The 45453-nt window shown below is 64.6% G+C and carries 45 protein-coding genes; 21 read left to right on the top strand and 24 right to left on the bottom strand.

The window, feature by feature from the left end:
- Positions 1 to 205: 205 nt before the first annotated feature.
- The 10 genes from G559_RS0122145 to edd all read right to left on the bottom strand — a co-directional run bounded on the left by G559_RS0122145 (position 206) and on the right by edd (position 12085).
- On the bottom strand, positions 206 to 1108 hold the full coding sequence (locus G559_RS0122145; protein WP_081668139.1) for a D-hexose-6-phosphate mutarotase: 903 nt from the start codon (positions 1106 to 1108) through the stop codon (positions 206 to 208).
- A 12-nt stretch (positions 1109 to 1120) separates the two neighbouring features.
- The gene (locus tag G559_RS0122140; protein WP_028630347.1) at positions 1121 to 2344 is read right to left on the bottom strand and encodes a maltoporin; all 1224 of its coding nucleotides are present in this window, start codon (positions 2342 to 2344) and stop codon (positions 1121 to 1123) included.
- Between the two features lie 112 nt (positions 2345 to 2456).
- Positions 2457 to 3608 carry an ABC transporter ATP-binding protein gene (locus G559_RS0122135; RefSeq protein ID WP_028630346.1) on the bottom strand — a complete coding sequence of 384 codons (1152 nt, stop codon included), beginning with the start codon at positions 3606 to 3608 and terminating at the stop codon, positions 2457 to 2459.
- A gap of 11 nt (positions 3609 to 3619) precedes the next feature.
- Positions 3620 to 4465: a carbohydrate ABC transporter permease gene (locus G559_RS0122130; RefSeq protein ID WP_028630345.1), complete on the bottom strand. Its 846-nt coding sequence runs from the start codon at positions 4463 to 4465 to the stop codon at positions 3620 to 3622.
- Entirely contained in the window at positions 4458 to 5366 is a 909-nt protein-coding gene (locus tag G559_RS0122125) for a carbohydrate ABC transporter permease (RefSeq protein WP_028630344.1), read from the bottom strand. Before G559_RS0122125 ends, G559_RS0122130 begins: the two co-directional genes overlap by 8 nt.
- A 226-nt stretch (positions 5367 to 5592) precedes the next feature.
- Positions 5593 to 6846 carry an ABC transporter substrate-binding protein gene (locus G559_RS0122120; protein ID WP_028630343.1) on the bottom strand — a complete coding sequence of 418 codons (1254 nt, stop codon included), beginning with the start codon at positions 6844 to 6846 and terminating at the stop codon, positions 5593 to 5595.
- 174 nt (positions 6847 to 7020) lie between these two features.
- Positions 7021 to 8436: an ATP-binding protein gene (locus G559_RS0122115; protein WP_051246834.1), complete on the bottom strand. Its 1416-nt coding sequence runs from the start codon at positions 8434 to 8436 to the stop codon at positions 7021 to 7023.
- 4 nt (positions 8437 to 8440) lie between these two features.
- The gene (locus tag G559_RS0122110; protein WP_028630341.1) at positions 8441 to 9172 is read right to left on the bottom strand and encodes a response regulator; all 732 of its coding nucleotides are present in this window, start codon (positions 9170 to 9172) and stop codon (positions 8441 to 8443) included.
- Between the two features lie 121 nt (positions 9173 to 9293).
- Entirely contained in the window at positions 9294 to 10262 is a 969-nt protein-coding gene (locus G559_RS0122105) for a glucokinase (protein WP_028630340.1), read from the bottom strand.
- Positions 10259 to 12085, bottom strand: coding sequence for a phosphogluconate dehydratase (gene edd / locus G559_RS0122100; protein WP_028630339.1), 1827 nt, complete (start codon positions 12083 to 12085; stop codon positions 10259 to 10261). Before edd ends, G559_RS0122105 begins: the two co-directional genes overlap by 4 nt.
- Before the next feature lie 360 nt (positions 12086 to 12445).
- Here edd and G559_RS30710 point away from each other — a divergent pair, with 360 nt between their 5' ends.
- From G559_RS30710 to G559_RS0122085, 3 genes are all read left to right on the top strand, one after another.
- Positions 12446 to 12586 carry a hypothetical protein gene (locus tag G559_RS30710; protein ID WP_169338777.1) on the top strand — a complete coding sequence of 47 codons (141 nt, stop codon included), beginning with the start codon at positions 12446 to 12448 and terminating at the stop codon, positions 12584 to 12586.
- A 64-nt stretch (positions 12587 to 12650) separates the two neighbouring features.
- Positions 12651 to 13076: an organic hydroperoxide resistance protein gene (locus tag G559_RS0122090; RefSeq protein WP_028630338.1), complete on the top strand. Its 426-nt coding sequence runs from the start codon at positions 12651 to 12653 to the stop codon at positions 13074 to 13076.
- A gap of 144 nt (positions 13077 to 13220) precedes the next feature.
- Complete coding sequence (locus G559_RS0122085; protein ID WP_028630337.1) at positions 13221 to 13538, top strand: heavy metal-binding domain-containing protein; 318 nt, start codon at positions 13221 to 13223, stop codon at positions 13536 to 13538.
- 96 nt (positions 13539 to 13634) lie between these two features.
- Here the strand turns inward: G559_RS0122085 and ppk2 are convergent, their stop codons facing one another.
- Together ppk2 and G559_RS0122075 are read right to left on the bottom strand one after the other, a co-directional pair.
- Entirely contained in the window at positions 13635 to 14459 is an 825-nt protein-coding gene (gene ppk2 / locus G559_RS0122080) for a polyphosphate kinase 2 (RefSeq protein ID WP_028630336.1), read from the bottom strand.
- Between the two features lie 150 nt (positions 14460 to 14609).
- Positions 14610 to 16007 carry a purine-cytosine permease family protein gene (locus tag G559_RS0122075; protein ID WP_028630335.1) on the bottom strand — a complete coding sequence of 466 codons (1398 nt, stop codon included), beginning with the start codon at positions 16005 to 16007 and terminating at the stop codon, positions 14610 to 14612.
- Between the two features lie 347 nt (positions 16008 to 16354).
- Between G559_RS0122075 and G559_RS0122070 the strand changes: the two genes are divergently transcribed.
- From G559_RS0122070 to G559_RS0122050, 5 genes are all read left to right on the top strand, one after another.
- Positions 16355 to 16840 carry a flavin reductase family protein gene (locus tag G559_RS0122070; RefSeq protein ID WP_028630334.1) on the top strand — a complete coding sequence of 162 codons (486 nt, stop codon included), beginning with the start codon at positions 16355 to 16357 and terminating at the stop codon, positions 16838 to 16840.
- Positions 16841 to 17274: 434 nt separating this feature from the next.
- Positions 17275 to 18318: an LLM class flavin-dependent oxidoreductase gene (locus G559_RS0122065; RefSeq protein WP_028630333.1), complete on the top strand. Its 1044-nt coding sequence runs from the start codon at positions 17275 to 17277 to the stop codon at positions 18316 to 18318.
- Positions 18319 to 18386: 68 nt separating this feature from the next.
- Positions 18387 to 18545 carry a hypothetical protein gene (locus tag G559_RS30705; protein ID WP_169338776.1) on the top strand — a complete coding sequence of 53 codons (159 nt, stop codon included), beginning with the start codon at positions 18387 to 18389 and terminating at the stop codon, positions 18543 to 18545.
- Positions 18546 to 18670: 125 nt separating this feature from the next.
- On the top strand, positions 18671 to 19357 hold the full coding sequence (locus G559_RS0122055) for a cysteine hydrolase family protein (protein ID WP_028630332.1): 687 nt from the start codon (positions 18671 to 18673) through the stop codon (positions 19355 to 19357).
- Positions 19358 to 19362: 5 nt separating this feature from the next.
- Positions 19363 to 20718: a purine-cytosine permease family protein gene (locus G559_RS0122050; RefSeq protein ID WP_028630331.1), complete on the top strand. Its 1356-nt coding sequence runs from the start codon at positions 19363 to 19365 to the stop codon at positions 20716 to 20718.
- Positions 20719 to 20860: 142 nt separating this feature from the next.
- On the opposite strand, the gene G559_RS0122045 is transcribed toward G559_RS0122050, so the two are convergent.
- On the bottom strand, positions 20861 to 21526 hold the full coding sequence (locus tag G559_RS0122045; protein WP_028630330.1) for a LuxR C-terminal-related transcriptional regulator: 666 nt from the start codon (positions 21524 to 21526) through the stop codon (positions 20861 to 20863).
- Positions 21527 to 21700: 174 nt separating this feature from the next.
- Between G559_RS0122045 and G559_RS0122040 the strand changes: the two genes are divergently transcribed.
- The 11 genes from G559_RS0122040 (at position 21701) to G559_RS0121990 (ending at position 33942) form a co-directional block, all read left to right on the top strand.
- Complete coding sequence (locus G559_RS0122040; RefSeq protein ID WP_028630329.1) at positions 21701 to 22228, top strand: dimethylamine monooxygenase subunit DmmA family protein; 528 nt, start codon at positions 21701 to 21703, stop codon at positions 22226 to 22228.
- Positions 22225 to 23154 carry a PDR/VanB family oxidoreductase gene (locus tag G559_RS0122035; RefSeq protein WP_028630328.1) on the top strand — a complete coding sequence of 310 codons (930 nt, stop codon included), beginning with the start codon at positions 22225 to 22227 and terminating at the stop codon, positions 23152 to 23154. Before G559_RS0122040 ends, G559_RS0122035 begins: the two co-directional genes overlap by 4 nt.
- Positions 23155 to 23170: 16 nt before the next feature.
- The gene (locus G559_RS0122030; protein WP_028630327.1) at positions 23171 to 24187 is read left to right on the top strand and encodes a heme-dependent oxidative N-demethylase family protein; all 1017 of its coding nucleotides are present in this window, start codon (positions 23171 to 23173) and stop codon (positions 24185 to 24187) included.
- A 41-nt stretch (positions 24188 to 24228) separates the two neighbouring features.
- Complete coding sequence (locus G559_RS0122025) at positions 24229 to 25359, top strand: aminomethyltransferase family protein (protein ID WP_028630326.1); 1131 nt, start codon at positions 24229 to 24231, stop codon at positions 25357 to 25359.
- A gap of 35 nt (positions 25360 to 25394) precedes the next feature.
- Entirely contained in the window at positions 25395 to 26249 is an 855-nt protein-coding gene (gene purU / locus G559_RS0122020; protein ID WP_028630325.1) for a formyltetrahydrofolate deformylase, read from the top strand.
- Complete coding sequence (gene folD, locus G559_RS0122015; RefSeq protein WP_028630324.1) at positions 26246 to 27157, top strand: bifunctional methylenetetrahydrofolate dehydrogenase/methenyltetrahydrofolate cyclohydrolase FolD; 912 nt, start codon at positions 26246 to 26248, stop codon at positions 27155 to 27157. Before purU ends, folD begins: the two co-directional genes overlap by 4 nt.
- Positions 27154 to 28524: an NAD(P)-binding domain-containing protein gene (locus G559_RS0122010; protein WP_028630323.1), complete on the top strand. Its 1371-nt coding sequence runs from the start codon at positions 27154 to 27156 to the stop codon at positions 28522 to 28524. The genes folD and G559_RS0122010 overlap by 4 nt, the downstream gene beginning before the upstream one ends.
- 133 nt (positions 28525 to 28657) lie before the next feature.
- The gene (locus G559_RS0122005) at positions 28658 to 31003 is read left to right on the top strand and encodes a DUF1989 domain-containing protein (RefSeq protein WP_028630322.1); all 2346 of its coding nucleotides are present in this window, start codon (positions 28658 to 28660) and stop codon (positions 31001 to 31003) included.
- 64 nt (positions 31004 to 31067) lie between these two features.
- Complete coding sequence (locus tag G559_RS31185) at positions 31068 to 32054, top strand: methyl-accepting chemotaxis protein (protein WP_028630321.1); 987 nt, start codon at positions 31068 to 31070, stop codon at positions 32052 to 32054.
- A 315-nt stretch (positions 32055 to 32369) separates the two neighbouring features.
- Positions 32370 to 33737 (top strand): ammonium transporter, encoded by a 1368-nt coding sequence (locus G559_RS0121995; RefSeq protein ID WP_028630320.1) that lies wholly within the window; start codon positions 32370 to 32372, stop codon positions 33735 to 33737.
- Positions 33738 to 33762: 25 nt separating this feature from the next.
- The gene (locus G559_RS0121990) at positions 33763 to 33942 is read left to right on the top strand and encodes a hypothetical protein (RefSeq protein WP_028630319.1); all 180 of its coding nucleotides are present in this window, start codon (positions 33763 to 33765) and stop codon (positions 33940 to 33942) included.
- Between the two features lie 198 nt (positions 33943 to 34140).
- Here the strand turns inward: G559_RS0121990 and G559_RS0121985 are convergent, their stop codons facing one another.
- The 7 genes from G559_RS0121985 to glnT form a co-directional block, all read right to left on the bottom strand.
- Complete coding sequence (locus G559_RS0121985) at positions 34141 to 34482, bottom strand: DMT family transporter (protein WP_028630318.1); 342 nt, start codon at positions 34480 to 34482, stop codon at positions 34141 to 34143.
- Between the two features lie 77 nt (positions 34483 to 34559).
- Positions 34560 to 34898 (bottom strand): P-II family nitrogen regulator, encoded by a 339-nt coding sequence (locus G559_RS0121980; protein ID WP_028630317.1) that lies wholly within the window; start codon positions 34896 to 34898, stop codon positions 34560 to 34562.
- Between the two features lie 11 nt (positions 34899 to 34909).
- Positions 34910 to 36229, bottom strand: a complete 1320-nt coding sequence (locus tag G559_RS0121975; RefSeq protein ID WP_028630316.1) for an ammonium transporter — start codon at positions 36227 to 36229, stop codon at positions 34910 to 34912.
- 498 nt (positions 36230 to 36727) lie between these two features.
- Positions 36728 to 38050, bottom strand: coding sequence for an FMN-binding glutamate synthase family protein (locus G559_RS0121970; protein ID WP_028630315.1), 1323 nt, complete (start codon positions 38048 to 38050; stop codon positions 36728 to 36730).
- A 20-nt stretch (positions 38051 to 38070) separates the two neighbouring features.
- Complete coding sequence (locus tag G559_RS0121965) at positions 38071 to 38745, bottom strand: GltB/FmdC/FwdC-like GXGXG domain-containing protein (protein ID WP_028630314.1); 675 nt, start codon at positions 38743 to 38745, stop codon at positions 38071 to 38073.
- Between the two features lie 11 nt (positions 38746 to 38756).
- Positions 38757 to 39656 carry a class II glutamine amidotransferase gene (locus G559_RS0121960; RefSeq protein ID WP_028630313.1) on the bottom strand — a complete coding sequence of 300 codons (900 nt, stop codon included), beginning with the start codon at positions 39654 to 39656 and terminating at the stop codon, positions 38757 to 38759.
- 39 nt (positions 39657 to 39695) lie between these two features.
- On the bottom strand, positions 39696 to 41030 hold the full coding sequence (gene glnT / locus G559_RS0121955) for a type III glutamate--ammonia ligase (protein ID WP_028630312.1): 1335 nt from the start codon (positions 41028 to 41030) through the stop codon (positions 39696 to 39698).
- 356 nt (positions 41031 to 41386) lie between these two features.
- Here glnT and G559_RS0121945 point away from each other — a divergent pair, with 356 nt between their 5' ends.
- Entirely contained in the window at positions 41387 to 41980 is a 594-nt protein-coding gene (locus tag G559_RS0121945) for a helix-turn-helix domain-containing protein (protein ID WP_028630311.1), read from the top strand.
- Between the two features lie 130 nt (positions 41981 to 42110).
- On the opposite strand, the gene G559_RS29655 is transcribed toward G559_RS0121945, so the two are convergent.
- Positions 42111 to 42545 (bottom strand): helix-turn-helix domain-containing protein, encoded by a 435-nt coding sequence (locus tag G559_RS29655; RefSeq protein WP_245586529.1) that lies wholly within the window; start codon positions 42543 to 42545, stop codon positions 42111 to 42113.
- Positions 42542 to 43051 (bottom strand): hypothetical protein, encoded by a 510-nt coding sequence (locus G559_RS0121935; RefSeq protein WP_028630309.1) that lies wholly within the window; start codon positions 43049 to 43051, stop codon positions 42542 to 42544. Before G559_RS0121935 ends, G559_RS29655 begins: the two co-directional genes overlap by 4 nt.
- Positions 43052 to 43335: 284 nt before the next feature.
- Here G559_RS0121935 and G559_RS0121930 point away from each other — a divergent pair, with 284 nt between their 5' ends.
- Positions 43336 to 44079, top strand: coding sequence for a class I SAM-dependent DNA methyltransferase (locus tag G559_RS0121930; RefSeq protein ID WP_028630308.1), 744 nt, complete (start codon positions 43336 to 43338; stop codon positions 44077 to 44079).
- Positions 44080 to 44142: 63 nt separating this feature from the next.
- Here G559_RS0121930 and G559_RS0121925 read toward each other — a convergent pair whose 3' ends face one another.
- Both G559_RS0121925 and G559_RS0121920 read right to left on the bottom strand, forming a co-directional pair.
- On the bottom strand, positions 44143 to 44832 hold the full coding sequence (locus tag G559_RS0121925; RefSeq protein WP_028630307.1) for a GNAT family N-acetyltransferase: 690 nt from the start codon (positions 44830 to 44832) through the stop codon (positions 44143 to 44145).
- A 329-nt stretch (positions 44833 to 45161) separates the two neighbouring features.
- The coding region (locus tag G559_RS0121920; protein WP_028630306.1) for an integrase core domain-containing protein at positions 45162 to 45453 on the bottom strand (292 nt) is incomplete at its 5' end.

Genomic DNA, 45453 nt, shown 5'->3' with positions numbered 1-45453 from the left:
CTCGCCTGGGAAGGCGAAACCAGAAACATCCGCAGAACTCGGCAATCAACTTGGCGAAGGACGTTCTAGCAACACTTAACGCAGACATAGCCAATTCATTCGCCAAGGGTCGCGCAGCGGCCCCGAGGGAAGCCGGGGGCAGACCTTTGGCCTGCTTGGCGAATGAATTCGTCCCTACACCGCCAGAAGCGAGGCCCGCCCCCGATCACCCCACCCACGCCTTCAAACTCAACCTCGCTTCCTCCCCCGCCACCAGCTCCACGCTGTCCTCGCCACAGGCCGCGCCCTGCACGGAGAGAAAGCCAAGCCCTTCCGACCAGCGGACTTCCGCCAAGGGCCGGCTGCCCGGATGCCAGACCACGGTGCCAGGATTGCGCCCACCCTCGATGCACAACCGCCGCTGCCAGCCGGCGTCCTGAATCCGCACCCGACCACCGCGCCGGAACACCGTGTGGCAGCCGTCGATCACCCGTAGCTCACCTTCCTGCCGGCACGCCTCGCGGCTCAGCAGGTCGCGGCCTTCGGCGCCGTCCAGCCCCAGTAACCCGACCCGCGCCACATCGCTGACTCGCCAATAGGCGTGCAACGCGTGGCTGAGTACGCAGGGTTCGCTGTCACGGTGACGGGTGACCAATTGCACGCTCATGCGCTCACCCAACTCGGCCACCAGCTCCACCTGCCAGTCGTGCAGGTCGAGACGCCAGTTCAGGCGCACGCCGTCGGTGTCGGCCTCCTTGTGGATAAGTCGCCAATCCGACAGCCTCGCCCAACCGTGGTGCGGCCAACCACCTTCCATGGGGTGACGACCGAACCACGGCCAGCAGACCGGCACACCACCACGAATGGCACCGATGCGCGGCCAACGCGCCGCACACCAGAGCAACGGACGTTCGCCGGATGGCTGGAAATGCAGCAACTGGCCGCCCTGGCGGCTGAACACCGCCGAACAGCGCGGATGTTCCACCAGCAGCAGCTCGCGCCCCTGATGCTCGGTCCAGCGAAAGGGTTGCCCATTCGCCGGACGTAACAGGCCGGCAAGGGGATGGTCAGCACCCTCCCCCGCCTTCACCAGGCACGGCCCGCGACGGCGGATTTCACCGGCGGTCATCGTCGTTCCCGGTCATTTCCACCAGTACTCCAGTTGCACACCGAAGTTGGAGCCGTGCAGGGCATCGCCGAAGGCGCCGGTATCCGACAGCGCCGAGCCTGCTGCCAGTTCGCTGGCCGCGCGCTGGGCGGCTTCGTTCCAACTGGCGTAGGTGTAGTAGAGGCGGATTTCCGGACGCTCCCAGAAACCGGGACCGGCCGGCGACCAGGTGGGCGCGATGGTGAACTTGGTCAGCTTGCGGGTGCCGCCCGGGGCTTCAACCTGGTCGCGGCCCAGTTCGGTGACCAGCTTGAACTGCTCGGTAATCGCATAGCTCGGACGCACGCCGACGGACAACCAGTTCTGGTCGTCGCCATCGGGGCGCTTGTCCTTCTGGTAGATCACCTCGAACTGGCCACCGAAGCGCGGGGTCACCTGCCAGTCGAAGAACTCCACCACGCGCCAGCTCTGGTTGGCGTTGTCCAGGGTCGGGTCGCCGGTGTAGCCCAGCGCAGTGCCCGGACCACGCCCGTATTGCAGGGCAAAGGTGTTCACCCCGCCGAGGAACTCCTTCTGCTTGTGCTGCGCCGCCACCGACCAGCCGCTGTGGGCGTCCGTGCTGTCGGGCTTATCGATGTAGCTGACACCCAGCTCCACTTCGCCGCCGGGGTTGGTCTGGAAGCCCGCGACGTTGAAGTCATGACGGTTGATGTATGGGTCCTGGTCGTAGTTGTCCTTGCGCGAGAACACATAGCTGTATCTGAGGTCGCCGATGGCCACTTCATCGAAGCCGAAGCCGGTAGCGCTCTGGTTCCAGTAGTAGAAGTCGGAGATGTGGATATCGTTCCGCTTGTAGAAGCGGCGCCCCGCCCAGAAGGAGCCGCCGCCCAGCGCCGGCATGTTGCTCCACTCGGCGTACATCTGGTTCATCCGCGCGAAGCCGTGATCACCGGTGAACTCGGGCGTATGGCCGTATTCGTTGTAGAGCTGCGCCATGCCTTCGACGCTGACCACCGAGCCGTCATCGAGTTTGAGCAGGTCCTGGCGCAGGTCCAGTTCGATGTACTGCTCGCATTCGTTCCCCAGACGGTACTTCGATTGCGCCCCCGGCAACTGGAAGCAGGATTGTGTGCCGCCCTCGCTGGAACCGCCGGCGCCGCTGCGCATGTAGCCGGTGAACTCCACCGCCTGCGTCACACCGGAAACCGCGAAAAGCGCGCAGGGCAGTACCCACAAACCTTTGATCGTCGTGCTCATGTCCACTCCAGATTTTTATTGTTGTACGTCGATGGATCGTCTTTTCAGGTAGCCCAGGCGCAATCCGGGAAGGCCGTGCCAGCCAATCCCCGGATTTCATCCGGGCTACAGCTCAACGCCCCTTGAGCTGCGCCACCTTGGCTTGCCGCTCAGGGCTGCGGGCCTTTCCCGGTGCACACAGCCGCTCGCCGCTTTGCGCGTCGAACAGCAGCACCTTGTCGGGCGCGAACTGCAGGTCGAGGGTGTCGCCCACGCGCACCGGCGCATCGGGGGCCAGGCGGCAGCAGACCTTGGTCTGGTTGATCTCGACGAAGGCCAGGAGATCCGGGCCGGTGGGCTCCAGGACCTGCACCTCGGCACGAATGACCGGCAGGTCGCTGGCGCCGACCAGGACCTGCTCAGGGCGGATGCCGAGGGTCAGTTCGCGCCCTTCCAGATCGCCATCGGCGCCGCCCAGGGGTAGCTCGCAGTGGCCGTCGGCGCTGTCCAGCAGGCCCACCAGGCGGCCGTCGCGACGCTGCAGGCGCAGGGGGATGAAGTTCATCGGCGGCGAGCCCATGAAGCCGGCGACGAAGAGGTTGGCCGGGTCGTTGTAAATCTGCTGCGGGGTGCCGAACTGCTGGATGATGCCGTCCTTCATCACCGCCACCTTGTCACCCAGGGTCATGGCTTCGATCTGGTCGTGGGTGACGTAAACGGTGGTGGTCTTCAGCCGCTGGTGCATCAGCTTGATCTCGGTGCGCATCTCCACCCGCAGCTTGGCGTCGAGGTTCGACAGCGGCTCGTCGAACAGGTAGATCTTCGGCCGCCGCGCCAGCGCCCGGCCCATGGCCACGCGCTGTTGCTGGCCACCGGAGAGCTGGCCCGGCTTGCGCTGCAGCAGGTGCTCGATCTGCAGCAGCTTGGCCACGCGCGCTACCTCGGCGTCGATATCGGCCGCCGGCATCTTGCGGATCTTCAGGCCAAAGGCGATGTTCTCGCGCACATTCATGGTCGGGTACAGGGCATAGGACTGGAACACCATGGCGATGTCCCGATCCTTGGGGCTCATGCCGCTGATGTCCTGGCCATCGACCATGATCGCGCCACCGCTGATGCTCTCCAGCCCGGCGATGCAGTTCATCAGGGTGGATTTGCCGCAGCCCGAGGGGCCGACGAGGATCAGGAACTCGCCGGAGTCGATGGACAGCTCGATGTTCTTCAGGGTGTCCGCCAGGCCGCTGCCGTAGGACTTGTTGACGTTGCGCAGTTCGAGGGTTGCCATGGGTGCGACTCCTAGCCTTTTACAGCGCCGGCAGTGAGCCCGCGCAGGAAGTATTTGCCGGCCAGCACGTAGACCAGCAGGGTGGGCAGGCCGGCGATCATCGCGGCGGCCATGTCGACGTTGTATTCCTTGGCTCCGGTGCTGGTGTTCACCAGGTTGTTCAGGGCCACGGTGATGGGCTGGGTGTCGCCGCTGGCGAACACCACGCCGAAGAGGAAGTCGTTCCAGATCTGGGTGAACTGCCAGATCAGGCAGACCATGATGGTCGGCACCGACATGGGCAGCAGGATGCGCCCGAAGATGGTGAAGAACCCCGCCCCGTCCAGCCGCGCCGCGCTCACCAGGGCGTTCGGGATGCTCACGTAGAAGTTGCGGAAGAACAGCGTGGTGAAGGCCAGGCCGTAGACCACATGCACCAGCACCAGGCCACCGGTGGTGTTGGCCAGGCCGAACTGGCCGAGGGTGAAAGACGCCGGCAGCAGCACCACCTGGAACGGCAGGAAGCAACCGAACAGCAGCAGCCCGAAGAACAGCTGCGATCCGCGGAAGCGCCACATGGACAGCACGTAGCCATTCAGCGCGCCGAGCAGGGTCGAGATGATCACCGCCGGAACGGTGATCTTCACCGAGTTCCAGAAGTAACCGCCAACGCTGGCCCAGGCCTTGGCCCAGCCCACCAGGGTGAACACGTCGGGCAGCGACAGCAAGTTGCCGGTGCGGATGTCGTCCGGCGTCTTGAAGCTGGTCAGCAGCATCACCACCAGCGGCACCAGGTACACGGCGCAGGCAACGAACAGCGTGGCGTGGATGGCCAGGCGGCTGAAACTGAAGGCGGGTTTTCCGGCCAGGCTAGTCATGGCGCTTGTTCCTCAGTTCGGAGTACAGGTAGGGCACCAGGATCGCCAGCACCGCGCCGAGCATGAGCATCGCGCTGGCGGCGCCGAGGCCCATCTGGCCGCGGGTGAAGGTGTGGGCGTACATGAACATCGCCGGCAGGTCGGAGGCGTAGCCGGGGCCGCCGGCGGTCATCGCCGCCACCAGGTCGAAGCTCTTGATGGCGATGTGGGCGAGGATCATCAGCGCGCTGAAGAACACCGGACGCAGGCTCGGCAGGACGATGCGCAGGTAGATGGTCGGCAGGCTCGCCCCATCCACCTGGGCCGCGCGGATGATCGACTGGTCCACCCCACGCAGGCCGGCGAGGAACAGCGCCATGACGAAGCCCGAGGACTGCCACACGGCGGCGATCACCAGGCAGTAGACGACCCGGTCCGGGTCCACCAGCCAGTCCAGGCGGAAGCCTTCCCAGCCCCAGTCGCGCAGCAGCTTGTCCAGGCCGAGGCCGGGGTTGAGCAACCACTTCCAGGCGGTGCCGGTAACGATCATCGACAGCGCCATGGGGTAGAGGTAGACGGTGCGGATGAAGCCTTCGCGGCGGATGCGCTGGTCCAACAGCACCGCCAGGAACACGCCGATCACCAGGCTGATGCCGATGAACATCCCGCCGTAGACCAGCAGGTTCTGGCTGGCCACCCACCAGCGGTCGTTGTCCAGCAGGCGCTCGTACTGCTGCAGCCCGACGAACTTGTAGCTGGGCATGAAGCGCGAGTTGGTGAAGGACAGCAGGAAGGTCCAGAGGATGTAGCCATAGAAGCCGACCAGCACGATCAGCACACTGGGCGCCAGTACCAGCCTGGGCAGCCAGCGTTGCAGCGCGTCCAGCGGTGAGGCCTTGGCGAAGACTGCGGTTGAAGACATGGATAACTCCTCGCAAGGAAAGAGCTGTGGCACGGACCTCGTAGGAGCCAGCTTGCTGGCGAACAGAGGCAGCCGACCGGCATCGAGGTTGCCGACCAACTCCGCATCGCCAGCAAGCTGGCTCCTACAGGTAATTCAGGCGCGACAGATCCCGAGGCACATGCCTGGGCATGTGCCGGAAATCAGACCTGGAATCCGGCGGGGCGAGGCCCGCCCGGGTGCGCGCTTACTGCACCGCTTCGATCGCGGCGGCCAGTTGCTGCGCGGCCTTCTTCGGGTCGGCGGCGGGGTCGTTGAAGAAGTTGGTCACCACGTCGAATACCGCGCCCTGCACGTAGCTGGAGGCGGCCATGCCGTGGGCCAGGCTGGGCTGCAGGCCGTCGCCGGCCGCCGCTTCCTTGAAGTCCTTCATGGACTGCTGGGCGCAGGCGTCGAAGCTCGACATGTCCTGATCGAGGCGAACAGGGATGGAGCCCTTGTTCTGGTTGAAGAACTGCTGGAACTGCGGCTCGAGCACCGTGCGCGCCAGGTCGTTCTGTGCCTGGATGTTCGCTTCATCCTTGAGCTTGAACATGGCCAGGGAGTCGATGTTGTAGGCGAAGCTGCCCTGGGTGCCAGGGAATGGCAGGCACTGGTAATCCTTGCCCGCCACCTTGCCGGCGGCGCTCCACTCGCTCTTGGCCCAGTCGCCCATGACCTGCATGCCGGCCTTGCCGTTGATGACCAGGCCAGTGGCGCTGTTCCAGTCGCGGCCGGCGGCGTCGGGGTCGACGTAGCCGCGCAGCTTCTTCAGGACGGCGAAGACTTCCACCATCTTGTCGCTGGTGAGGGTCGCCTTGTCCTGCAGGACGAAGGCCTTGTGGTAGCCCTGCGGGCCGAGAATGCTGAACACCAGATCCTCGAACACCGTGCCGTCCTGCCAGGGCTGGCCACCGTGGGCGAGCGGGATGAAGCCGGCAGCCTTGAGCTTGTCGGCGACCGCGAAGAATTCGTCGAGCGTCGTGGGCGGCGTCGCGCCGGCCTTCTGGAAGACCTCTGGGTTTATCCACAGCCAGTTGACCCGGTGCACGTTGACCGGCACGGCCACGTAATGGCCGTCGTATTTCATGATGTCCGCCACCTGCTTGGGCAGCAGGGAATCCCACTTGCCCTCGCTGGAGACCTCGTCCAGCTCAGCCAGCAGACCCAGCTCGCCCCACTCCTGGATATCCGGCCCCTTGATCTGCGCGGCAGACGGCGGATTGCCGGAGACGGCGCGGGTTTTCAGCACGGTCATGGCGGCCTCGCCACCACCACCGGCAACGGCGAAATCCTTCCAGGTGTGGCCTTTCTCTTCGACGAGTTTCTGCAGGGTATCGGCAGCACGCTTCTCGCCACCGGACGTCCACCAATGCAGGACTTCCACTTCGCCGGCGAGGGCGGACAGGGGGAACAGGGAGGCGAGGGAAACGACAGCGGCCAGGCGGGAGATGGCATTCATGGACAGGGATACCTTCTTGTTTTTATGACTGTGCAAGTCGGTGCTTGCGCTTGCCTGCAGTCTAACCACGGCCTTCAAGCCCGCGGGTAACAAAGGGATAGTGGATGGTCACGGGGTGGTTACAAACGATGATGCGCGGAAAGGCACCCTCTCCCGAAGGGAGAGGGGGGACAATCAGGCCTGCCTGGGCAACCACAGCGTCACCCGCAAGCCGCCTTCACGCAGATTGCGCAGGCTCAGCTCTCCGCCATGGCTGTGCGCCAGATTCCGCGCGATGCCCAGCCCCAGCCCGTAGCCCTGCGTGTGGCCGGCCAGGCGGAAGTGCGGCTCGAACACCTGTTCCAGCTTCTGCTCCGGCACGCCGGGGCCTTCGTCGTCGACATGCAGCACGAAGGCGTCGTCGCTGTCTTCGATCTGCAGGTGCGCGCGCTCGCCGTATTTCAAAGCGTTGTCCACCAGGTTGCCGATGCAGCGACGCAGGGCCAGGGGCTTGCCGGGGTAGGAGGCACTTGCCTCCCCTTCCAGCGTCACCTGGCCGGAGCCGAGGTAGGGTTCGATCAGCCCATGCAACAGGTGGTTGAGATCCACCGGCTCGATGTTCTCGTGGATGTCGGTGTCCTTCACGCACTGCAGCGCGCCCTTCACCAGCAATTCCAGTTCATCCAGGTCACGACTGAACTTGGCCTGCAGCGTCTCGTCCTCCAGCAGCTCAACCCGCAGGCGCAGTCGGGTGATGGGGGTGCGCAGGTCGTGGGAGATGGCACTGAACAACTGGCTGCGTTCGCTGAGGTAGCGGCTGATGCGTTCGCGCATGCTGTTGAAGGCGCGGCTCACGTCGGCCACTTCGCTGCCACCGGCTTCCTGCAGGGGCTCCACTTCCGCCCCCAGGGACATTTCCCGTGCAGCCCTGGCCAGACGCTTCAGCGGGCGGCTCTGCCAGTGCACCAGCAGGCCGATGAACAGCAGCAGGAACGAGCTTGTGAGGATGATGAACCAGAGCTGCTGGGTGGGCAGGCCCTGGTCTTCCAGCGTGGCGTAGGGCTCGGGCATCAAGGATGCGAGGTACAGCCATTCGCTGGGCCCGATCTGGATCTGGGTGACCAGAATGGGCGGATTCACCGGCTCCAGGGTCAGCGCGTAGTGAGCCCAGGAGCGCGGCAGTTCGTCGAGCTTCAGGCCGCTGTTGAAGATGCGCAGATCGTCCGGATTGACGAAGTGCAGGGACAGGTCCACCTGCTTGCCCAGCCGTTCACGCAGCACCGCTTCCACCTCGTCGAGCACCGCGCGCTTGCGCGGGGTTTCCGGCAGCACGCGCATCTCCAGCGGCTTGTCGTTGAGGGACACGAAGAAACGCGTGCCGCCCATGGAGCGCAACTGATCCAGCACCATGGGGCGGTAGCCGATGGGCAGCGAGCGGATGTAGCTGACGCTGGCGACCATGGATTGCGCCAGGCTGCGGGCGCTGGTGAGCAGGCCTTCCATCTGGCTGGCGCGCAGCTGCGAGACCCAGATGACGCTGGACAACGCCTGCGCCAGCAGCACCACCAGCAGGGTGAGAAACAGCATGCGCCCGAGCAGCGAGCGCGGCATCAGCCTAAGCATGGTGGTGCGGCGTCACCTGCGCCGCCAACAGGTAGCCCGCGCCGCGCACGGTGCGGATCAGCCGTGGCGCCTTGCCGGTGTCGCGCAGGCGTTGGCGCAGGCGGCTGACTGCCATGTCGACGATGCGCTCCAGGGGCATCACCTCGCGGCCACGGGTGGCGTTGGCGATGGTGTCGCGATCGAGGATCTGCTGCGGGTGGTCGAGAAAGAGCTTCAGCAGGGCGAAGTCGGCGCCGGAAAGGATCACCTCCTCGCCGTCCAGGTGAAACAGGCGATGGCTGATCATGTCCAGGCGCCATTCATCGAAGGCCAGCACCTCGACCACCGCACGCTCCTGACCGAAACCGACGCGACGCAACAGGGCCTTGATCCGCGCCAGCAGCTCGCGGGGGCTGAAGGGCTTGCCGAGGTAGTCGTCGGCGCCCAGCTCCAGGCCGATCACGCGGTCGGCTTCGTCGGAGCTGGCGGTGAGCATGATGATCGGCACCTGCGCGAGGCGCTGATGGGCGCGCACCCAACGACACAGGCTGAAGCCGTCTTCGTCGGGCAGCATCACGTCGAGTATCACCAGGTCAGCCGCCTCTTCACCCATAGCACGACGGAAGCCGTCGCCATCGGCCACGCTGCGCACCTGGAAGCCGGCGCGGCTCAGGTAGGTTTCTAGCAGTTCGCGAATCTCCTGGTCGTCATCCACCAGGAGAATGGATTTTCCGGATTGGCTCACAGTGGCCGTCCTTTGTTGTTCTGATCAAACACTGGTGATACGAGGTGCCGGTAGGATCGGTCGGGCGGCGTTCCGCGAGCCTGTGAAACCCATCGCTGGGGTTGATGGGTTTCGCTGCGCTCTACGCCATCCTACGGAGTGGCGACTGTTGCAGGGCGACGCCGGCGCCTTCCAGGCCGGGGTATTCAGCTGTCACCAGCCACACGGGGATGCCTTCGAAGTAACCGCTCATGCAGCCCTTGCTGGCGAAGGCGCGGGCGAAGCCGCTCTTCTGGAAAAAGGCTGCAAAGCGCGGCACCACGCCGCCGACTATATACACACCACCACGGCCGCCAAGGGTCAGCACGTTGTTACCGGCCACTCGCCCAAGCCAGCCACAGAACAGGTCCAGCACGTCCTCGGCCAGCGGGTCACCCGCCAACGCCGCCGCACTCACTTCAGCCGGCGAAGCCAGGCGCGGCGCATGACCGTCCACGGCACAGACGGCGCGATAGAGCTGCAGCAGGCCGTTGCCGCTGAGCACGTTCTCGGCGCTGACATGGCCGAGCTGGCCGTGCAGTTGCTGCCAGAGGGTTGCCTCGCGCAGGTTGCCCACCGGCAGGTCGACATGTCCGCCCTCCCCCGGCAACGCCTTCCAGCGCCCTTCGCCTAGCGGCAACAGGGTGCCGACGCCAAGGCCGGTGCCCGGACCGATCACCACCGCCGGACTGTCCGGGTCGGCGACGCCGGGACAGACCTGCAGCTTTTCGTGCTCGCGCAGGCGGGTCATGCCCAGGGCCATTGCGGAGAAGTCGTTGATCAGCAGCAATTCCTCCACCTGCAAGGTGCGGCAGAAGGCCGAGCGGCTCAGGCGCCAGTGATTGTTGGTGAAGCGGAAGTGCTCGCCACTCACGGGCCCGGCCACCGCCAGGCAGACGGCACCCAGGCTACCCAGCGCCAGGCCGAGGCCGGCAAGGTAATGACTGATGGCCTGTTCCGGCCCGGCGAAGTCGGCGGTGGCCAGCACCCGCACCGACTCCAGTTCCTCGTCGCGCCAGAGCGCGAAACGCGCATTGGTACCGCCAATGTCTCCAACCAGCGCCAGCTTCACTTCAGGCTCTCCAGGTTGCGGGTGAAGGCGCTGGCGCCCTGCTCGGCGCTGCTGAAGGACTCGCGCATGAAGGCAAAGAGTTCGCGCCCCGTTCCGACATTGGCTTCGAGGTCCCAGGGTGCCAGCTCGCGGGCGGCGAATTCGGCGGCATCTACCAGAACTTCCAGAGTGCCGGTGGTGCCGTCCACGCGCATCAGGTCGCCGTCGCGCACCCGCGCCAGCGGCCCGCCGTCGAAGGCTTCCGGGCAGACGTGGATGGCGGCAGGAATCTTGCCCGAGGCGCCGGACATGCGCCCGTCAGTGACCAGGGCCACCTTGAAGCCACGGTCCTGCAGCACACCGAGGAAGGGGGTCATCTTGTGCAGCTCGGGCATGCCGTTGCTGCGCGGGCCCTGGAAGCGCATCACCGCCACCAGGTCGCGGTCCAGTTCACCGGCCTTGAAGGCATCGGCCAGCGCCTGCTGGTCGTGGAAGACCCGCGCCGGGGCCTCGACCACCTGGTGCTCCGGTGCTACGGCGGACACCTTCATCACGCCACGGCCGAGATTGCCCACCATCACGCGCAGACCACCTTCCGGCGAGAAGGGCGTAGAAACCGGGCGCAGGATGGATGCGTCCAGACTCTTGCCCGAACCTTCGCGCCACACCAGCGTGCCGTCTTCCAGGAACGGCTCCCGGGTGTAATGGCGCAGGCCACGCCCCATGACGGTGTTGACGTCTTCATGGAGCAGGCCGGCATCGAGCAGCTCGCGCACCAGGAAGGCCACGCCGCCAGCGGCGTGGAAGTGATTGATGTCGGCCTTGCCGTTGGGATAGACGTGGGCCAGCGTCGGCACCACCTCGGAGAGGTCCGCCATGTCCTGCCAGGTGAGCTGGATGCCCGCCGCCTGGGCGATGGCAGGCATATGCAGGGTGTGGTTGGTGGAACCACCGGTGGCGTGCAAGGCAACGATCGAGTTGATCAGCACACGCTCATCGACGATTTCGCCAATGGGCACGAACTGCCCGCCCTGCTTCGTCAGGCGCGTGACCTGGCGCGCCGCCTCCACGGTCAGCGCCTCGCGCAGCGGGGTATTCGGGTTGACGAAAGACGCACCCGGCAGGTGCAGGCCCATCACTTCCATGAGCATCTGATTGGTGTTGGCGGTGCCGTAGAAGGTGCAGGTGCCGGGGCTGTGATAGGCCTTCATCTCCGACTCCAGCAGCTCGTCGCGGCTGGCCTTGCCCTCGGCGTAGCGCTGGCGCACTTCGGCCTTTTCCTTGTTCGACAAGCCCGACGGCATGGGTCCGGCCGGCACGAAGATCGACGGCAGGTGGCCGAAGCGCAGCGCGCCCATCATCAGGCCGGGGACGATCTTGTCGCAGATGCCGAGGAACAGTGCCGCATCGAACATGTTGTGCGACAGCGCCACCGCGGTGGACATGGCGATCACTTCGCGGCTGGCGATGCCCAGTTCCATGCCCGGCTCACCCTGGGTGACGCCGTCGCACATGGCCGGCACACCGCCGGCCACCTGACCCACCGAACCGATGTCGCGCAGGGCCTGGCGGATTTTTTCCGGGTAGTCCTCATAAGGCTGGTGGGCCGAGAGCATGTCGTTGTAGGCGGTGACGATGGCCACGTTGGCCGAATCCATCAGGCGCAGGCGCTGCTTGTCGCCACCACCGCAACCGGCCACGCCATGGGCGAAGTTGGCGCACTGCAGCTTGCCGCGCTGCGGCCCATCGCTGGCCGCCTTGTGAATCATCGCCAGGTAGCGCTCGCGGGTTGCGCGGCTGCGCTCCACCAGGCGTTCGGTTACCTCAAGTACGCGGGGATGCATGGATTCGACTCCAGGTAGCGGGTGGATTTGTTTTTATACAAACCACAATACTGCCAATTCGATTAGAAATTCACTAGGCAATGCAAAATATTTTGTTATTACAACAACAAAATCAAAGAGACCCGCTCTCATTCATATAGACCACCGACTCGGGCGGGGCCCGCAGCATAACCCCCGCCCCGCTCCGCCACCTATTCCACTCATGGCGCATTCCAGAGGCTTATGTCTTTTCTGATTTGGCGGTAGAACAAAATGCTCTAAAAATTAACTTGCGCGCAAAATAACTCAGCAGTAAATTCTGCTTCACCAACTTACTTAGCGCGCCAAACATTAACGAACCAACTACATCGGAGAATCGCCATGAAAGCCCTGATCACCTTCACCGCCATCCTCGCGTTTTCCTCCGCCAGCTTCGCCGATACCGGGAGCAGCGAGCAGAAAAGCAGCGGCAACGGTAGCGGCGCCCAATACCCGGAATGGCTGATCAACCACGACGGCTGATCCAGATAACCCAGACCACCCACGCACACCACGCAATCCAAACCTGACTGAAAAGGAAACCATCATGAGCATCGAAAACGTTCTCTACCGCGCCTACGCAGAAGCCACCGGCGGCCGTGAAGGCCGCGCCATCTCCTCCGACGGCGTGCTCGACGTCAGCCTGACTACCCCGCGCGAGCTGGGCGGTGCCGGCGGCGAAGGCACCAACCCCGAGCAACTGTTCGCAGCCGGCTACTCGGCCTGCTTCCTCGGCGCGCTGAAGTTCGTCGCCGCCCGCGACAAGCACAAGCTGCCGGCCGATACCTCCATCGAAGGCATCGTGGGCATCGGCGCCATTCCCACTGGTTTCGGCATCGAAGTGGAACTGCGCATCGACATCCCCGGCCTGGACCGTGAGGAAGCCCGCGCCATCGTGGACAAGGCCCACATCGTGTGCCCCTACTCCAACGCCACTCGCGGCAATATCGACGTGACCCTGACCCTGGTCTGAGTGGCCTGTGTCTTGTAGGGGTGAATTCATTCGCCAAGCAGGCCGCAGGTCTGCCTTTCACAGAAGCCAAGGGCAGCTACGCTGCCCTTGGCGATTGAAATCGCCCCTACACTGAACGCACTCAAACCAGACAGGGAGCTCCGCATGATCCTCTCCACCACCCCCACCCTCGAAGGCCGAACCATCCGCGAATACAAGGGCATCGTGGTCGGCGAAGCCATTCTCGGCGCCAACGTGTTCCGCGACCTGTTCGCCGGCATCCGCGACATCATCGGCGGGCGTTCCGGCGCCTATGAAAAGGAGCTGGCCAAGGCCCGTGAAATCGCCTTTGAGGAGTTGTCCGAGCACGCCGAAAAGCTCGGCGCCAACGCGGTGGTCGGTATCGATATCGACTACGAGGTGGTCGGGCAGAACGGCAGCATGCTGATGGTGAGCATCAGCGGCACCGCCGTGGTGATCTGATTCAACGGACCCTGGCCTGCACCCACCTGTGTGACGTGCAGGCCATAGGCCCCACCAGAAATGCGCGGTAGCCGGGACCGGCGCCGAAGGCCAATATCAGAAGCGCTCCTCGATCATCCTGAAGGGATAGGGCGCCGCCTTGTACTTGCCGAGCTTGCCACGCTTGGGCAGCTCCACTTTCTGCTCCCGGGTCAGATCCTTGTAGGGAATCTGCTTGAGCAGGTGGCTGATGATGTTCAGCCGCACGCGCCGCTTGTCTTCGGAATGCGCCATGTACCACGGCGCCCAGGATGAATCGGTGGCCGCGAACATCTCGTCGCGGGCACGGGTGTAGTCGTCCCACCTGGCGTAGGACTTGAGGTCCATGGGCGACAGCTTCCAGATCTTGCGCCCATCATCGATGCGATCCTTGAGACGCCGGGTCTGCTCCTCGGCGCTCACTTCCAGCCAGTATTTGATCAGGATGATTCCGGACTCGACCACCATCTTCTCGAACAGCGGCGTCACCGCGAGGAACTTGCGCGCCTGCTCCTCGGTACAGAAGCCCATTACCCGCTCGACGCCAGCGCGGTTGTACCAGCTGCGGTCGAAGATCACGACTTCGCCGGCCGCCGGCATATGGGCCAGATAGCGCTGGCCGTACATCTGGGTCTTCTCTCGATCGGTGGGTGCAGGCAGCGCCACCACACGGAACACGCGGGGGCTGACCCGCTCGGTGATGGCCTTGATGGTCCCGCCCTTGCCGGCGCCATCACGCCCCTCGAAGACGATGCAGACCTTGAGTCCCTGGTCCACCACCCACTGCTGGAGCTTCACCAGCTCCACGTGCAGGCGCTTGAGTTCGCTTTCATATTCCTTGCGACCGAAGCTTTCGCTCTGCGCCGTCGCACCGGCGGCAACCTTTTTCTTGCCCTTTGCCATGACCTGCTCCACTCCTGGGGGAATCCGATCATTACAAGCTAGCTGAGCATTGGCGTCTTGCAGGGCGAAACGGCAGGCGACACCCCGGAAAGCAGAACGCCCCGGCCTGCCAGGCAGGTCGGGGCGTTCCACGAGAACGGACTCAGGCGGTCATTCGGCCAGGCTCAACGCCCCCGTCAGCACCTTCTTGCCGCGGGTGGCCAGGCAGTAATACAGCGGCGCGGTCACCAGCAGGCCGGCCAGCCAGGACAGGTCGACGCCTTCGATGTAGTTGGCGTAGGGCCCGACGTAGAGCGCGGTATTGGCAAACGGCAGTTGCACCAGGATGCCGATGAAGTAAGCGGTGATGGCATGCGGGTTGAAACGTCCGTAGATCCCGCCATCGGCCTTGAAAATCGAGGCGATGTCGTAGCGGCCGCGCTTGATCAGGTAGAAGTCCACCAGGTTGATGGTGGCCCAGGGCACCAGGACCAGCAGCAGCGCCAGGATCAGCCCGATGAAGTGGGAGATGAAATTCGCCGAGGCACTCAGGGCCATCAGGCAGCAACCGGCCAGTACCACGGCCGACAGGACCACCCGCACGCGGATGCTCGGCGTCCAGCTACCGGCGAAGGTCTGGATCGAGGTGACGATGGACAGCACCGCGCCATACAGGTTGAGCGCGTTGTGGCTGATGATGTTGAGCAGGAACAGCACCATCAGCAGCGGTCCGAGCACGCCGGTGGCCTGTTTCACCGCGGCCATGGCTTCGGTGCCTTCAGGAGTCGCCAGCACGGCCACCGCGCCGAAGCTGAAGGACAGGATGGTGCCCAGGCAGGCGCCGAAGTAAGTGGCCCAGAACGGCTTGGCGATACCAATGCTGGCCGGCAGGTAGCGCGAGTAGTCAGAAACGTAGGGCGAGAAACTCAGCTGCCAGATGATCCCCAGGCAGATGGTCGCCAGAAAGCCCGACAGGTTGAAGCCACCACGGCTGAAAAAATCCGCCGGCAGCTCACTGCAGAAAATGGTGATGAAGCCGGCCAGCAGCGCGGCGCCCATTACCCAGGTGCCGATGCGGTTGAGCGTGTGGATGAAGCGATAGCCGATCACACCGATAGCGGTGGCACTGATGGCGCCAATGATGATGGCCGCCGGCAGCGGCACTGCCGGCGCGATACCGTGGATCGACTCGCCGGCCAGGACGATATTGGAAATGAAGAAACCGACATAGATGACCGCCGCGAACAGCACGATCAGCAGCGCGCCATAACGGCCGAACTGGCCCCGGCTCTGGACCATCTGCGGGATGCCCATCTGCGGTCCCTGGGCGGAGGCCAGCGCTATGAAGACGCCGCCAACCATATTCCCCAACACGATGGCCAGCAGGCCCCAGAGCAGGTCGAGGTGGAACACCTGGACCACCATGGCCCCGGTGACGATCGGCAGTGGTGCAATGTTGGTGCTGAACCAGAGCGTGAACAGGTCACGGGCCTTGCCATGACGCTCGGCGGGCGGCACATAGTCGACGCTATGGTTCTCGATCAGCGTCTGCTGGGAATTCTCGGACATCGTCTTGCCTTGCTTATTGTCTTTGTAGAAAGCCACGAAGGGCGCAATCGGGTCCCGTGACGACGACGTCAGCCGCCCAAATGCGAACACCATATTATGGTATTCCAAGACTCAGACAAGGAGTTTTTAGAAGCAGAACTGTACTGAAAACTGCCAGACTTCTTGCTGAAACGATCAACCTTTCTCCTCTGGATGCCCGTATTCATTGGCCTCCAGCGGATTTCCCCACGTTCGTCGGCCTGCGCGCGGCTGTGGGAAAAATCTGCTTGCATTGCAGGTATTACGGTATACCATCAGACACAGATGCGCTGCCGGTCGCAGCCACTTGCTCCCGATAGGTACCCGAAATGATCGACACCAATGCCTACAAACAAGTCATGGGCTCCTTCCCTTCCGGCGTCACTGTCATCACCACCCTGGATGACGACGGCCAGATCGTCGGGCTGACCGCCAGCGCCTTCAGCTCCCTGTCCATGGACCCGGCCCTGGTGCTGTTCTGCCCCAACTACAGCTCCGACTCCTATCCGGTGCTGATCAAGAGCAAACGCTTCGCCATTCACCTGCTGTCCGCCGAGCAGCGCGACGAGGCCTACGCCTTCGCGAAGAAGGGCAAGGACAAGGCCCAGGGCATCGACTGGAGCCTGAGCGAGCTGGGCAACCCGATCCTGGCCAATGCCACCGCCATCATCGAATGCGAGTTGTGGCGCGAATACGAAGGCGGCGACCACGCCATCCTGGTGGGCGCCGTGAAGAACCTGATCGTCCCCGAGCAGGACGTGATCCCGATGATCTACTGCCGCGGCAAGATGGGCGCGCTGCAGGCCTTCGCCTGACATCAAGTTGATGTGTGCCTTGATTCCCGCCCCCTTGATTGGGGGCTTTTTTTGCCCTCGCATCGGGCGCTTTTCGAACTCATTGGCTATGTCTGCGTTGGCTGTTGCGAGAGATTGGCCATCGGGCCAGCTCCTACAGGCAATGCAGCTGCTTGCGACACGTGATGCGGACATAGCCAATTCATTCGCCAAGCAGGCCGCAGGTTGGTGCTGAGCTCCGCGAAGCCCAACGGCGACGCCTCCGCCTGGGCGTAAGGCAATCACGGGACCATCCTTACTGGGTAGTTGTTCTGGCGGAAAGACCTTGCAGATATTCCGTATTATGGTATACCAATATTCAGCAAGCCGCCCAGCAGGTCAGAAGCCCCTGGCGGCGTCACCCCACCGCAGCGGCCGCTCCGTGGCCACGCAGAAAAAGGTTCGAGGTAAGCGACATGAAATTCTCTTTGTTCGTGCACATGGAGCGCTACGACGAGCAGATCAGCCACCGCCAGCTCTTCGAAGATCTGACCGAGCTGACGCTGATGGCCGAGGCCGGCGGATTCAGCACGGTCTGGATCGGCGAACACCATGCGATGGAATACACCATCTCGCCGAGCCCCATGCCGCTGCTCTCCTACCTGGCCGCCCGCACCACGACCATTCGCCTGGGTGCCGGCACCATCATCGCGCCCTTCTGGCACCCCATCCGCGTCGCCGGTGAGTGCGCGCTGCTGGACGTGATCAGCAATGGCCGCATGGAAGTGGGCCTGGCCCGCGGCGCCTACCAGTACGAATTCGACCGCATGGCCGGCGGCATGCCCGCCACCAGCGGCGGCCAGGCCCTGCGCGAAATGGTCCCGGTGGTGAAAGCCCTCTGGCAGGGTGACGTTGCCCACGACGGCGAGATCTGGAAGTTCCCCACCTCCACCTCCTCGCCCCGACCGATCCAGAAGCCCACGCCGCCGATGTGGATCGCCGCGCGCGACCCGGACTCCCACAACTTCGCCGTGGCCAATGGCTGCAACGTGATGGTCACCCCGCTGATGAAGGGTGACGAAGAAGTCGTGGACCTGAAGAACAAGTTCGAAGCCGCCCTGGCCAACAACCCGGACGTGCCGCGCCCGCAACTGATGGTGCTGCGTCATACCCACGTGCACAGCGTGGACGACCCGGAAGGCTGGAAGGTCGGCGCCGCCGCCATCTCGCGCTTCTACCGCACCTTCGATGCCTGGTTCGGCAACAAGCAAACCCCGGTCAACGGCCTCCTCCCGCCGAGCCCGGAAGAGAAGTTCAAGGACCGCCCGGAGTTCGAGCTGGAGAACATCCGCAAGAACACCATGATCGGCACCCCGGAAGAAGTCATCGCGCGCATCCGCCACTACCAGGAACTGGGCGTGGACGAGTTCAGCTTCTGGGCCGACAACAGTCTCTCCCACGCCGAGAAGAAGCAGTCCCTGGAGCTCTTCATCAAGCACGTGGTGCCGGCGTTCCGCTAACCTCTGCTGCAGGCGGCCGGGTCGGGCGACCCGGCCGCTTTTCACCAACCCACAGGTGGTCGAACGCCATGCACAAGACTGGCCTCACCTTCTGCACCCGCAAGCCACTGCCCGGGGCCGCCATGGCCTACCTGCGCGGCAAGTGGACGCCCGCCCATCTCTTCCTCAAGCGCTTGCGCTCCTCCGTCACCGCCAAGCAGAACGGCTTCTGGCAGATAGTCCGCTGACCAACTCTCAACGCTGAACTTCGCCCGCGTCCGACGTTTCGCCGCCCGACCAAGGTGCCTCCGTGCGCCTGGCCGACGTGGCTCGCCGCCGCGTACTCATGGCTGAACAACAACAAGAGTTGCTCATGAACACAGACAGCGCCTGCCTGGTCATCGACATGCAGCAGGAGGATGGTTTCCCCCTGCATGACCTGCACCGGGTCATCGACAACAACGCCGAACTGCTCGCAGCACTGCGCGGCATCGGCATCCCCGTCACCTACACCCGTCACATCAACGCGGCGGACGGCAGCGACCTGCCGCCCGGCGAACCGTTGGACAGCGCCGGACGCCCGCTCAGCTACTGCGCCGGCACCCGCCAGGTCCAGATCATCGAACGCCTGGCCCCTCGCGCCGGCGACCGGGTGATCGACAAACCGCGCTACAGCGCGTTCCACCGAACCGACCTGGACCGGCAACTGCGCGAACTGGGCGCGAAGCGGCTGATCGTCAGCGGTGTGCTCACCGATGCCTGCGTGCTGGCCACGGTGATGGACGCCTTCGCCCTGGGCTACCGCGTCGACCTCATCGCCGACGCCTGCGCCAGTACCACGGAGGCGGCCCACAACGCCGCCCTGCTGATCATGGCCAACTGGGTCTATGCCCTCGAACTCTTCTCCACCGCCCAGTACCTGAAGCGGCTGCGCGGCGAGCCGCACCAGTCGTGCCGCCCGACCGAGCCCGACCAGTTCGCCCACCGCCCCGAGCAGTTCGTCGCCACCATCGCCCGCTTGCAGACCGCGCTCGGCCTGCCGCGCCGGAATCAGGAGTGATCGCCATGCACGTCGAGAAAAGAAGCATCGATTTCATCCCCGAAAACGAACGTCACGGCCAGCCGGCGTCGCTGTTCTACATCTGGTTCGGCGCCAACATGAACATCACCACCATCGCCTCCGGCGTGCTGCCGGTGATGCTCGGCCTCAACCTGTTCTGGAGCGCCCTGGCGATCATCCTCGGCTCGCTGATCGGGGCCATCTTCATGGCCTCGCACTCGGCCCAGGGACCGAAGCTGGGCATCCCGCAGATGATCCAGAGCCGCGCCCAGTTCGGGGTGATCGGTGCCGTGCTGCCGCTGCTGTTCGTGATGCTCATCTACCTGGGTTTCTTCGTCAGCAATACCCTGCTGGCGGCCCAGGCCATCGCGTCGGTCAGCCCGCTGGACGGCGATGCCAACCTCTACCTGATCGGCGCGCTGTGCTTCCTGGTGGCGCTCTATGGCTACCGGCTGATCCACCGCCTGCAGAAGGTGCTGTCGTGGCTTTCGCTGCTGGTCTTCCTGATCGCCACCGCCATGGCCCTCAGCCTGCCGATCCCGGAAGGCCAGTGGTCGCTGGCGGGCTTCTCGCTGTCAAAGTTCCTGGTGGCGGTGAGCATCGCGGTCACCTGGCAACTGTCCTACGCACCCTATGTCGCCGACTACTCGCGCTACCTGCCGAGTTCGACGCCCATGTCCCGGGTGTTCTGGTACAGCTACGCCGGCACGGTGGCGGGCGGGGCCTGGATGATGATCCTCGGCGCCGTGCTGAGCGTCGCCATCAGCGGCTTCTCCGACAACGTCGGTAGCCACCTGGCCCTGCTGTTCGGCGTCGCCGCGCTACCGGTGTTCGCCTTCATCCTCTACGGCCAGGTGGCGATCAACGTGTTCAACCTCTATGGCGCGTTCATGTCCACGGTGACGGTGATCGAGCCGTTCTCGCGTCTGCGCGTCACGCCTGCCGTGCGTGGGCTGTTCATGCTGGCCATCAGCGTGATCGCCACGGCCCTGTGCACCATCAGCCAGGACAACTTCATCAGCTACTTCCTGAACTTCATCTTCTTCATGAGCTACTTCCTCATCCCGTGGACCGCCATCAACCTGGTGGACTACTACTGCCTGAGGAAAGGGGATTACTGCGTACCGGACATCTTCGACCTGAACGGCCGCTACGGCCGGGTCAACGCGGTGGCCTGCGGCAGCTTCCTGCTGACCATCCTGCTGGAGATTCCCTTCATGAACACCACCCTCTACGTCGGTCCCATCGCCCAGGCGCTGGATGGCGTCGACCTGGCCTGGGTGGTCGGATTGCTGGTGCCGGCACTGACCTATTACTGGGCAATGCGCCGTAGCCTGGCGCGCGACCTTCAGCTTTTGTAGCAACGCAGGATGGGTCGGGCGGCGTTCCGCGAGCTTGCGATACCCATCGCCCCTCCCGCCGATGGGTATCGCTTCGCTCAACCACATCCTACAAACGCGCCCCTCGTGCAGTCGGTAGCCCGGATGCAATCCGGGCTACCGACTAGTCGCGGCGCTCGAAGATCGCGCCCTCGATCCCCAGCACTTCGCCCGAACTGGAGTAGACGCCTACTCCGGTTTCCCAGACGTTCTTGATACGCCCATCGGCGCAGCGGATGCGGTAGCTCAGTTGGTAGGGCTCGCGCTTGAGCAGCGCACACTGCACGCAGTACCAGATGTAGTCGGCGTACTCGTCGAGGATCAGCGAACCGTAGCTGTGCTCGGGGTCGCGGGTCAGGTATTCGGCCGTGTAGCCGGTGAGGGTCAGGCAACCGGCGCTGACGTATTCCATGTACCAGGTGCGGTCGTTGTCGCCCCGGTAGATCAGCCCCGGCAGTTCATCGAGCAGCCCCGGAGCGGGCGGATTCGGTGCAGACGCAGCCGGGCGTGCACCCTCGCCGTGCAGCGGGACGTCGTCCACCCTGGGCCAGGAGGCGCTGCTGCGGTGGACCCGGGTGGCCAGTTCCAGACGCGAGTGCAGACGGAATTTGCGCAGCAGGTTGCGCACATAAATCTTCACCGTCCCGTCGCTGATGCCCAGCTCCCGGGCGATCTGCTTGTTGCTCAGCCCCGAGGCGATCAGCGACAGGGTCTGCCCTTCGCGCTCGGTCAGCTCATCGGCCAATGGCACCGGTGGCGCGGCGGGCGGTAACAGACTGGCGTTGTGCATCCCTCTCCTCCTCCGGTGGTCGCCTCTGGGCTGGCAGGTCCCCAGAAGCAGCAACTTCCATGCCTCCGAAAGGGCACTACCCCTTTTGGCATATCTCCTCCTGCGGATTGAGCGCCGATTCCCAAAGAGAAAATATTTTCTCCACGAGGAAACAGGCGAATCCGCGAGGACACCATGAGCACCACTGCAACCGACCACCCGTTCAGCGTGCCGCGCTACCCCAGCGGCCAGCCGAGCCTGACAGCCACCGAGCACCTGCTGGTGACCCAGGGCACGGGGCAGGATGACTGCGTCGCCCTCGCCGCGCAGCTGGGCCAGGCCCGGCTGACCCACCTGGCCCTGCCGGACTTCCCCAACCTCGCCGCCCTGCAACTGGCCCTGAGCGCCCAGTTGAAGGATGCCCGCGTCGGCCTGCGCCTGGACCTGCGGGGCGACGAAGCCTTCGTCTGGCCCCTGCACGCCCTGGCGCGGGCCGCTGGCCTGCAGGCCGACGAAATTCTCATAAGCAGCAACCCGGACGGCACCCGCCGGGTGTTCTGCGTGCACTGCGCCACCTGCCAGCCGGCAACGAGCGCCGGGCACCTGACCTGTGCCCAGTGCGGCGTAGTGCTGGAGGTGCGCCGCCACTTTTCGCAGCGCCTGGGTGCCTACCTCGGGGTCTGCGCCGATGCCGACCAGCCTTACCAGGAGGTTCGCCCATGAGCGCCCTGCTCGACGTCCGCGTTGCCGCCATCCGTGAGCTCACCCCGGTGATCCGCGAATACAGCTTCGAAGCACTGGCCGGCGCACTGCCGGGGTTCTCGGCGGGCAGCCACGTGCAACTGCACCTGCCCAACGGCCGGCGCAATGCCTACTCACTGCTGAGCGACCCCGCCGACACCCGCCAGTACCGCATCGCCGTGCGCCAGCAGGACGCCTCGCGGGGCGGCTCGCGCTACCTGCACCAGCACCTGAAGGTCGGCGACCGCCTGCGCCTGTCGCCACCGGCCAACCTCTTCCCGCTGCACGGAGAGGCACGGGAGCACATCCTGGTGGCCGCCGGCATCGGCATCACCCCCTTCATCGCCTACAGCCAGGAGCTCCTGCGCCGGGGCGCCGACTTCGAGCTGCACTACGCCTACCGCGCCGACACCAGCGACGCCTATGTCGAGGAACTGCGCCAGCAGCTGGGCCCGCGCCTGCACGAATACATCGGCGGCCAGCGCCGCCTCGACCTCGCCAGCCTGCTGCAGGGCCGCGCGCTCGGTGCCCACGTCTACGCCTGCGGCCCGCAATCCCTGCTGCTGGACCTTCAGGAACAGGCCACCGCCCAGGGCTGGAGCCCGCGCCGCGTGCACTGGGAAGCCTTTGCCGCGGCGGAGCCCGGCCAGCCGTTTCGCGTCGAGCTGGCGCGCAGTGGCCAGCAACTGGACGTGGCGGCGGACGAAAGCCTGCTGGAAGCCCTGGAAGCCGCCGGCGTGGAGGTGCCCAACCTCTGCCGGGGCGGAGTCTGCGGCCAGTGCCAGACGCCCTGGCTGAAAGGCGACGTGGAGCACCGCGACCACTTCCTCAGCGCCATCGAGCGCACCAGCAGCCTGATGCCCTGCGTCTCGCGCGGCTGCGGCAGCCCGATCCTGCTCGACCTCTGACCCGGAGACGCCACCCATGACCCTGACCTTCAAACCGCTGAAGAGCTACCGGGAAGACTTCAGCTTCCGCAACAGCCCGGCCGCCATCGCCCGTTTTCCCTTTCCCTTCCCGGAAGACCAGTACATGTACTCGGTCAACCTGGAGCCGGCGGTGTCCCGCGATCCCGGCTCGGTGTTCGAGCACTGCTTCGACATCGACGAGCACTACGTCTCGGAAATGGCCGAGCGCGCCCGCGTGCTGGAACTGGACCCCGACCGCTGCCTGGTGATGCCGCACATGGCCCAGGCCGCCTGGGACACCTTGGAAATGCTGATGGAAAACCTTTCCCGCGATTACCCGCAGCACTTCCGCCTGACCCGTGACGGCACGGCCTGGCACTGGCAGAACCTGGCGCTGGGCATCGACCAGCACTTCACCTACGGCGATCCGGCCACCCTGCCTTGCGAGCCACTGGAGTACATCACCCGCCAGATGCAGGGCGACTTCGCGGTGCTCGACCAGCGCGACGGCGACCTCTACATGGACGCCGGCATGGTCACCTGCCCGGCCGACTGGTCGCTGCGCTTCGACGCCGGCATGAGCTTCAAGCAGTGGCACTCGCCAGTGCCCATGGCGCACCAGATGGGCGTGTTCGACCGCGCGCTGAGGTACCTGCTGAACATCCAGGTCGGCCACCCGGTGCGCCGCCTGAACTGGACCCTGACCATCAACCCACGCCTGGACACCTCGCCCGAGACCTACCACGAGTGGGGCAACGATCGCGGCAAGGTCACGCCGGAGAACGTTGGCCGCCTGGTGCACCTGCGCGTCGAGCTGCAACTGATGGCACGCCTGCCGCGCTCCAACGCGCTGCTGTTCGGCATCCGCACCTACCTCATCAGCCTCGATGAACTGGTCAGCAACCCGGCCTGGGCCCAGCGCCTGCACCGGGTGATGCGCGACCTGCCGGACCCCATCGCCGACTACAAGGGCATCACCCGTTACCGCCAGACGCTGGTGGACTGGCTACGCCGGTTCGACGCCGACGCCTGACCCATCACGCCATAGAACAACCACGACAAGAGGATTCCCCCATGGCTCACTCATGGCGCATCAGCGCGCTCCGCGAACGCCACCTGGCACTTGGTTCGAACCTGGAAGACTGGAACGGCATGGGCACCGCCTGGACCTATGCCAGCGACCTCGCCGACCACCACGAGGCCATCCGCACCCGCGCCGGGCTGATGGATGTGTCCGGCCTGAAGAAAGTGCACTACGTCGGCCCGCATGCCGAAAGCCTGCTGGAGTACGCCACCACCCGTGACATCAGCAAGCTGTATCCGGGCAAATCGGTCTACGCCTGCATGCTCGATGAAGACGGCACGTTCATCGACGACTGCATCGTCTACCGCACCGGCCCCAACGCCTTCATGGTGGTGCATGGTGCCGGCAGCGGCCACGAAGTGCTGATCCGCTCGGCCCAGGGCCGCCAGGTGGCGGTGCTGTTCGACGACGACCTGCACGACCTGTCCCTGCAAGGGCCGCGCGCCGTGGACTTTCTCGCCGAGCACGTGCCGGGCATCCGCGACCTGCCCTACTTCCACCACATCCAGACCAAGCTGTTCGACCGCCCGGTGATGATCTCCCGCACCGGCTACACCGGCGAGCGTGGCTACGAGATCTTCTGCAAGGCCGCCGATGCCCCGGCCATCTGGGACGGCATCCTGGAGAAGGGCAAGGACCTCGGCATCATCCCCTGCGCCTTCACCGCGCTGGACTGGCTGCGGGTGGAGAGCTACCTGCTGTTCTTCCCCTACGACAACTCGCAGATGTACCCCTTCGCCGACCAGAAAGCCGGCGACACCCTGTGGGAACTGGGCCTGGACTTCACCGTATCGCCCGGCAAGCAGGACTTCCGTGGCGCCGGCGAGCACTACCGGCTGGAGGGCCAGGAGCGCTTCAAGATCTTCGGCGTGCTGCTCGACGGCCACATCGCCGCGCAGAACGGCGACACCCTCTGGCACGAAGGCCGCCAGGTCGGCGTCATCACCTGCGCCATGTACTCGCGCCTCACCGAACGCTCCATGGCCATTGCCCGTGTCGAGCCACAGATCGCCGAGCAGGGCGTGCCCCTGGAAGTGCGCGGCAGCCTGCAAGCCAAGGCCATCGCCCACACGCTGCCGTTCGACGACCCCGAGAAAAAGAAGCGCACCGCCAAAGGCTGAGCGCGCCGTTCCTTGCCTGCACGAGAGCAACCGACATGAATCACTACATCCTCAAGATCAGCTGCCCGGCCACCTCCGGCATTGTCGCCGCGGTCACCACCTACCTCGCCGGGCGGCAGTGCTACCTGAGCGAGCTGGCGCAGTTCGACGACGAATACACCGGGCGCTTCTTCATGCGCGCGGTGTTCCGCTTCAACACCGGCGCCAAGCCGGACATCGACGCCCTGCGCCAGGGTTTCGACGACGTGGCCGTGCCCTTCGAGATGGACTGGGAGCTGTTCGAAGGCAACCGCCCCATGCGCGTGCTGCTGATGGTGAGCAAGTACGACCATTGCCTCACCGACCTGCTCTACCGCCACCAGAAGGGCGAGATGGACATGCAGATTACCGCCATCGTCTCCAACCATCTGGACCTGCGGCCGATGGCCGAGCGCGAGGGCATCCGCTTCATCTACCTGCCGGTGACCCGCGACACCAAGGCCCAGCAGGAAGCGGCGCTGATGAAGATCGTCGACGAAACGCAGACCGAGCTGGTGGTCCTCGCGCGCTACATGCAGATCCTCTCCGATGACCTGTGCAAGCAGCTCTCCGGCCGCGCCATCAACATCCACCATTCCTTCCTGCCCGGTTTCAAAGGCGCCAAGCCCTATCACCAGGCCTATGAGCGCGGCGTGAAGCTGATCGGCGCCACCGCGCACTACGTCACCTCGGACCTCGACGAAGGCCCGATCATCGAGCAGGAAGTCCAGCGCGTGGACCACGCCTACCTGCCCGATGACCTCGTCGCCATCGGCCGGGACACCGAGACGGTCGCACTCTCCAAGGCGCTGAAGTACCACCTGGAACACCGCGTGTTCCTCAACGGCGACAAGACGGTGATCTTCCGATGAACGCCGTCCTGCCTCCCACGCTCATCGATGGCAAGGCGGCGGCCGCGCGGGTGCTGGCCGAAGTCGGTAGCGAAGTCCTCACCCTCAAGGCCAGCGGCATTGCACCGGCCCTGGCCGTGGTGCTGGTCGGCCAGGACCCGGCCAGCCAGGTCTACGTGCGCAACAAGGTGCTGCGTGCCGAGGAATGCGGTATTCGTTCGCTGGAGCACAAGCTGCCAGCCGAGACGCAAGAGGCCGACCTGCTGGCACTTATCCACAGCCTGAATGCCGACGACAGCGTGCATGGCATCCTCGTGCAACTGCCGCTGCCGGCGCACATCGACGAAACCCGCGTGCTGCAAGCCATCGACCCGCTGAAGGACGTCGACGGCTTCCACGCCGAAAACGTCGGCGGCCTCAGCCAGGGCCGCGAGGTACTCACGCCCTGCACCCCGGCTGGTTGCCTGCGTCTGTTGCAGGACACTTGCGGCGACCTATCCGGCCAGCACGCGGTGGTCATCGGCCGCTCCAACATCGTCGGCAAGCCGATGGCCGCGCTGCTGTTGAAAGCCCATTGCTCGGTGACGGTGGTGCATTCGAGGAGCACCAACCTGCGCGAGTTGTGCCGGCAGGCCGACATCGTCGTCGCCGCCGTCGGCCGTCCGCGCCTGGTGGATGCCGACTGGCTGAAGCCCGGCGCGGTGGTCATCGATGTGGGCATCAACCGCATCGAGGAAGACGGCCGTTCGAAGCTGGTGGGTGACGTGGATTTCGACAGCGCCCTCACCCGCGCCGCCGCCATCACCCCGGTTCCCGGTGGCGTCGGCCCCATGACCATCGCCTTCCTGATGAAGAACACCCTGGCCGCGGCGCGACTCCAGCACCCGGCCACCGGCCTGCCCCTATCTACTGTGGAGAACCCAGCATGAAACAACGAGTCGCCATCATCGGCGCCGGCCCCTGCGGCCTCGCCCAGTTGCGTGCCTTCCAGTCAGCCCATGCCCAGGGCGCCGATATTCCCGAGCTGGTCTGCTTCGAGAAGCAATCGGACTGGGGCGGCATGTGGAACTACACCTGGCGCACCGGCCTGGACGAACACGGCGAGCCGGTGCACGGCAGCATGTACCGCTACCTCTGGTCCAACGGGCCGAAGGAATGCCTGGAGTTCGCCGACTACAGCTTCGACGAACACTTCGGCCGCCCCATGGGCTCCTACCCGCCCCGCGAAGTGCTCTGGGACTACATCAAGGGCCGCGTGGAGAAAGCCGGCGTGCGCCCGTACATCCGCTTCAACACCACGGTGCGCGGGGTGACCTGGGACGCCGCCAGCGGCACCTTCGAAGTCACCGCCCACAGCTACGAGCAGGACCTGACCTACAGCGAAACCTTCGACTACGTGGTGGTCGCCAGCGGCCACTTCTCCACCCCCAACGTGCCCTACTTCGAAGGCTTCGAAAGCTTCGGCGGCCGCGTGCTGCACGCCCATGACTTCCGCGATGCGCTGGAATTCAAGGGCAAGGACGTGCTCATCGTCGGCGGCAGCTATTCGGCTGAGGACATCGGCTCGCAGTGCTTCAAATACGGCGCCCGCACCATCACCAGTTGCTACCGCAGCGCGCCCATGGGCTACCAGTGGCCGGAGAACTGGGAAGAGAAACCGCTGCTCACCCATGTGAAAGGCAGCACCGCGTTCTTCTCCGACGGCAGCAGCAAGCACATCGACGCCATCATCCTCTGCACCGGCTACAAGCATCACTTCCCCTTCCTGCCGGAAGAACTGCGCCTGAAGACCAGCAACCGCCTCTGGCCACTGAACCTCTACAAGGGCGTGTTCTGGGAGCAGAACCCCAGGCTGATCTACCTCGGCATGCAGGACCAGTGGTACAGCTTCAACATGTTCGACGCCCAGGCCTGGTACGCCCGCGACGTCATCCTCGGCCGCATCGCCCTGCCCGAGCAGGCCACCATGAACGCCGAAGACCGGGCCTGGCGCCAGGAAGAGGAAACCCTGGAAAGCGCCCAGGCAATGTTCGAATTCCAGGGCGAGTACATCCGCCAGCTGATCGAAGCCACCGACTACCCGACCTTCGACATCGCCGAGGTGAACCGGACCTTCCTGCAATGGAAGAAGGACAAATACGAAAACATCATGGGCTACCGCGACAAGTGCCACCGCTCGCTGATCACCGGCACCCTGGCGACTGCGCACCACACGCCCTGGCTGGAAGCCCTGGACGACTCGCTGGCCGCCTACCTGGCCGACAAGCCGACCGATCAGTTGAAGACAGCGAGCTGACGACTGCCCAAGCCGAGACCGGACCGTAGGGTGGGCTTCAGCCCACCAGATAAGGCCCACGTGGGCTGACACCACCCCACCCTTCCGGTTCGGCCCGCACAGCACCTGGTTTTCCTTGCGTGGAGCCCACAGCATGAACCTGCCCGTGATATCCCGGCCGCTGGAGCCGGCCCTGTTCGCCCGAGCCCCGGGCCTGGAACGCCACCGCGTCGCGCCCGCCGGGTTGACCGTCGTGGCCCTGGACGCGGGGGACCGGCTGGAGGTGATCGACCTCGAAGGCAACCAGGCCGCCGAGCTGCTGGCCTTCGCCGACAACGGCCGCGCGGCGCTCGCCGCCCTTGGTCTTGCGTCCAGCCCCGGCGCCGACTTCATCGCCCACCTGCTGCACGACGGCAGTCCGGAGGCCGCCCATGTCAGTACCGGATTGGTCAGGCGCGGAGTCGATTGCCGCCACCTGCCGCCCGCCGCGCCGCTCTGGCAGCCCGGCACGCCAGCCGGCTTCAACCGCAGTTTCAGCGCCAGCGAAGCGCTGCTGGTGATAGTCGCCGCACCGGGCGGCCAGACGCCGGTGGACAACCAGTGGCGCGCCAGCGAGCTGCGCCTCGTGATCCACCGCGCCAACCCGCGCCGCGTGCTGGCCCCACCACTGCCGGCGCCGCTGGGCGAGCTGGTGGATGAGTTCACCATCACCCCCGGCACCGCGCGGGACTACGTCGTCGGCGCCGGCCAGTACATCCAGGTGCTGGACGTCGCCGGGCGCCAGTGTTCGGACTTCGTCGCCTTCGACCGCCGTGGCCTCGATGCCGGCCGCGAGATCGACCTCGACCCCACCGTCACCCGCACCCTGAACGGCAACGCCTACCCCGGCCCCGGCCTGTTCAGCCGCTTTTTCGACCGCAACCTGCAGCCCATGCTGGAAGTGGTGCGCGACACCGTCGGCCGCCACGACACCTTCGCCCTGGCCTGCACCGCGCGCTACTACGAATCCCAGGGTTACTTCGGCCACGCCAACTGCAGCGACAACATCAGCCGCGCGGTGGCAAAGCACGGCGTGCAAGGCCGCGCCGGCTGGCCGGCGATCAACTTCTTCTTCAACACCGGGATGGACGCCCACCAGCACCTCACCCTCGACGAGCCCTGGTCGCGCCCCGGCGACTACGTGCTGCTGCGCGCCATGACCGACCTGGTCTGCGCCAGCAGTTCCTGCCCGGACGACATCGACCCGGCCAACGGCTGGCAGCCCACCGACATCCACATCCGCGTGTATTCCGAACAGGAGCGTTTCAGTATCGCCATGGCCACTCGCAAGACACCCGACGCCGACCCGGTGCTGACCCGCGAGAGCGGATTCCACCCCGGCACCTCCGCCCTCACCCGCCAGTTCGTCGACTACCGCGGCTTCTGGACACCGATGCAGTTCGACGGCTACGGCGCCCTCTCGGAGTACCACGGCTGCCGCGAAAAGGTGGCGGTGATGGACCTGTCCGCCCTGCGCAAGTTCGAGGTGCTCGGCCCCGACGCCGAAGCCCTGCTGGACCATTGCCTGACCCGCGACGTGCGCAAGCTCGCGGTGGGCCAGGTGGTGTACTCGGCCCTGTGTTTCGAGCACGGCGGCATGCTCGACGACGGCACGCTACTTCGTCTTGGCGCCGATGCATTCCGCTGGATTGGCGGCGAGGACTACGCCGGCGTCTGGCTGCGCGAGCAGGCCGAGAAGCTCGGCATGAAGGTGTGGATCAAGAGCGCCTCGGAGCAGATCCACAACATTGCCGTGCAAGGCCCGCTGGCCCGCACCCTGCTGAAAGACATGATCTGGACGCCGGGCACCCAACCCGCACTTGCAGACCTCGGCTGGTTCCGCTTCCTCGTCGGCCGCCTCGACGACTACAACGGCCCGCCGCTGATGGTCTCGCGCACCGGCTACACCGGCGAACTGGGCTATGAAATCTGGTGCCACCCCAGCGACGCCATGGCGGTGTGGAAGCGCCTCTGGCAGCTCAGCGAGCCGCTGGGGCTGGTGCCCCTGGGCCTGCACGCGCTGGACATGCTGCGCATCGAGGCCGGGCTGATCTTCGCCGGCTACGAATTCAACGACCAGACCGACCCCTTCGAGGCCGGCATTGGCTTCTGCGTGCCACTGAAAACCAAACAGGCCGACTTCATCGGCAAGGATGCACTGCTACGGCGCGGCGCCAACCCGCAGCACAAGCTGGTGGGGCTGGAACTGGAGGGCAACGAACCGGCCGCCCATGGCGACTGCGTACGCGTGGGCCGCGCCCAAGTCGGCGTCATCACCAGCGCCACCCGCTCACCGGTACTGGGCAAGAACATCGCCCTGTGCCGGCTGGACATCGGCTACTGCGCGCCGGGCACGGCGGTGGAAGTCGGCAAGCTGGATGGCCAGCAGAAGCGCATCCGCGCCACCGTCAGCGCCGGCACCGTGGCCTACGACCCGGAGAAGACCCGCGTGCGCAGCTGATGCAGCACTTGGTGAGGGATTTGCAGGAAGTCCCTCACCATCCATTGCCAAGGAGAATCGGCCGATGTGGTTCAGCAATGCCGCCAGCAACCTGGCCAATGAGCTCAGCCAGTGGCTCGACCAACTGTCCAGCGACCCAGGCGCGGCGTCCACGCCGCCCCAACTGCAACGCCAGCCCCGGCTGCTCAGCAGCCTGGAGCGGCTGCAACGCGACTGGCGTGAACTGCAGGGCATCCGCCGCCAGGCGGAGGACCAGCCCTCGCCGCCCTGCAGCGTCGAGGAATACGCCGCGCTCAGCCAACGGCTGGCCGCTGTCGAGGCGCAGAATGCCCGCTTGCAGGGCGAGCTGCAGGAACGCGAACAGCAGTTCGATGCCCTGGAAGCCGAACGGGAAAAATGGGACGAAGAGCGCAAGGTCTGGGAGCTGACCAAACGCACCCTCACCGAAGGCTGCTGGGCGATGAACGTGGTCAACGGCGACCCCGACCATCCGCAGAACCTGATCCGCTGGTCCGAGCAGTTCCGCGAACTCATCGGCTACCAGCACGACGAATTCCCCGATGGCTGGGACAGCTACTTCGGCGTGGTCAACCAGGACGATCTCAAAGCGGTGATGAAGGCCTTCAACGCCTCGATGGTGGACAGCAGCGGCGACGGTTTCTACGCGGTGGAGTACCGCATGCGCCACAAGACCCGAGGCGAAGTCTGGTTCCGCGAACGTGGCCGCTGCCTGCGCGACAGCCGTGGCCGGCTGCTGTACGTCACCGGCGCGGTGCGCGAGATCAGCGACGAGAAAGCCGCCGCCAACCTGCACGAACGTGAGCAGGCGAACATCCAGGCCACCTACGGGCAGATCGCCCAGGTGGCCGGGGTGATCCGGGGCATCGCCGAACAGACCAACCTGCTGGCGCTCAATGCCGCCATCGAAGCGGCCCGGGCAGGTGAACAAGGGCGCGGTTTCGCGGTAGTCGCGGACGAGGTGCGCAACCTGGCGCGGCGGACCCAGGAGTCGGTGCAGCAGATCCAGGCGATGCTGCAGCAGCATCGCTGAAAAAACGACCCAATTTCAGGCGTGTTGCCGGGAGGATGACTACAAACGGGGCATTCAAGCCCAGCCCGCACGATGGGTCGGGCGGCGTTCGCGAGCCGGCGAAACCCATCGATCCCCGGTGCTGGGTATCGCTCCGCTCGCGAAATGCCGCGCGAGCCAGGGGTAATGGCGCGATGCCAGACACTGGCACAAGGATTGCCTTTCCCAATACGCACTTTTCTTGCGCGGCGATAAAAACAAGAAGCCTCCAGGCACGTGTCCCACTCGATCTGCCAACCAACGCTATTCCAACGAATTCGTATCGAGGATTGAGTGATGGAAGAACAGAAAACACCGACCCTGGAGGAGTTGCAGGGTCTGATCGAGATGACCAACACGCTGAATATGGAAATATTCTACTGGTGGTGCATCGCCCTGATGATCCTGATCCACGCCGGCTTCCTGTCTTACGAGATAGGCGCTTCACGCCTGAAGAACGCACTGGCCGCCGGGGTGAAGAACATCCTCGCCTTCGGCTTCATCGTCCCCACCTTCTTCCTCTTCGGCTGGGCCATCTACAACGCCTTCCCCGACGGCTTCGTGCCGCGCATGGACGCCCTGAAGGCGGCGATGCCCTGGAGCCAGTCCATGGGCCCGAACATCAAGGACAACGCCACCGGCATCTTCTGGGGCGCCTTCGCCCTGTTCGCCGCCACCACCGGCTCCATCCTCTCGGGCGCCATCATCGAGCGTGCACGGATGAGCGCCTTCATCGTCATGACCATCCTGCTCGGCTCGGTGCTCTGGCTGTTCGGCGCCGCCTGGGGCTGGCACCCGCAAGGCTGGTTGACCGTGCAGTGGGGCTACCATGACGTCGGCGCCGCGGGCGTGGTCCACGTGATCGCCGGGTTCTTCGCCCTGGCGGTGGTGATCAACCTCGGTGCCCGCATCGGCCGCTTCAACCCGGACGGCAGCACCAACGCCATCGTCGGCCACAGCATGCCGATGAGCGTGGTGGGCCTGATGCTGATCATCGTCGGCTTCTTCGGCTTCCTCGGCGGCTGCATCATCTACAGCTCCGGCGCCCAATGGATCAACATCTACGGCGCCCCCACCACCCTCTCGGCCTTCGCCTTCAACACCCTGATGGGCTTTGCCGGCGGCCTGATCGGCGCCTACCTGACCACCCGCGAACCTTACTGGATGATGTCCGGCGGCCTGGTGGGGATCATCTCGGTGGCTCCGGGACTGGACCTCTACCACCCCGGCCTGGCCTACCTGATCGGCATGGGCGTCGCCGCCGTGGCACCGCTGGTGAATAACCTGCTGCTGAAGTTCCGCCTCGACGACGCCGTGGGCGCCTTCGCCGTGCATGGTTTCGGCGGCTTCGCGGGGCTTGTGATCAGCGGCGTGTTCCTCGCCGGCTACCCCAACGTGAACGACATGGCGCCCATCAGCTTCCTGGGCCAACTGGGCGGCGCCCTGGTCCTGGCGTCCCTCGGCTTCTTCCCGGGCTTTGCCATTTCCTACGCCCTGAAGAAAGCCGGCGTGCTGCGGGTTCCGGCCCATGCCGAAGAACGCGGCCTCGACCTCACCGAAGTACCGGCCCAGGCCTACCCGGAATGGACCGCTATCTACGGCGAGACGGTAAAGCCGAACGGCAGCGTGGAAACCACCCTGGTGGTGGAAACCAAGACCGCCTGACGACAACGACCCGAGGAGCATATCCATGAGCATCAGCACCTACGAAGGCGCCAGCGCCGTCTTCACCTATGCCAACAATCCCACTGTGCTTGGCGTCATCACCGTGGTGGTGATCGCCGCCACCCTCTACGCATTGGCCGCCACCTTCATCCACGAAAAGCACAGCTACGACTTGCCGGATGACGAATTGCCAAAACTGAAGTAACCCTCGCGCCGGCCACTGCACCCGTGGGATGGTGCGGGCGGCGTTCCGCCAGAGCGCAGCGAAACCCATCGAACAGTTGCCACACCGCTGTTGGGTTTCGTTCCTCTACCCAACCGACGCCACCACCCCGCCGCCCCACCCGGCGATGGCGGGGCCGGTAGCCCGGATGAAATCCGGGCTACGATCCTTCAGCACGCACTAGGCCACTTGCCCTTCGCCCACCAGCTTCAAGCCCACGATGCCGCCGATGATCATCACCAGGCACAGCCCGCGCATCATCCCCAGTTGCTCGCCCATGAACATCGTCGCGTAGGCCACGGTGCCCAGGGTGCCGATGCCTACCCAGACGGCGTAAGCCAGCCCCAGCGGCAGATCGCGCACCGCCAGGCTCAGCAGGTAGATGCTCAGCAGCAGGAAAAAGCCGCAATAGAGGCTCGGCCAGAGCCGGGTAAAGCCATCCGTACGCGGGATGATCGACGCATACAGCACCTCGCAGAGCCCCGCCAGGATCAGGAAACCCCATCCGTTCAACCATGCCATTCTTCACCTCTCCCTCTTGCCAAACCCCCAATGAAAGCGCCGACGCAATGCGTCGGCGCTTTGGGGTTGCCTTCTACTCAGAGCGCGTCTTCGCCCATCTCTCCGGTGCGTATCCGCACCACGCTCTCCAGGTCCTGGACGAACAACTTGCCGTCGCCGATCTTGCCCGTGTAGGCCGCCTTGAGAATGGCGTCCATGGCGGCCTGGCACAGCGCGTCGCTGACGACCAGTTCCAGCTTGATCTTGGGCAGCAGCTCCACCACGTACTCGGCCCCCCGGTAGACTTCCGAGTGGCCTTTCTGCCGGCCGTAGCCCTTGACCTCGGTGACGGTCACGCCGTTGACGCCGGCCTCAGTCAGCGCTTCGCGCACCTCGTCCAGGCGGAAGGGTTTGATGATTGCGGTAATGAGTTTCATGGCCATGATCCTCAGCTCGAGTACTTGTAGCCGACTTCGCCGTGGGCGGAGAGGTCCAACCCGTCCACCTCAGCCTCCTCGCCTACGCGCAGCCCGCCGCACAATGCCGAAGCCACCTTGAAGGCGATCAGGCTGGTCACGGCCGAGAAGAGGATGCTGAACAGGATGGCGCCGCCGTTGACCAGCAATTGGTCCACCAGATCGCGGCCTTCGGGGAAGCCCTGGCCACCGATGGCGGTGAGGGCGAATACCGGGGTCAGCAGGCCGCCGAGGATGCCGGCCACGCCATGCACGCCGAACACGTCGAAGGCATCGTCCAGGCCGATCATCGGCTTGAGCTTGTCCACCGACCAGACGCACACCGGTCCTGCGATCAGGCCGAGCAGGATGGCGCCCATGGGGCCGACATATCCACAGGCCGGGGTGATGGCGACCAAGCCGGCAATGGCACCGGATACCGCGCCGAACAGGCTCGGACGACCACGGTGTTGCCATTCCACCAGCATCCAGCCCAGCGCACCGGCGCAGCTGGCGAGCATGGTGTTGACCATCACCAGCATGGCGAAGCCGTTGGCGGCCAGCGCGCAGCCGCCGCAGAAGCCCAGCCAGCCCACCCACAGCAGCGAGCCGCCGGTAAGGGTCATGGTCATGTTGTGCGGGGCCAGTGTCTGGGTGCCGAAACCGCGCCGGCGGCCGAGCAGCCAGGCGCCCACCAGGGCGGCGATGCCGACGTTCAGGTGCACCACGTTGCCGCCGGCGAAGTCCTGCACGCCCAGGTTGAACACCCAGCCACCGCCCCAGGCCATGTGCGCCATGGGGATGTAGTTGATGGTCAGCCACACCGTCATGAACACCAGGACCGCGGCGAACTTCATGCGCTCGGCGAAGGCACCGACGATGATCGCCGGGGTGATGGCGGCGAACAGCAGCATGAACAGGAAGTACAGGTACTCGGGAATGGTGCCGACCACCGAATCCTTGGTGATGCCACTCATGAACAGCTTGTCCAGGCCGCCGATCACCGCCTGCAGCGAGCCGCCGTCGGTGAAGGTCAGGCTGTAACCGTAGATGGCGAACAGCACCGACATCAGCGAGGCGGTGCAGAACACCTGCATGAGGATCGACAGCACGTTCTTGGTCCGCGCCATGCCGCCGTAGAACAGCGCCAGGCCGGGCAGCGTCATCAGCAATACCACCAGTGAGCAGAGCGCCACGAACGCCGTGTCGCCGCTGTTGATCGCAGGTGCTGCGTCCTCCGCATTGGCGGCGAAACTGCCCAACAGAAGGGAAAGGCCGAACATACCGCGGCCCACATGTGAAAACCGGATCATTGCCTGCTGCCTCCAACCGACGGGGAAATTGGCCGGACCTCTGTCGGAAGAGCGGCCCGGCTTCGCGCCCCGAGGAAGGAGGCCGGAACTGCGCCTTTATCTTCCTGTGGGGCAACTTTGTTTCCCTACAGGCATAGCAATTGGCCTGCCAAGGTCGCAGCAAGCGCTTACATTTGTACTAAGTCGTTGAATGGGAAACGCTTTATTTCGCGGCTTGGAGAGGCAGTGGATATCGATGGCACGTCATAGCGCATTTTCTTGGTGCGAATTTGATTTTCCTGCCAATCAATAAAGCAATGCATTCACCAGGATGGTGCCCCGCCGCCCCGCGCAGTTTGTAGGCTGGGTAGAGCGGAGCGAAACCCATGCGGTTGGCGCTCGGGATTGATGGGGTTCGCAGGCTCGCGGAACGCCGCCCCCCCATCCTACGGACTCGGCCCAACCGAAAAAGAAAAAGGCCGGCGATCGCTCGCCGGCCTTCTTGCAACGCCTCCGGAGTCAGTAGCCCTGACCCGGAATCCAGCTGGTGCCGGCCAGGGGCACGCGGGCCATGGCGGCGGCTTCCACGGTCAACGCCACCAGGTCCTCGGGGTCGAGGTTGTGCAGGTGGGACTTGCCGCACGCCCGCGCCATGGTCTGGGCTTCCAGCACCAGCACGCGCAGGTAGTTGGCCAGGCGGCGGCCGGCTTCCACCGGGTCCAGGCGCTTGGACAGTTCCGGGTCCTGGGTGGTGATGCCGGCCGGGTCGCGGCCGTTCTGCCAGTCGTCGTAGTAACCGGCGGCGGAGCCGATTTTCTTCAGCTCTTCGTCCAGGCGCGGATGGTTGTCGCCCAGGGCGACCAGGGCGGCGGTGCCGATGGCCACGGCATCAGCGCCCAGGGCCATGGCCTTGGCCACGTCGGCGCCGTTGCGGATGCCGCCGGAGACGATCAGTTGCACCTTGCGGTGCATGCCCATCTCCTGCAGGGCCTGCACGGCTTGCGGGATGGCCGGGAGGATCGGGATGCCCACGTGCTCGATGAACACTTCCTGGGTGGCCGCAGTGCCGCCCTGCATGCCGTCGAGGACGATGACGTCAGCGCCGGCCTTCACCGCCAGCTTGACGTCGTAGTACGGGCGGCTGGCGCCGATCTTCACGTAGATGGGTTTTTCCCAGTCGGTGATCTCGCGCAGCTCGGCAATCTTGATCGCCAGGTCATCCGGGCCGGTCCAGTCCGGGTGACGGCAGGCGCTGCGCTGGTCGACGCCGATGGGCAGGGTGCGCATGCCGGCGACGCGCTCGGTCACCTTCATGCCCAGCAGCATGCCGCCGCCACCCGGCTTGGCGCCCTGGCCGAGGACGATCTCGATGGCGTCGGCCTTGCGCAGGTCGTCGGGGTTCATGCCGTAGCGCGACGGCAGGTACTGGTACACCAGGTGCTGCGACTGGCCGCGCTCTTCCGGGGTCATGCCGCCGTCGCCAGTGGTGGTGCTGGTGCCGGCGATGCTGGCGCCACGGCCGAGGGCTTCCTTGGCGTTGGCCGACAGCGCGCCGAAGCTCATGCCGGCGATGGTCACCGGGATTTTCAGATGGATCGGCTTCTTGGCGAAACGCGTGCCTAGTACGACGTCGGTGCCGCACTTCTCGCGGTAGCCTTCCAGCGGGTAGCGCGACACGGAGGCACCGAGCAGCAGCAGGTCGTCGAAGTGCGGCAGCTTGCGCTTGGTGCCGCCGCCACGGATGTCATAGATGCCGGTTTCGGCGGCACGCTGGATTTCCTGGATGGTCAGACGGTCGAAGGTGGCGGATTCGCGCAGCACCGGAGTGTGTTTTTCGCTCATGGAATTGTCCTCGCTGCGGATCAGTACGCGGATGCGTTATCGACTTTGAAGTTGTACAGCTGGCGAGCCGAGCCGTAGCGCTTGAAGCTGGCCGGGTCTTCGTTGAAGCCCGCGCGGTTGAGCAGTTCCTGCAGTTCTTCCAGGTGCTCGGCGCGCATCTCTTTCTCGATGCAGTCCGAACCCAGCGACTTGACCGTGCCCTTCACGTAGATGCGGGTTTCGTAGAGCGAATCGCCCAGCGCATCGCCGGCATCGCCACAGACCACCAGGCGCCCGGCCTGGGCCATGAAGCAGCTCATGTGGCCGATGCTGCCGCCGACCACGATGTCGACGCCCTTCATGGAGATGCCGCAGCGCGCGCCGGCATCGCCCTCGATCACCAGCAGCCCGCCGTGGGCGGTGGCGCCGGCGGCCTGGGAGGCACTGCCCTTCACCCGCACCGAGCCGGACATCATGTTCTCCGCCACGCCAACGCCGACGTTGCCGTGCACGGTGACGCTGGCCTTCTGGTTCATGCCCGCGCAGTAGTAGCCGGCGTGGCCCTGGATATCGATGCTCACGGCCTGGTTCACGCCCACGGCCAGGTTGTGCTTGCCGTCCGGGTGGGTGACGACCCACTCGCGGTCCTGCATTTCGCCATGCAGGGACTGGTTCAGTTCACGCACGGAGGCGCTGGAAAGATCGATCGTTTTCATGTGCGTGCTCCTCAGGCGCGTTCCCAGATGTACATGGTGGCCGGCTCCGGCTCCCACACTTTGGCTTTGTCGATGCCGGGCAGACTGGCCAGCGCCTGGTACTCCGAGGCCATGGCCACGTAGTCGTCGGTCTCGGCGAGGATGGCCGGCTTGCAGGCGATCGGGTCGCGGATCACCGCGAAGCCATTGCGGGTGCCGATGGCGAAGGTGAAGAAGCCGTCGAGGTCTTCCAGGGACTTGTCCAGCGCTTCCTTCAGGCTGTCGCCCTGCTGCAGGCACCAGGTCAGGTAGCCGGCGGCCACTTCGGTGTCGTTCTCGGTTTCGAAGGTGATGCCCTGGCGCTTGAGTTCCTGGCGCAGGCGGAAGTGGTTGGACAGCGAGCCGTTGTGCACCAGGCAAAGGTCGGCGCCGGTGGAGAACGGGTGGCTGCCTTCCATGGTCACCGCACTTTCGGTGGCCATGCGGGTGTGGCCGATGATGTGGCTGCCCTTCATGTTCGCGAGGCCGAAGCGCTCGGAAATTTCCTTCGGCAGGCCCATGCCCTTGAGGATCTCGATGCTCTGGCCGGCGCTCATGATGCGCACGTCGGGGGCGAGGTCAGCGAGGGCGGCGCGTACGCGCTCTTCATCGCAGTTGACCTTGAGCACCGCGGCGCTGGCGTTCTGGAACCAGTCCAGCGAGCAGCCCAGGCGGCCTTCCAGCGATCCCATCAGGTGCTTCCAGCCGTAGTCGGCCTCGATGGCCTGCAGGGTCAGCTTGACCCAGCCGTCGGCCACTTCATCACCGTAGATGGCGAAGCCGGCGCTGTCCGGACCGCGGTCGGTCATGGCTTCGAGCATGGGTTCGAACAGTTTGCCGAGCTGGCCTTCCAGCTCGGGCTTCTTCAGGTAAAGACCTACGATTCCGCACATGGCGTGTCTCCTCGGGGCAGGTAAATGGGCGACGGGCTGTCAGAAAAATTCGGTGTAGCGCTGGATCTCCCAGTCGGAGACATGGCGGCTGTACTCCACCCACTCCATGCGCTTCTGCTTGATGAATTCGTCGACGATTTCGGGGCCGAGCACCTCGCGGAACAGCGGGTCGGCTTCCAGGGCGTCGGTGGCTTCCTTGAGCGACTGCGGCAGGGTCTTGATGCCGCGCGCGGCGATCTCTTCGAGGCTCAGGTTGTAGAGGTTCTCGTTGCAGATCGTGTCCGGCTCCAGCTGACGGTCGATGCCGTCCAGGCCAGCGGCGATGATCGCGGCGGTGACCAGGTAGGGGTTGCAGCCGGCATCCGGCAGGCGGAATTCCAGGCGGCCGTAGGGCACGCGCACCATGGCCGAGCGGTTGTTGGCACCGAAGGCGATGAAGGCCGGCGCCCAGGTCGCACCGGAGAGCGAGCGCCCCACCACCAGGCGCTTGTAGGAGTTGACCGTGGGCGCGGCGAAGGCGCACAGGGCCGGGCCGTGGGCCAGCAGGCCGGCGGCGAAGTGGTAGGCCATTTTCGACAGGCCCATGCCGCTAGGGTCGTTCGGGTCGTGGAAGAGGTTCTTGTTGCTGGCGCTGGCAATGGACAGGTGGAAGTGCATGCCGTTGCCGGCGCGCTTCGGGTCGGGCTTGGGCATGAAGGAGCAGATCATGCCCATGTCGTTGGCGATCTCGCCGGCGGCCATGCGGAAGAAGGTGAAGCGGTCCGCCGATTCCATGGCGTCGCTGTAGGTGTAGTTGATCTCGAACTGGCCGTTCGCGTCTTCGTGGTCGATCTGGTAGATGTCGAAGCCCACCGGTTGCAGGGCTTCGGTCAGTCGCTCGAGGAATTCGCGGGAGCGCGACAGGCCTTTGTAGTCGTAGCAGGGCTTGTCCAGGTTGTCGGTGGCGTCCACCAGTTGCAGCTTGCCGTCGGCGCCACGGCGGAACAGGCTGAATTCCGGCTCCAGGCCGGTGTTCAGGGTCCAGCCCTTGTCCGAGAGACGCTGGACCTGTTGTTGCAGCACGTAGCGGGTGTCGTACGCCCAGGGCTTGCCTTCCACGTGGCCGATGCACACCACCCGGCCGTAGCCCGGCTGCCAGGGCACCGGGATCAGGGTGGAGAGGTCGCCACGGGCCATGAAGTCCGGACCATGCGGTTCCATGCCCATGCCGCTGATGGCGAAACCGGCGAACCCGGCACCGTCCTCGGCCACCGCCTTGAGGCCGGAAATCGGCACGGACTTGGTCTTCGCGGCGCCGTGGATATCGACGAACTGGGCCAGCACGTACTTGATGCCGTGCTGATCGATGATGCGCTGCGTTTCAGTTGGCAACATGGGTCTTCACTCCTGGAAAAGGGCAAGGCGGTCGTTGGATGGCAGGCGATCGAAGACGGGGCGGCGCACGACTGCCACCGGGGTCCGGATCGTCTGAATGAGCAGGTAGCGGTCGGGCTTTTTCATTGAATTCCACACAGGAAACTTAGTTTCCCATCAGGAATGCAAGCAGCTTGCCAATCTGAAAGGCGCGCAGAGGAAGAACTCGGTTTTGCGCCGAGCTACTGTTTATATGGGAAAATCCTTTTCACTGTGGGAAAGTCCAGAGCCTTGAACCGGGGCAGGACACCCGATCTCGCACTTTCTCAGTGCGAAATATAATTTCTTGAACTGAAACCGTGCAGGACTCACCGCCCATGACCACCGAAACCCCACCGCGCCTCCGCCTGGAGCAATACCTGGGCATGCAGATCAAGCGCCAGCGCCAGGCGCAGGAACTGAAGCTGGCGGACGTGGCCCGTATCGCCGGAATCAGTCAGGGCATGTTGAGCAAGATCGAGAACGCCCAGGTCTCCACCAGCCTGGATACCCTGAGCCGCCTCTGCGACGTGCTGGGCATGCCCATGTCCAAGCTGTTCAGCCAGTACGACCAGCCGGACGGCAACGCCATCCTGGTGAAGTCCGGCGAAGGCATGGAAGTGGTCCGCCGCGGCACCGAGAAAGGCCACACCTACCACCTGCTCAACCACACCCGTGGCCCGAAGAAAAACTTCGAGGCCTACATGGTGAGCATGGATGACGCGAGCGAGGAGTTCCCCACCTTCGCCCACCCCGGCACCGAGTTCCTCCACCTGCTGGAAGGCGAACTGGTGTACCGCCACGGCAACCAGCTGTACCACATGCAGGCCGGCGACAGCCTGACCTTCGACGGCGACGTACCCCACGGCCCGGAGAAGCTGCTGCAGGTGCCGATTCGCTTGCTGTCGGTGATGAACTACGGGAGCGAGTGATCGCCGGCCAACGCGAGGTGGGCTTGGGGTTTGGGCGTTGCCGCGCGAGGTGCTTCATCAGTCCGATGAAGTTCGAGCGGCGATGTGCGAGCAGTAGCGCTTAACGATCAGCTTCGGGACAGGCCATCACTCATTCGCTCGGGCCTTTGTCGCCCTCTTCGACCTTGCCCTTTGCAGCAGCGCGGAGAGTTGCAGTTCCGCTGAGCGGACCCGTTTGCTTGCGTTGAGGCTTGGCGCCGCGAGCCGGCGTTCTGGAAACAGGTTGCGGCTGCCCAAGCGGCGGCGCGTAAGTGGTCCTGGCCGCCAAGCACAGCCCCAGGCGCAGCCCGAACTTCCGCAGGATGCCGTCGATGGTATTGATGGTCGGATTAGCCTTGTCCTTCTCGATCTGGTACAGGGCCTTGGTCGACAGGGCGCACATGGTAGCGAAGGTGTCCTGATCGAGACCGGTCACCTCAAGCCGCAGTCGGCGAATAGCCGTTCCTAGGGTTTCCTCCCCCATCGCGTGCCGCATCATGATGTCGTCAATGAGCCGCTTGCGCTCTTCGTTGGTGATCGTTTTCATCGAAGACCCCATTCAGCCAGGCGCTTATCCAGATTGTTCAGCGGGATGGACGGCGCGCTTCTGATTTCCGCAGGAAGTTCGACCAGCAGATCCGGCAAAGCCCGAAACAGCTCAGCGGCTCCGCGCAGCCGCTCGAAGAGAATGTCCGGGCTGATCCAGTCCCCGAAGTACCCGCAGATCGCTCTCCAATCCGGGTTCCCCAAATGCTCGGGCACCCACTTGGTCACTCGCGTGACCCCTTCCGGGTCGAGCACCATCGGGGCGAGGTCGTAGACAAATGCGGGATGCCCCCTGCTATCGACCTGGTTCCAGTTCAGCGGAAGGTTCACGCTGATGGCCGGCTCGAATAGCGTCTCCATCTGCTCGATGAAGTCGAGCAAGTAGGGCTGCTCGTAGGACACCTTGCACGGCGGCTCTTGAGCCTTCACAGGGTCGGAGACTGAAAGCACCATGGCATCGCGCCAATGGCCTTCAACGTAGGTCTGGATCGTGAGATGTCCTGGCATGGGGTGCGCAAGCTAATCGGAACTATGATGCCGAATAACGTAGTTCGCTTCTCAGCTTCCAGCAATATAGTTCCGGTTTACACAGAATCAGCACGATAAATCGGCATTAAAATACCGAATAAGCCAGCCTGCAGCGTGATGAGGTTGGCGGGCGTGGCACCGAAAAGGGCCTCGCAAGGCAGCTGCTCGCAGCGGCTGGTGCGGGAAGTCTGTTTTCGGCGGGAAGCGCTCGGGGCTGAGGTACCATGCTGAGCCGAAACCTCCGTCGAACCCTCTGGCTGCTTATGTCCTCCAACGCGCTGTACACCGACCTGTCCACCTATTACGACCTGATGTGCGCCGACATCGACTACCGGGCGCAGAGCCACAGCGTGCGCCGGCTGCACCAGATATTCGGCAACCAAGGGAGCCGGCACCTGGATCTCGCCTGTGGCACCGGGCCGCACGTGCGCCATTTCCTCGACTTCGGCTACCGCAGTGCCGGCCTGGACATCAATCAGCCAATGCTGGATATCGCCCAGCTGCGCTGCCCCGAGGCACAGTTCAGTCGGCAGGACATGGCGAGCTTCCGAGTAGACGAGCCGCTGGATCTGATCACCTGCTTCCTCTACTCGATCCACTACAACGCCGGGCTGGAGCAGTTGCGGGCGTGCCTGGCCTGCGTGCACGGCGCGCTTGAGGAGAACGGCGTGTTCTGCTTCAACACGGTGGACAAGCGGCAGATAGACAACCGCTCATTTGTGCGCCACACCGTGGAGCACGAGGGCAGCCACTTCACCTTCGGTTCCGGCTGGTACTACAGCGGCGAGGGCGAGCAGCAGGCACTGCGCCTCAGCATCGAGAAGACCACGGCGGGTGTGACCCAGACCTGGCAGGACGAACATGCCATGGTCGCCCTGAGTTTCACCGAGCTTGAGCAACTACTGCAGCCGCACTTCGAGGTGCACGTCTTCGAGCATGACTACGAACGGATTACGCCCTGGGGCGGCACGTCCGGGAATGCATTGTTCGTCTGCGTGAAGCGCTAAGAACCGGCCAGCGATCTCTTGATCGCTGGCGCAGGAACAGCTGCAAGCTGGCCAATCTGGCCGTCAGTGAATCGTAGGGAAACGCTCTTTCACCAATGCCTGAGCCTGATGGGCCAACTGGTCGAGCAAGCGGTCGCGTTTATTCTCGGCCTCGCTCATGGCCTTCTTGCCGTGTTGCTGCACCAGGTAGGCATGGATCTGCCGCACTTCCTTGGATTGGAATATCGGGGCCAGATCCTGCACCGCCACCATGCCGTCCGAGCGGTGATCGCGGGTGTTCAGCAGCACGTGCGGCCCCTGCGCTGCCAGTACCTGAAACCCCATCGACTCGAAAGTCGGCACCTTGCTCGCCACGCAGGCCAGCTCGGCGTGGGGCCGACACTTGACCATCTGCTGCAACAAAGCCCGGGCAATACCGCGTCGGCGGTGGCTGGCCTTGACGGCCAAATAGGCCAGCGTGCAGGCCTCGGCATCATCCTGGCTAGGCAGGTACAGGGCAAAACCCAGCACCTGGGACGGATCTTCATCATCCAGGGCCAGGATCAACCGCGCGGTGCTATCCAGAGCGCTGTTCATGGCCTGCAGATACAGGTGCACCTCGTAGCCAATCACGTACTGATACAACTGATAGAGCGGATTGCTAGGCGTCAGCGACACCGGGCTGATGTCGCTGAAGTAGTCCACCACCATTTGTAGAACCTGACTCTTCAGAGATTCGGGCGGCGATGTGTCCAGGTTTACAAGGGTGAACATCTGAAGCTGGCTCCGGGCGTGCCCGATCGGGGGATCGGCGCGGGCGCCCATTGTAACGCCCGCGCGCATCGAGCGTTCTCGCCGCACGCCCATGGGTATGCCCAACCAGCGGGATACCGCCCTCATGCGCGGTGCGTTGAATAAATCGATTTTGACGTCCGTATTCGACCCATCCTGTTGAAAAACTCTCGCTGCAATTTCTGCCCGCGAAAGTGGGCGACTGACGTTGCAATCTGAACCAATGCCGGCGTTGATCTGTTGATCGCCCCTGTGCTGTCTGCCAGGCTGAATGAATCGCCCCGGCTTTTGTAGAGGCCGTTTCGTTTAAGTCAGGCCGCCATGGCCTGACCTGCTTGTTGCTGGTAGAAGTTTGCCTCAGCCTCCGCGGGCGGGATATATCCGATTGAGCTCAGCAAGCGTTGGTGGTTGTACCAGTGCACCCATTTCAAAGTCGCCATCTCAACAGCTTCGCGGCTCTTCCATGATTGACGGTAAATCAGCTCGGCCTTGTACAGCCCGTTGATGGTTTCGGCCAAGGCGTTGTCGTAGCTATCGCCCTTGCTGCCAACTGAGGGCTCAATGCCGGCCTCTGCCAGCCGCTCGGTGTAGCGAATAGAGACG

This window comes from Metapseudomonas resinovorans DSM 21078, assembly GCF_000423545.1.
Lineage (GTDB): Bacteria > Pseudomonadota > Gammaproteobacteria > Pseudomonadales > Pseudomonadaceae > Metapseudomonas > Metapseudomonas resinovorans.
Note: the sequence above shows the minus strand (reverse complement) of the source record. Positions and strands in the feature narration are given on the sequence as shown.

Bases quoted from the DNA above. Each gene is read 5' to 3' on its own strand.
- G559_RS0122145 (WP_081668139.1), bottom strand. From the start codon at position 1,108: ATGACCGCCGGTGAAATCCGCCGTCGCGGGCCGTGCCTGGTGAAGGCG.
- G559_RS0122140 (WP_028630347.1), bottom strand. From the start codon at position 2,344: ATGAGCACGACGATCAAAGGTTTGTGGGTACTGCCCTGCGCGCTTTTC.
- G559_RS0122135 (WP_028630346.1), bottom strand. From the start codon at position 3,608: ATGGCAACCCTCGAACTGCGCAACGTCAACAAGTCCTACGGCAGCGGC.
- G559_RS0122130 (WP_028630345.1), bottom strand. From the start codon at position 4,465: ATGACTAGCCTGGCCGGAAAACCCGCCTTCAGTTTCAGCCGCCTGGCC.
- G559_RS0122125 (WP_028630344.1), bottom strand. From the start codon at position 5,366: ATGTCTTCAACCGCAGTCTTCGCCAAGGCCTCACCGCTGGACGCGCTG.
- G559_RS0122120 (WP_028630343.1), bottom strand. From the start codon at position 6,846: ATGAATGCCATCTCCCGCCTGGCCGCTGTCGTTTCCCTCGCCTCCCTG.
- G559_RS0122115 (WP_051246834.1), bottom strand. From the start codon at position 8,436: ATGCCGCGCTCGCTGCTCGGGCGCATGCTGTTTCTCACCCTGCTGGTG.
- edd (WP_028630339.1), bottom strand. From the start codon at position 12,085: ATGCATCCCCGCGTACTTGAGGTAACCGAACGCCTGGTGGAGCGCAGC.
- G559_RS30710 (WP_169338777.1), top strand. From the start codon at position 12,446: ATGAAAGCCCTGATCACCTTCACCGCCATCCTCGCGTTTTCCTCCGCC.
- G559_RS0122090 (WP_028630338.1), top strand. From the start codon at position 12,651: ATGAGCATCGAAAACGTTCTCTACCGCGCCTACGCAGAAGCCACCGGC.
- G559_RS0122085 (WP_028630337.1), top strand. From the start codon at position 13,221: ATGATCCTCTCCACCACCCCCACCCTCGAAGGCCGAACCATCCGCGAA.
- ppk2 (WP_028630336.1), bottom strand. From the start codon at position 14,459: ATGGCAAAGGGCAAGAAAAAGGTTGCCGCCGGTGCGACGGCGCAGAGC.
- G559_RS0122075 (WP_028630335.1), bottom strand. From the start codon at position 16,007: ATGTCCGAGAATTCCCAGCAGACGCTGATCGAGAACCATAGCGTCGAC.
- G559_RS0122070 (WP_028630334.1), top strand. From the start codon at position 16,355: ATGATCGACACCAATGCCTACAAACAAGTCATGGGCTCCTTCCCTTCC.
- G559_RS0122065 (WP_028630333.1), top strand. From the start codon at position 17,275: ATGAAATTCTCTTTGTTCGTGCACATGGAGCGCTACGACGAGCAGATC.
- G559_RS30705 (WP_169338776.1), top strand. From the start codon at position 18,387: ATGCACAAGACTGGCCTCACCTTCTGCACCCGCAAGCCACTGCCCGGG.
- G559_RS0122055 (WP_028630332.1), top strand. From the start codon at position 18,671: ATGAACACAGACAGCGCCTGCCTGGTCATCGACATGCAGCAGGAGGAT.
- G559_RS0122050 (WP_028630331.1), top strand. From the start codon at position 19,363: ATGCACGTCGAGAAAAGAAGCATCGATTTCATCCCCGAAAACGAACGT.
- G559_RS0122045 (WP_028630330.1), bottom strand. From the start codon at position 21,526: ATGCACAACGCCAGTCTGTTACCGCCCGCCGCGCCACCGGTGCCATTG.
- G559_RS0122040 (WP_028630329.1), top strand. From the start codon at position 21,701: ATGAGCACCACTGCAACCGACCACCCGTTCAGCGTGCCGCGCTACCCC.
- G559_RS0122035 (WP_028630328.1), top strand. From the start codon at position 22,225: ATGAGCGCCCTGCTCGACGTCCGCGTTGCCGCCATCCGTGAGCTCACC.
- G559_RS0122030 (WP_028630327.1), top strand. From the start codon at position 23,171: ATGACCCTGACCTTCAAACCGCTGAAGAGCTACCGGGAAGACTTCAGC.
- G559_RS0122025 (WP_028630326.1), top strand. From the start codon at position 24,229: ATGGCTCACTCATGGCGCATCAGCGCGCTCCGCGAACGCCACCTGGCA.
- purU (WP_028630325.1), top strand. From the start codon at position 25,395: ATGAATCACTACATCCTCAAGATCAGCTGCCCGGCCACCTCCGGCATT.
- folD (WP_028630324.1), top strand. From the start codon at position 26,246: ATGAACGCCGTCCTGCCTCCCACGCTCATCGATGGCAAGGCGGCGGCC.
- G559_RS0122010 (WP_028630323.1), top strand. From the start codon at position 27,154: ATGAAACAACGAGTCGCCATCATCGGCGCCGGCCCCTGCGGCCTCGCC.
- G559_RS0122005 (WP_028630322.1), top strand. From the start codon at position 28,658: ATGAACCTGCCCGTGATATCCCGGCCGCTGGAGCCGGCCCTGTTCGCC.
- G559_RS31185 (WP_028630321.1), top strand. From the start codon at position 31,068: ATGTGGTTCAGCAATGCCGCCAGCAACCTGGCCAATGAGCTCAGCCAG.
- G559_RS0121995 (WP_028630320.1), top strand. From the start codon at position 32,370: ATGGAAGAACAGAAAACACCGACCCTGGAGGAGTTGCAGGGTCTGATC.
- G559_RS0121990 (WP_028630319.1), top strand. From the start codon at position 33,763: ATGAGCATCAGCACCTACGAAGGCGCCAGCGCCGTCTTCACCTATGCC.
- G559_RS0121985 (WP_028630318.1), bottom strand. From the start codon at position 34,482: ATGGCATGGTTGAACGGATGGGGTTTCCTGATCCTGGCGGGGCTCTGC.
- G559_RS0121980 (WP_028630317.1), bottom strand. From the start codon at position 34,898: ATGAAACTCATTACCGCAATCATCAAACCCTTCCGCCTGGACGAGGTG.
- G559_RS0121975 (WP_028630316.1), bottom strand. From the start codon at position 36,229: ATGATCCGGTTTTCACATGTGGGCCGCGGTATGTTCGGCCTTTCCCTT.
- G559_RS0121970 (WP_028630315.1), bottom strand. From the start codon at position 38,050: ATGAGCGAAAAACACACTCCGGTGCTGCGCGAATCCGCCACCTTCGAC.
- G559_RS0121965 (WP_028630314.1), bottom strand. From the start codon at position 38,745: ATGAAAACGATCGATCTTTCCAGCGCCTCCGTGCGTGAACTGAACCAG.
- G559_RS0121960 (WP_028630313.1), bottom strand. From the start codon at position 39,656: ATGTGCGGAATCGTAGGTCTTTACCTGAAGAAGCCCGAGCTGGAAGGC.
- glnT (WP_028630312.1), bottom strand. From the start codon at position 41,030: ATGTTGCCAACTGAAACGCAGCGCATCATCGATCAGCACGGCATCAAG.
- G559_RS0121945 (WP_028630311.1), top strand. From the start codon at position 41,387: ATGACCACCGAAACCCCACCGCGCCTCCGCCTGGAGCAATACCTGGGC.
- G559_RS29655 (WP_245586529.1), bottom strand. From the start codon at position 42,545: ATGAAAACGATCACCAACGAAGAGCGCAAGCGGCTCATTGACGACATC.
- G559_RS0121935 (WP_028630309.1), bottom strand. From the start codon at position 43,051: ATGCCAGGACATCTCACGATCCAGACCTACGTTGAAGGCCATTGGCGC.
- G559_RS0121930 (WP_028630308.1), top strand. From the start codon at position 43,336: ATGTCCTCCAACGCGCTGTACACCGACCTGTCCACCTATTACGACCTG.
- G559_RS0121925 (WP_028630307.1), bottom strand. From the start codon at position 44,832: ATGTTCACCCTTGTAAACCTGGACACATCGCCGCCCGAATCTCTGAAG.